Raw genomic sequence first — 55,991 nt, 5'->3', positions numbered from 1 at the left:
TCACTGGCCCCAGGGCCGTCGTCCGGACGATCACCCGGGGCTGAGTGAGCTGGGGCTGTAAGGCGCTATTCTGCGGAACGAGCCTCACCGTTAAAGAGATCCCCGGAGGCGGCGCTGCGCACCTGTCCGGGCTACTCGATTGCAGCCGGCGGTGAATCCGTAGCCCGGGCAGGCGCATCGCGCTGCCCCCGGGAGAAAGGGGAAGATGATTTTATTTCCGGTTGCGGTTTTTGCGTTTAAAACCTCCCCACAAAGTCGTTATAGTTTCAGACGAAAAAATAATAACGATCTTCTATGGACTGACGGGGTGATAACAATGAAATTGCGTTTACGGACAGCCGCCGCCGTGGTGCTGGCGGGCCTGCTGCTGGCGGGCTGCGACCAGAAGGGCAGCGATGCGAAACACATTAAAGTCGGCGTGATTAACGGCGCGGAACAGGATGTGGCGGAAGTAGCGAAGAAAGTGGCCAAAGAGAAATATGGCCTCGACGTTGAGCTGGTGGGTTTTAGCGGCTCGCTGCTGCCCAATGAGTCCACCAACGCCGGCGATCTGGACGCCAACGTCTTCCAGCATCGCCCGTTCCTCGAACAGGATAATAAAGCCCACAACTATCACCTGGTAGCGGTAGGCAACACCTTCGTCTTCCCGATGGCAGGCTACTCGCGCAAAATTAAATCCGTCACCGAGCTGAAAGACGGCGCGACGATTGCCATACCGAACGACCCGACCAACCTGGGCCGCGCGCTGCTTCTGCTCCAGCAGGAAAAGCTGATTACCCTCAAAGCGGGCACCGGCCTGCTGCCGACGGCGGTCGATATCACCGACAACCCGCATAACCTGAAAATAATGGAACTGGAAGGGGCGCAACTGCCGCGCGTTATCGACGACCCGAAGGTCGACGTAGCGATCATCAGCACCACCTACCTGCAGCAAACGGGCCTTTCCCCGGTGCGCGACGGTATCTTTATTGAAGATAAAAACTCGCCCTATGTGAACATCATCGTGACCCGCGAAGACAACAAAGACGCGGAAAACGTCAAAGCGTTTATCCACTCCTACCAGTCGCCGGAAGTGGCGAAAGCGGCAGAGACGATCTTTAACGGCGGCGCGGTGCCCGGCTGGTAATCACTCACACAAGGAGACGTGGCGATGACCCGGCAACGCCAGGCTGATTTGCTGCTCATAGCCGCGACGGTTATCGCCGCCTGCGGATGGATTTTTTCCCGGGAAGCGATTGCCGGTATGCCGGTTTTCGCTTTCCTCGGTCTGCGCTTTTTCTTCGCCGCGCTGCTGCTGCTGCCTTTCTGCCGCGGCTTTCGCGTCGGCAGGGAGCACTGGCCGCGCATTATAATCAGCGGTCTGTGGTTTGCCTTAAACCTGTGCCTGTGGATCTACTCGGTATCGACGACCCCGTCGCTGGGCGAAGGGGCGTTTATCATGAGCCTGTCGATGCTGTTCGTGCCGCTTACCGCCTGGGTGATGATGAAGGCGAGGCCGGCGCGGGCCTACTGGGAGTGCCTGCCGATAGCGGTTGTCGGTCTCGGCTTGCTCAGCCTGCATATGCCGATTGCGTTTCACCCCAGCCAGGGTTGGTTTCTGCTGACCGCGCTGGTGCAGTCGATCTGGTTTTGCTACACCAGCAAAAGCGCCCGCGAGGTGCCGCTAATCCCGCTGACCACCGTGCAGCTCGGCATTACCGGGATTGTTGGACTGGGGGTCTCCGCCGCCGTCGAAAGCTGGGATCAGCCGTTTACGCTGCCGACCTTCGGCTGGCTGCTCGCCAGTATCGTTATCGCCACCAGCCTGCGCTTCGGCCTGCAAATGAAGGGGCAGAAGTACGCGGCGGTCGCCAGCGCGGCGATAATTATGGTGCTGGAGCCGCTGCTGACGGTGATTGCCGCGGCGCTGTGGTACGGCGAACAGCTACCGCTGCAGAAAATTATCGGCGGCCTGCTGATCCTCGTCGCTCAGCTATGGTTCCGCTGGCGAATGCTGAAGCCGCTACGCTAAACCGGTACGCCGCTGCGCCATCAGATGCAGCAGCGGCACCAGCGATAGCCCGTCCGGCATATCGCCGCGGGCGATCATCTGGCCTATCTCTTCGAGGGTAAACCAGCCCGTTTCCATCACTTCGTCCTGATCTTCATCCATTCCCACCCAGGCCAAATCGCGGGCCAGCCAGGTAATAAACAGCTGATCGCTGCTGCCGTAGGAGGGGTTATAGCGGATAATTTCTTCAGCGTGCTGCGCCTGCCAGCCGGTCTCTTCTCGCAGTTCCCGCAGGGCCGCCTCGCGCGGGTCTTCGCCTTCATCGACGCCGCCGGAAGGAATTGCCCATACCACCCGATCGATCAGGTAACGGTAGTGGCGAATCAGCAGCACTTTGTCATCCTGCATCGCCACAATCCCTACCGCCGGGTGCGGGTAGTGAATAGAGTAAAAATCCCGCCGATCGCCGGGCGCCATATCAATCCCAACCTTGCGCATACTGAACCACGGACAATGCGCCAGAACTTCGGCATCATGCAGGTCGTCTGAGGTGAGTTTCTTCTTCATCGTCGCCACTGTTTCTGAAAAATAAGCCTTCAGCACACCATAGCCGGGCGGCGATGGCAACCGTCGCAGATTGGCCCGATTTCATCGTTCATTGCCCAAACGCCCATATTGCGCCAGGCTTGTGGGACGTACGATGTTCAGCAGATGACCGCGAAGAGGAATGAACATCATGAAAATCACCCATGTGCGTAATGCCACCCAGCTTATTGATTATGCGGGTAAAAAGTTTCTCATTGACCCGATGCTTTCTGCCAAAGACGCCTGGGCGGGCTTTGCCGGTACCGCGCGCAGCGAGTTGCGTAACCCGCTGGTGGACCTGCCTTTTTCCATCGAAGCGATCGTTGACGTGGATGCCGTGATTGTTACCCACACCCATCAGGATCACTGGGACGAAGCGGCGATCGCCGCGATCCCCAAAACCCTGCCGGTTTACGTCCAGCATGAGGCCGACGCTCAGCTACTGCGTGGGCAGGGCTTTCGCGATATTCGTCTGCTCTCTGAGGACAGCGCGTTTGCTGACGTTGCGCTGGTAAAAACCACCTCGGGCCAGCACGGCAGCGACCGCACCTATGCGGTGCCGGCAATGGCCGAGCGCCTGGGCGAAGCCTGCGGCGTGGTGCTGCGCCATCCGCAGGAGAAAACCCTGTGGCTGGTGGGGGACTCTATCTGGCGCGATGAAGTGGAAGCCGACATGCTCAGGCTGCGCCCTGAGGTGGTGGTGCTGAATGCCGGGTATGCGCACGTCATCGGTTTTGGGCCGATCATCATGGGCAAAGAGGATGTGCTGAAGGCGCACTTCACCCTACCGGATGCCAAAATCGTCGCCAGCCATATGGAAGCGGTGAACCACTGTCTGCTGAGCCGCGATGAGCTGCGCCAGTACGTGGCTGACAATCAGATTGCCGGGGCGGTCAGCATCCCGCAGGATGGGGAAAGTATGGTCTTTTAGAAGCGGAGCGGGCGATGAAACTGACGGAAGTGGCGATTGTGGCGGTGGACGGGTTTAGTCCGTTTCACTACTCGGTGCCCTGTATGCTGTTTGGCGATACGGTCTCGGAAACCAAACGCTTTAACCTGCATATTTGCGCCGAACACCCCGGGCTGCTGAACGCTCGCGATGGCTTTGCGCTGAACGCCAGCGGCGATTTTTCCACTCTGGAGCAGGCGGATATTGTGGTGGTGCCTTACTGGGGGGCGGTGAATCAGCGTCCACCGCAGCCGCTGCTTGACGGCCTGGTTCGCGCGCGTAACAACGGTGCGCAGATCGTCGGCCTGTGTCTCGGGGCGTTTGTGCTCGGCTACGCCGGGCTGCTGGATGGCAGGCGTGCGGCGACCCACTGGGAGTTCGAGCAGGATTTTCAGCACCTGTTTCCGCAGGTGCGGCTGGATATCAATGCGCTGTACGTTGACGATGAGGGGATCATCACCTCGGCGGGCACCGCGGCGGCGCTCGACTGCTGCCTGTATCTCATTCGCCAGCGCTTCGGCAGCCTTGCCGCCAATCAGATCGCCCGGCGGATGATCGTCCCGCCGCACCGGGAGGGAGGACAGGCGCAGTTTATCGCTCAGCCGGTACCGAAAAACACCCGCGACGCGCGGATAAACGGCCTGCTTGAGTATCTTCAGCAGCATATCCGCGAATCGCATAATCTCGATTCGCTGGCGCAGGTGGCGGCGATGAGCCGCCGTACCCTGACCCGCCATTTCGCCAAAGCGACCGGTATGGGCATTGCCGACTGGCTGGCCGCCGAGCGCCTGCGGCGCAGCCAGATCCTGCTGGAGGCCGGGGATTTACCCGTTGGGCAGGTGGCGGAGGAAGTGGGCTATCGCTCCGCCGTAACCTGGCGTCAACAGTTTAAAGCGCGTTTTGGCGTCAGCCCGGTGGAGTGGCGGCGCACCTTTCGTCGCCGGGCTTAACCGCCGAGGGTGGCGCTGTCGATGACGAAACGGTATTTCACGTCGCCTTTAATCATCCGCTCCCAGGCCTCGTTAATCTGGTCGCCGCGAATCAGCTCAATATCGGCGACGATGCCGTGCTCGGCGCAGAAATCGAGCATCTCCTGAGTTTCCGGGATGCCGCCGATCATCGATCCGGCAATTGACCGGCGGCGGAAGATCAGATTAAACACTTCCGGCGAGGGATGCGGCGTGGCGGGCGCGCCCACCAGCGTCATGGTGCCGTCGCGTTTGAGCAGCGTGGTGAAGGCATCGAGGTTATGCGGCGCCGCCACGGTGTTAAGTATAAAGTCGAAGCTTTTCAGATGGGCGGCCATTTCGTTTTCGTTGCGCGAGACCACCACTTCGTCCGCGCCCAGCTCTCGCGCCGCGTCACGCTTGGATTCCGAGGTAGTAAAGGCCACCACGTGGGCCCCCATGGCGTGGGCCAGCTTGATGCCCATATGCCCCAGCCCGCCGATGCCCACGATGCCGACTTTTTTGCCCGGCCCAACGTTCCAGTGGCGAAGCGGCGAGTAGGTCGTGATACCCGCGCACAGCAGCGGCGCGACGGCGGCCAGCTGTTCTTTGGGATGGGATATGCGCAGCACGTAGCGCTGATGAACAACGATCTGCTGGGAGTAACCGCCGAGCGTGTGGCCGGGCGCATCCTGCGTCGGGCCGTTATAGGTGAGCACCATATGATCACAGTAGTTTTCCAGCCCGTCCCGGCACTCCTCGCACTCTTTACAGCTATCGACCATACAGCCGACGCCCACCAAATCGCCAACGGCGTGACCGGAGACGCGGCTGCCCACGGCGGTCACCCGGCCGACGATTTCATGACCCGGCACGCAGGGATAGAGCGTCCCTGCCCACTCGGAGCGCGCCTGGTGCACATCCGAGTGGCAGACGCCGCAATAATCAATGGCGATCTGCACATCGTCCGGCCCCGGCTCGCGGCGGGTGATGGCCATAGATCCCAACGGCTGGCTGGCCGAATTCGTTCCAATAGCGTTGATTTGCATAGCAAAACCTCTTCTACATAATGGCGTTGAATAAAACGGAGGGGGAGAACGTTTTTTGAGCGGCAGGATCAAGCGTAGCCTGGTTGAGGCGCGATGGGAGGGGGAGAGCTCAAAGGATTAAAGATGGGCTCACCCCCGCAAACGGAGTGCAGAAAATATCAGGGCGCGACGGGCGTCAGATAATCCAGCCGCAGCGGCCCGGCAAGCAGGCTATCCATCTGCGCAATAAAAGCCTGGAAGTGCGGCAGGGCGATATGCGCGTCCAGAGCCTCCTGATTGCGCCAGGATTCGCGCATATAGAACGTATCCGGCGCATCGCGCAGCTGAAACAGGGCGTAATCAAGATTGCCCGGCTCCTGACGCGTGGGCAACAGGAGCGCCCGCAGGGCCTGGCGCAGCGCGTCGTTGTGGCACGGTTTTGCCGTCAGCACCGCGATAAATGAAATCGCCTCGCCGCTCATCTTAAAAACCCTCCAGCACGATTTTGCCCACCGAGCGCCCGGTTTCCAGCTGCGCGTGCGCTTTTTGCAGATTGGCGGCGGTGATGGCGCCGTAGTGCTCGCCGAGGGTGGTCTTAATGGTGTTGTCGTCAATCAGCGCCGCCACGCGGGTCAGCAGCTGATGCTGGGCGATCATGTCCGGCGTTTCGAACATTGAGCGGGTAAACATAAATTCCCAGTGCAGGGAGATGCTTTTCGCCTTTAGCGGCACCACGTCGAGGGTTTGCGGATCGTCGATTAGCGCCAGCTTGCCCTGCGGTGCGAGAGCGGCGATCAGCTGCGGATAGTGCTGGTCGGTATTGGTCAGGCTGGCGACGTGGGTTACCGCTTTGACGCCAATCCGCGCCAGCTCTTCAGCAAGCGGTTTGCTGTGATCGATAACATGATGCGCGCCCGCTTCCCGTACCCATTTCTGGCTTTCCGGACGCGAGGCGGTGCCGATAACCGTCATACCGGTGAGCTTGCTGGCGAGCTGGGTCAGTATCGAACCGACGCCGCCCGCCGCGCCGACGATCAGCAGCGTGTCGCCCGCGTTGCCGCCTTCCTCTACGCCAAGGCGGTGGAACAGCAGCTCCCATGCGGTGATGGCGGTGAGCGGCAGCGCGGCGGCGGCGGCGTTATCCAACGAACGCGGTTTGCGGGCGACGATGCGTTCGTCCACTAACTGAAACTCGCTGTTGCTGCCCGGACGGCCCAGCGCGCCGGCGTACCACACTTCATCGCCCGCGGCGAACAGGGTTACCGCGTTGCCGACGGCTTTAACTACGCCAACCGCGTCCCAGCCCAGCACGCGCGGGGTATCGGCGTTAAAGCCGGCGCGGACTTTGGTATCCACCGGATTGACGGAAATGGCCTTCACTTCAACCAGCAGATCATGCCCCTCGGCAACCGGCTGCGGCAGCTCGATGTCGGTTAAAAAAGGAATGTTGCTGCCTTCGGTCGCTGCGCGAGTAATGGCGATCGCTTTCATACACTCTCCGGTTTTGAATGAGGTTCATCGTTTGAATGTATTGAGGATAGACCGCGGCACGTGGGGGAAAAATGGCCCGGCGGCGATAACAGTTATATTGAAAAAGTGAAAATCAGCGGACGCGATAAAAATCGAGCGTTACGCCGTCCTGGGAGCGGCCGCCGGAACAGATAAACAGCGAGGTGGTGAGCCAGCGCAGCGCCGGCGCGTCCACTTCGAAAGTCGGTACGGTGCGAAAATAGATCGCTTCCGGCGGAATATCGCTAAAAAAGCGCATATCGTCGCCAAAAAGACGTTCTTTATACTCTTCGGGTAGGCGGCGAATGCCGTTGTTTTCAATATATACCGTGCCTTCTTCCACGTGTAAGGCATAGCGCGCGGAGAGGCGGCAGGTGCCGTCAGGCTCGATGATCTGGCTGTCGACGCCGCCGGGTAAGACGTGGCCGTTGAGCTCACCGCGTACGATTCCGCTGAGGATAGGGATCAGCTGACGTTTCCCGCTCTGCGGGCTGCGGGAAACGATGACCGGTTTGTCGACCTGAATGGTGATAGAGAAGCTGTGTTTGAGTTCGGGTGTCATCATTGGTCTCCTTTTTAAGCCACGTTATCCCGTTAGTGTAAGGATTTAAAGGTGAAGGGAATAACGCAAACATTGGATGGAAATGATTGGCTGGGGAGATGGGATTTGAAATCGGCAGGCTTATTTTCGTTTATTTCGAATATTGAGGGTTTCGAATATTTCGAATATACTCGCCTGTATGACTCACAGGAGACAATCATATGACTACACTGACTCATCTCAACCTTCCCGATCGCCAGGAGAGCGAACTTGCGCAGCGCGGACAGCGTGAGCTTGCGGCGTATCTTTCCACCAGGCTGGAAACACAGCGTATTGCCATTGTAGGAGAGGATGATAAAGCTCATACCATAGAGCTACCTACAAGTGCGCTGACATTGCTGATGGAGATATTGGGGGAGTTGGCTAGCGGAAATGCGGTACAAATCGTTCCCGTACATGCGGAACTCACAACCCAGGAGGCGGCAAATATACTCAATGTCTCTCGTCCGCATATGGTTAAGCTCCTGGAAGCGAGGAAGCTCCCATTTCATAAAACGGGGCGTCATCGCAGAGTGTTGTTTGCCGATCTTATGGAGTATAAGAAACGCAGGGAACAGGAGAGCCTGGACGCGATGCAATCATTGGCCGATCAGGCGCAGGACTTAGGGATGTATTAATGCGACATTCACCTTATCCGGTGATTTTAGATGCCTGTGTGTTATATCCGGCACGACTCAGAGATTTGCTGATGCACCTGGGGATTGCCGGGCTGTATCAACCAAAATGGAGCCGCTGCATTCAGGATGAATGGTGCAGAAACTTGATTGCTAATCGGCCTGACATTCTGCCAGAGACGCTTCAGCGTACTGTCAAAATGATGAATTCCGCCTTACCAGATGCCAATGTTACGGGATATAAGGGATTAATAAGTAATCTGCATCTGCCGGATCCCAACGACAGACATGTTCTTGCCGCAGCGATAAGAGCGAAAGCTGAAATTATTGTAACGCTTAACCATAAGGACTTTCCGCCAGAACTTCTGGGTCCATATGAAATAGAAACGCTTCACCCTGATGCGTTTATTTCCGATCTCTTCGATCTTAATCATGCTCTGACGCTTGAAGCCGTCAGGCGGCAGCGACTGTCTCTAAAACATCCATCTATGGCGGTCGATGAATTTCTTGAAATGCTGCTAAAGCAGGGTTTACCGATGACGGTAAAGGAATTAGCGCATTATCAGTATGCTATTTAAACGACTACAAGCTTGAGTTGTTCGAGATAACCAAACAACTCAGCCGTCTGGTGAGTCTTAAACCTGTTTTGCAGGGGGCATGTTTACATTTAAGTTATCTATGAGGGACGACGTTAAGTGTTCATTTGCCATATAACCTCCGGATTAACCTACTTTGGTTCGCATAGCATGTCAGAAGAGCATAAATTTCATTAGACGGGCGATTAACCCGGCGTCATTTGGGAGCGGCTATCCAGAAGGTGAACATGTCCGGCCGTCAGACGAGATGAAGCGTGTTGTTGACGCTTTTAAAGGAACAACTGGATGCCGTGGCGGCGGAAGAGGGGGTGAGTCTCGCGAGCTGGTTTAAAGAACTGGCGAGAAGCGCGCTAAAAGCGAAAGGCATTGAACCGAAAGGCTGATTTTCTGGATAAGTTCACATGGATAAAAATGATTGAACTGGCGGAAGATCACAGGAGTTGAACCTGCCCGGGACCGCTGGCGGCCCCAACTGGATTTGAAGTCCAGCCACCTCACCGGAGATGACGATCTTCCGCGCCTCGATTGCTACATGGAGGCGGGCGCATTATAGCTACTTTCCTGCATTAACCACATCCCCCAACGCACTTTTTTACTGCGAAAACTGGACTTTACAGAACCTTCTGAAACATTCCTTTGCAAAATCCGTGGCTTACACTTTTACACACTCTTTCAGGCTACCGGGATCACATAAAACAAGAAACGTAATTTGATTATGAGATATCGCAATTCATCTTACTGCGCGGATGGGTTACAAAGCATGTAACCGGTACCAACCCGCGGTAGCGCTGAGAGAAGAGTGTGCGATGAAAGATCATATTTTGTCCGTCAAAGAGAAGATTGGCTACGGCATGGGCGACGCCGCAAGCCACATCATTTTTGATAACGTCATGTTGTATATGATGTTTTTCTATACCGATATCTTTGGTATCCCTGCCGGCTATGTCGGTACCATGTTCCTGCTGGCCCGCGCGCTGGACGCGATATCCGACCCTTGCATGGGGCTGCTGGCCGACCGTACCCGCAGCCGCTGGGGAAAATTCCGCCCGTGGATACTGTTTGGAGCGATTCCGTTCGGTCTCGTGTGCGTACTGGCCTACAGCTCGCCGGACCTGAGTCATAACGGCAAGCTGATATACGCCGCGGTCACCTACACGCTGCTGACCCTGCTCTACACCGTGGTCAACATCCCTTACTGCGCGCTGGGCGGAGTCATTACCGACAATCCGACGCAGCGCATCTCCCTGCAGTCCTGGCGCTTTGTGCTGGCGACGGCGGGCGGCATGCTCTCCACCGTCCTGATGATGCCGTTGGTGAACTTTATCGGCGGCGAAGATAAAGCGTTTGGTTTCCAGGGCGGCATCGCGGTGCTCTCGGTGATCGCGTTCCTGATGCTGGCGTTTTGCTTCTTCACTACCAAAGAGCGCGTCGAAGCGCCGCCGAGCTCTACCTCGATGCGGGAAGACCTGCGTGATATCTGGCGCAACGATCAGTGGCGAGTGGTTGGCCTGCTGACCATTCTCAATATTCTCGCGGTCTGCGTTCGCGGCGGCGCGATGATGTACTACACCACCTGGATTATGGGATCCGCGGGTCTGTTCACCGCCTTCCTCACCACCTACTGCGTCGGCAACCTGATTGGCTCGGCGCTGGCGAAGCCGCTTACCGACTGGAAATGCAAAGTCAGCGTTTTCTGGTGGACCAATGCTCTGCTGGCGGCGCTGAGCGTGGCGATGTTCTTCGTGCCGATGGACGCAGAAATCACCATGTTCGCCTTTATCTTCGTAATTGGCGTGCTTCATCAGCTGGTGACGCCGATTCAGTGGGTGATGATGTCCGACACCGTCGACTACGGCGAATGGTGTAACGGCAAACGCCTGACCGGCATCAGCTTTGCGGGCACCCTGTTCGTGCTCAAGCTGGGCCTGGCGCTGGGCGGCGCGCTGATTGGCTGGATGCTGGCGGGCGGCGGTTACGATGCCGCGGCCAAAACCCAGAACAGCGCCACTATCACCATCATCATCTCATTGTTCACCCTTGCTCCGGCGGTCTGCTACCTGCTGAGCGCGGTTATCGCGAAACGCTACTACACCCTGAAAACGCCGTTCCTGAAAAAGATGATGGCGGAACTGGCTCAGGGCGCGCGCCGCAACGAACACGACTTCACTTCAGCGCCGACAGGCAAAGAATTGCAAAACTAAGAGGAAGCTATTCATGAAAATCAGTGATGGAAACTGGCTTATTCAACCAGGGCTCAATCTGATCCAACCCGTGCAGGTCTATGAGGTTGAGCAGCAAGGTAACGAGATGGTCGTCTATGTGGCGTCTCGCGAAGTTCGCGAACGCGCCGCCCAGCTGGACGTTCCGCTCTTTACCGTGCGCTTCTTCTCCCCACAGGAAGGGGTGATCGGCGTACGCATGGAGCACTTCCAGGGCGCACTGAACAACGGCCCGCATTACCCGCTGAACGTGCTGAAAGACGTGAACGTGGAGATTAATAATGGCGCTGAATATGCCGAGCTGAAAAGCGGCAATTTGACCGCACGCGTCACGAAAGGCGATTTCTGGTCGCTGGATTTTCTGCGCGACGGCGTGCGTATTACCGGTAGCCAGCTGAAAAATGACGGCTACGTGCAGGATACCAAAACGAATCGCAACTATATGTTCGAGCGTCTGGATCTCGGCGTCGGCGACACCGTTTATGGCCTCGGCGAGCGCTTTACCGCGCTGGTGCGTAACGGCCAGACGGTCGAAACCTGGAACGAAGACGGCGGCACCAGTACCGAACAGTCGTATAAAAATATCCCGTTCTACCTGACTAACCGCGGCTACGGTGTGCTGGTGAATCATCCTGAGCGCGTCTCTTTCGAAATCGGCTCCGAAAAAGTCTCGAAGGTGCAGTTCAGCGTCGAAGGGGAATACCTGGAGTACTTCGTCATCGACGGCCCGACTCCGAAAGAGGTGCTGAACCGCTATACCCGGTTTACCGGGCGTCCGGCGCTGCCGCCAGCCTGGTCCTTCGGCCTGTGGCTGACCACCTCGTTTACCACCAACTACGATGAAGCGACGGTTAACAGCTTTATTGACGGTATGGCAGAGCGCAACCTGCCGTTGCACGTGTTCCATTTCGACTGTTTCTGGATGAAAGCCTTCCAGTGGTGCGATTTTGAGTGGGATCCGGTGACCTTCCCTGACCCGGAAGGGATGATTAAACGCCTGAAAGAGAAAGGACTGAAGGTCTGCGTGTGGATCAACCCGTATATCGGCCAGCGTTCACCGGTGTTTAAAGAGCTCCAGGAGAAAGGCTATCTGTTGAAACGTCCGGATGGTTCATTGTGGCAGTGGGATAAATGGCAGCCGGGCCTGGCGATTTATGACTTCACCAATCCGCAAGCCTGCCAGTGGTATGCCGACAAGCTGAAAGGCCTGGTGGCGATGGGCGTAGACTGCTTCAAAACCGACTTCGGCGAGCGTATTCCGACCGACGTGCAGTGGTTTGATGGTTCCGATCCGCAGAAAATGCACAACCACTACGCCTTCATCTATAACGAGCTGGTGTGGAACGTGCTGAAAGAGACCGTTGGCGAGAAAGAAGCGGTGCTGTTCGCTCGTTCCGCCTCGGTGGGCGCGCAACAGTTCCCGGTGCACTGGGGCGGCGACTGCTACGCCAACTATGAATCGATGGCGGAAAGCCTGCGCGGCGGCCTGTCGATCGGCATGTCCGGTTTTGGGTTCTGGAGCCACGATATCGGCGGCTTCGAAAACACCGCGCCCGCCCACGTCTACAAGCGCTGGTGCGCCTTCGGCCTGCTGTCGAGCCACAGCCGTCTGCACGGCAGCAAATCCTATCGTGTGCCATGGGCCTACGATGACGAGTCCTGCGACGTGGTGCGCCACTTCACGCAGCTGAAATGCCGCATGATGCCGTATCTGTACCGTCAGGCGGCGCTGGCCAACGAGTTCGGTACGCCGATGCTGCGTTCGATGATGCTGGAGTTCCCGCACGACCCGGCCTGCGACTATCTGGACCGGCAGTACATGCTGGGGGATTCGGTGCTGGTGGCGCCGGTGTTTAGCGAAACGGGCGACGTCCAGTTCTGGCTGCCGGAAGGCCGCTGGACCCATCTGTGGCACAACGATGAAGCGCAGGGCAGCCGCTGGCATAAGCAGAATCATGATGTGCTGAGCCTACCGGTGTACGTGCGTGACAACACCCTGCTGGCGTTGGGCAACAATGACCAGAAACCGGACTACGCGTGGAATGAAGGCACCGCCTTCCAGCTGTTTAATCTCGAAGATGGGCGCGAAGCGGTCAGCCAGGTGCCGGCAGCGGACGGGTCGGTGGTCTTTACCCTGAAGGCGAAACGCCAGGGCAATGTCATTACCGTCAGCGGTGACGGTGAGGCCAGCGGCTGGACGCTGTGCCTGCGCAATATCCAGCAGGTAGCGAGCGTGCAGGGCGGTGCTCAGGCAGGCAGTGAGCTGGGCGTGGTGGTGACCGCGCAGGGCAATGCGTTGACCATCACGCTGTAAGTTTTTGCTTCCTGAAGCATGGGTTCACAGCCATCTGCGGACCCGTAGCCCGGACAAGGCGCGACAGGCGCCGCCTCCGGGGAATGTGCCGAACCTGATGCATCTGCGCTGCTGCTCCCCGGCTCGCGCTGCGCTTAGCCGGGCTACGGATCCACAGCCGTCTGCGGACAGGTAACCCGGTGGCGCGACGCTTACCGGGGCTACAGGCTATGCCCTCTTCGTTTGCGAAGAGGGTTTTTTATTCCATTTCTTCTGAAAAAGTAACGTTCATTTCATTCTGGTGATTCACCCCACAGACACTCGCGCCGTCAGGTGATAGCGTAGTTTGCCGCTGAGAGGAGCCCGGAATGGATTTAGAAAACATCTTTCGTGACGTTAAGCTAAGCAAAACCGAAATGACCGTGCTGCGTTTTATTCAGAATGACCCTGAGCAATGCGTACGCGAGGGCATCCGCGCCGTCGCGGAACACTGTTATAGCAACCCTTCCTCGCTAGTGCGGCTGGCGAAGAAACTGAAATTCAGCGGCTGGCTGGAGCTGGTCTATTTTATTAAATTCAATATCACCATGCCGAAACTCGATGTCACCAACGATATCGACTACATGAGCATTCAGCCGATAGAGCGGATAACTTCTCTACTGGAAAGCCTGCAACATCATCGCATTTTGATTCACGGCAGCGGCTTTTCGCAGCTGATCGCCCAGTATATTTACAATAAATTTTTGGTGACCGGGGTAAACGCCAGCCTGGCGCTATGGCCGGATTACGAAATTCTTGAGCAGAAGAACGCCGCTAAATTTGATTCGATCTGGATTATTTCCAAATCCGGGCGTAGCAGTTCGGCGCTGAACTGGGTGAAGGCGCTGGAAGGGAAGAAGATTAATCTGGTCTGCTTCACCGGCGATTATCAAAGCCCGCTGGCGCAGGCGGCGGATACGGCGTTTATTATTCACGATCCGCAGAAATTCGATGATGATATTTACTGGAGCAACCCGTTTTTTGGCTACTGCATACTCGGGTTTGAGCGGCTGCTGAAGATGTGGTTTACACACACGGGGATCCCCGGAGGCGGCGCCTGAGGCGCCTGTCCGGGCTACCGCCCCGCAGGCGGTGGTGAACCCGTAGCCCGGTCAGCGCAGCGCCACCGGGAGGAGTGCGGTGGCACGAGGGTGGGATTATTGCCAGTCGGCGAACTGCTTATCATCGAGATAAGCTTCAACAAGCGCTTTTGCCAGCGAATAAGAGCCGACCAGCGGATGCGCCATCAGCGCCCGTACCGCCAGTGACTTATCCCGCTGCAGAATCGCCGCCACCGCCAGCCGCTCATACTCCTTTACGCTGGCGATCATGTTTTTCTGCGCTGTCGGCACATGCTTCGGCGTCACCGGCTTCAGGCCCTCTTTACTGAGATCGCAGCTGATCTCAATCACGTCGTCCTGGCGCAGGAAGTCCAGCGTGCCGTTGTTGGGCATCGACACCACAATACGCTTGGTGGTGGTGCTGTTGACCGCCTCCAGAATATCCAGCGCCACCCCTGCGTAGCCGCCGGTATCCGGCTCCTCGATAAACTGCTTTAAGGTTAACGGCTCGCGGGTATGGAATTTTTCCTGCTGCGACTCGTTCTGCATATAGCTATTTTCCCGGCGCAGATAGTGCTTCATCCAGATGGTAAACGCCGCTTCCGGGTTGGCTTTCACATCCACGGTCCGCAGCTCTTCGCGCATATCGTGATTGATACGGGCAATCTGCTCGCCGCGGGTTTCCGCTGCGTTCTGAATCGCTTTTAAAGCCACTTCTCGATAGTAGTAGTAGTAAAGATATTCATTAAGCAGTTGCTTATCGCATAGCTGAACCAGCTCCGGCGAAAAATACTGCATCGCCGTCTTACGATACAGCTCAGGACTGGTAATCAGGCGCTCGGTGACATCCTCGCCGCTTACGGTGAAGTGGGTAAACCAGGAGAAGTGGTTCAACCCGTAGCACTCAACGCCGAGATCGCGCTCGTCGCAGCCGAGGATTGCCGGCAGCTCGCGAATCAACTCCGACGGCGCGTCGCAGATGCCGTACACCCGGCGCTTAAAGCCGGATTTGATAATCGCCTCGGTGACCAGCCCTGACGGGTTAGTGAAGTTAAAAAGAATAGCGTCTTCGGCGGCGTGCTCTTCAATCAGGCGGCAGTAGTGAAGAATCGCCGGAATGGAACGCATCGCCATGGCGAAACCGCCTGCGCCGGTGGTCTCCTGGCCCAGGGTGTTGTGCTGCAGGGCGATACGCTCGTCGCGAATGCGGCTCTCATCGCCGCCTACCCGCAAGGTGGTGATGACATAGTGGCTATTTTTGAGTGCCGGCACCGGGTCGCTGGTTACGCTGAAGTGAATATCCGGGCGAATCGTATTAAACACATAGCGGGCGATTTCGCCAAAAATTGCCAGATTCTCAGCGGAGCTGTCGAGAAATACAACTTCCGTTAAACCAATGCGGTGCGCGTTATATGCCAGAGATTTTGCCAGGAATGCAGAGCGAACGCCGCCCCCGCCTAATACGGTTAATTTCATAAACAACTCCTAATTAATTTTCTGCTAGCCAGCTATCAACCCGGGAACGGACCTGTCCCACTTTGACGCCGTAAATAACCTGAACTTCATTTCGATTTCGTACTACGCCGTTTGCACCGGTGCTTTTTAATATTGCATCATCAACTAAATCCATATTGTGAATAGCGACGCGCAGGCGGGTAAAACAGTTGTCGACGGAAATAATATTCGCTTTGCCGCCTAAGCCATTAATAATCTCGTTGGTCACCGACTGCGGTTCGCCCATTTTTTTACGATAATCAGCTTTGCTATATAACTTCACGTTTTCATCATCTTCACGGCCCGGCGTTTTGAGATTCAACTTAACGACCAGCGTGCGGAAGATAACGTAGTAGACGGCGAACTGGCCGATCCCGATGAGCACGTAGCCGGGCCAGCGGGTCAGGGCGACTGGCAGCGGCAGGTTGTAAATCAGAAACTCAATCAGCCCCGAGGCGCCCCACGGACGGACGGTAAAGATGTCGCAAATCGCCTGCGAAGCTGCGGTTAAGGTAGCATGGATCACCCACAGCAGCGGGGAAACGAACAGAAAGGTAAACTCAATCGGCTCGGTGATACCGGTGAGCATGGAGGTGATAATGGCCGGTAGCAGAATCGCTTTAGCCATCATTTTTTTCTCCGGTTTCGCCGTATGGTAGAACGCCAGCGAGGCGCCGGCCAGGCCGAAGATGGTGGTCATCCCCTGCTGTGAGAAACGCAGCGCCTCGTTCATCACCGGCGTCAGATCCGGGTGACGCATATAGGCGAGGAAAATCGCCTGGGTTCCGGAGACTATCTGCCCGTCGACGTTCAGCGTGCCGCCGATTTGCGTGAGCTGGAACGGCGACCAGACGAAGTGGTGCAGGCCGGTGGGGATGAGGAATTTTTCAAAGAAGCCGTAAACGAAGACCCCCGCCACGCCGGCGTTTTTCATAAAGCCGGTCAGCGCCGCGATGCCGTGGGTCATAAACGGCCAGATCCAGGTAAAAGCGATGGCGTAGAAAATGATGACCGGCGTCATCGCCACCAGCGTCAGCTTGGCCCCGCCGTACATGGAGAGCGCGCCGGGTAGCTCAATAGTCGATACTTTGTTATGCACCCAGGCGATGGTGCAGCCGAGAATAATGCCGAGGAAAACCCCCATATCGACCACCACAAAGCCCAGCAGTTGGGTTTGCCCGGTGCCGTAATATTCGCCGTTAATTTTTTCCGCCAGGCCGTGAGTATGCTCCAGCCAGGAGTGGTTGGCGCCAAGAAACATAATAAAACACATCACTGAAACCAGCGCGACTTCGGTTTTTTTATCTTTTGCCAGGCCATAGCTGATGCCGACGCAAAAGAGTAATCCCAGATTGCCGAATAAAGGCCAGAAGGTATCGCCGAGTAGCTGTCCAAGCTGGTGTAAAAAGCTGGTCTCTGAAATTAATGTTGGGTTGGTTAAGACTGAGCTGAGTGCCAAAATTAAGCCGATGACCGGCAAGAACAATACTGCACCGATCATTGCTCTGGAGAATTTTTGCATATTCTCCAGAATACGTTGACGTATTACAGACATGGTCGTTCCTTTATTTTTGTAGGTTCAGGGACTTTAATTATTTTTTTCGCTTCCAGTATTTTTGTTATAGCAAGTCCGCTATTTGAAAGGAACAGGTTGCGGAAAATAGGTACAAATAGCCGCTAAATGGCAACAGGTTTCACCATTAAGGATATTATATGACCCTCACCCCAAACCTCTCCCTGAAAGGGAGAGGGGGTCGATCGGTGTGGGCATAAAAAATAAAGAGTGCAGAGGGCGGTTCCCTCTCCCCGGCGGGGAGAGGGTTAGGGTGAGGGGAAACTAGGGGGTAGACATTATCGGAGCAGAAGGAGCCTGAGCGCTGGTAACTTCACCGTTGCGCATGACCTGCGCTACCTGCTGTTTCTCCATATTGACTGCGCTGAGCTGACCATTAACGGTTGGCTTCAGCGGCGCATCTGGCAGCACGCTGCCGGTCGCCGTTAGCTGGAGATTACCATCGCCGGATATCGGCAGCGCTGGCCAGCCCCAGGCCTGCAAAATATTTAGCGGCACGCCGCGACCGCTCAGGCTCAGGTTGACCTGACGCTGCGGAAGCTGCGACACCGCCGCGGTGGCTTGCAGGATCCCACGCTCGGTAAAGGCGCTGAGCTCGTTAACGTTCACCGTTGAGGCATTGGCGCTCAGCTTCAGCGACGGGCGGCGGACATCAATACGATTAAAGGTCGCGGCGGCGGCGTTCAGCGTCGCGCTACCGTTCCACACGCCCCAGCTGCGGTTTTTCACCAGCTGCAGCTCGCCGCCGTAGCCGTCGAGCGCGGTGATTTGCCACGGGAACGCCGGTTCAACATCGATAATGAGGTTGCGGCTGGCGCTGAACTTTCTCAGCGTCAGGCTTTGCAGCCACTCGGGTAGCGGCGCCATCCATAGCTGCTTCCAGTTGGTCGGCAGCGTATATTCCAGTCCGGCGAACGCGGTGTCGTCCAGCACGAGGGCATGGTCGGCGCGCAGCCAGTTGCCGGACGTGCGCACCATCCCGCCCTCCCAGCGTGAGGTGAACTGGCGCAGCGCGATACCCTGCGGGGAGAATCCGGCGTTAAGGATTGGGTCGAGGAAGTGCAGCGAACCGTAAATAAACTCGTTGGCGTTCATCGACAGCGTGCCATCCTGGCTTTGCCAGTCGCCGCGGCTCAGGGTCAGGTTGCGCAGATTAAGGTCGAGGCCAGCGATCGCCCAGTCAGGCCCCTGCAGGCTGGCGTCGGTCACGTCAAGGCGGCCAATCTGCAGCGAGGGCAGGGTGGTCAGCGGCGTGAAAAAGTCGGCGAGTGATTTATCGCTTTGCAGACGGATCTCGTTGAGGCGCAAATTATCGACCTGCCAGCCGCCGTCGGCGCTGCGTTTTGCCGTGCCGGTGAGCGTGCCGCGAGCGACGTCCGCCCCGAGGGTCGAGAGCGTCACTTCGCCGTTATCGATATTCCCCTGAATCAGCACGTTGCTGGCTTCAATACCGTTGAGCGTCATCGACCCGGCGCTCATCTGAATTTGCGTTTTCTTGCCCAGCACATTACCCGCTTCCGGCGCCCACGGGCTGACGCCGCCGGTGACGCGCTGCGCGCTCAGATCCCAGTCGCTCTCCGGGCTGTTGAACGCCATATTGCGCAACCGGAGACGATCGGCGGCGAACGGCAGCGCTGCGGAAGAAGGGGAGAAGTTTAGCGTACCGTCGCTGAGAATGATTTCGTCAGCATGCAGCGGGTCGCTAAACTGGCGGCTGCTAAATCCGATATCCACGGTTTGCGCCACCAGCGTGGCGGGTTTGCCGTCGCGACCGAGGGTGACGTTTTGCAGCTGCAGGTGCAGTGGCGAAGAGAAATTATGGTCCATTTTGTTGAAAGAGACCTTCCAGCCGGTACCGTCGCTTAGCCAGGCGCTGGCCTGACGCCCTCCCCACTGGGTTTGCAGCAGGAAATAAGCGGCAATAATCACCACCAGCAGAGCAATCAGCAGCCAGAGAATCAGCTTTCTGAGAAATTTCATGATCTTCGATCCTGAGCGAGACACATAAGGCTGTTATGCCCGAATTATGCGCAATCCTCAAGACAGGAATTGTGTAATGAGATGATGTGAGGTTGATGATGTTTGCGCTCCGGCCGACGTTGCGCGGCCGGAGCATCAGAGAGGATCAGTTTTTCTCTGGCGGGAAAATCAGATTCAGAACAATCGCCGTGATACCGCCGGCGGCGATACCGGAGGAGAGCAGATTCTTCAGCCAGTCAGGGGCGAACTGCAGGATCAGCGGCTGCTGGGAAACGCCAAGGCCGACGGCCAGCGACAGGGCGATAATCAGGATCGCGCGGCGGTTCAGCGGCTCGCGGGAGACGATACGCACGCCGGAGGCGGCAATGGTGCCGAACATCACCAGCGTTGCGCCGCCGAGCACCGGCTCAGGAATATGCTGCACGAAGCCGCTCACCGCCGGGAACAGGCCGAGCACGATCAGCATCAGCGCGACCACAAAACCAACATAGCGGCTGGCGACGCCGGTCAACTGAATCACGCCGTTGTTCTGGCCAAAGCAGGAGTTCGGGAAGGTGTTGAATACTGCCGAAACAAACGAGTTCAGACCGTTGGCCAGCACGCCGCCCTTCAGACGCTTCATATATAGCGGGCCGGAAACCGGCTGCTCGGAAACGTCAGAGGTGGCGGTGATATCGCCGATGGTTTCCAGCGAGGTAATCATAAACACCAGCATCAGCGGCAGCAGCAGATTCCAGTCGATGCCCAGTCCGTAGTACAGCGGCGTGGGAACCATAATCAGGCTGCTTTCCGTCGGTGCGGTATTGGTCGGCAGCATATCGAGTAGCCATGCCGCCAGGTATCCGGCCGCCATCGCGATAACCAGCGAAGCGATGCGCAGATACGGGTTGCGCTGGCGGTTAAGGATAATAATCAGCGCCAGCACGATCCCCGCCAGCAGCAGGTTTTTTGGCGCGCCGAAGGTGTGGTCGGCCATGGCGGCATAGCCCCCGCCGATGGAGGTCAGGCCAACCTGAATCAGCGACAGGCCGATAATCATTACCACCACGCCGGAGACCAGCGGAGTGATTATGCGGCGGGCGAGATGCAGAACGCGCGAGAGAACCATCTCTGTGCAGCTGGCCAGCATCAGGGTGCCGAACAGCGCGGCCATCATGGTCGGAACATCGGCGCCGCCGGTTTTCAGCGCGGTTCCGCCCATAATCAGCGGAGCGACGAAGTTAAAGCTGGTGCCCTGAATCGAAAGCAGACCAGAACCCACCGGGCCCCAGGCTTTAATTTGAATGATGGATGCCACGCCGGAGGCGAACAGGGACATGCTGATGATGTGTTGTGTATCCTGAGCCGGGAGGCCCAGAGCCTGACAAATTAACAGCGCCGGAGTGATAACCGCGACAAACATCGCCAGCAGGTGCTGGAACGCGGCGAACAGCGTTTGCGGTAGCGGCGGGCGGTCTTCAAGGCGGTAGATTAATTCGCTGGTTTGCTTATGCGCAACCGGTTGCGCATTTTCTGATTCTGCGGTGTTAACGGACATCACAACAATCCCAAAGGTGGCAAAGCGGGGATTTTATCGGACTGTAGACCAAAAGCAAACGTTTGCCACTCTTTAGCGGCAAATATTTATGCAGGGAATAGGTGTCAAATATTTATTAACATTTTGTATGCTTGATCGCATCATTATCCCTACAAAATATCTTTTCCTGTCCTTTTTTCCGTACTTCTGCTTAAAATCCCTTCCCGATTACTCATGATGAGAAGCAATCGACACCGGGAATTTCGTCGCGTGTGAATGGATCATGCGCCTATAAGGAGCTCTTTTTATGTTTCATCTCGATACCTTATCGACGCTCGTTGCCGCAACATTAGTGTTGCTACTAGGTAGAAAACTCGTTCAAACCGTCCCTTTCCTGAAGAAATACACTATTCCTGAGCCCGTGGCGGGCGGTCTGCTGGTCGCTCTGGCGCTGCTGGTATTAAAGAAAAGCATGGATATCGAAATTGATTTCGATATGAGCCTGAAAGACCCGCTGATGCTGGCTTTCTTCGCCACTATCGGCCTGAATGCCAACCTCGCCAGCCTGCGCTCTGGCGGCAAAGTGGTGGGGACATTCCTGATCGTGGTGGTGGGGCTGCTGCTGCTGCAAAACGCCCTCGGTATCGGCATGGCGAAGCTGCTGGGCCTCGACCCGCTGATGGGGCTGCTGGCCGGTTCGATTACCCTTTCCGGCGGCCACGGTACCGGCGCGGCGTGGAGTAAACTGTTTATTGAGCGCTATGGCTTTGTCAACGCCACCGAAGTGGCTATGGCTTGCGCAACCTTCGGTCTCGTTCTTGGCGGCCTGATCGGCGGGCCGGTGGCGCGCTATCTGGTCAAACACTCTTCATCACCGGACGGCACGCCGGACGATCAGCTCGCGCCGACCGCGTTTGAAAAGCCGGATATGGGGCGCATGATCACGTCGCTGGTGCTGATTGAGAGCATCGCGCTGATCGCCATCTGTTTGACGGTAGGCAAGATCGTTGCGCAACTGTTGGCGGGGACCGTATTCGAACTGCCTACCTTCGTTTGCGTGCTGTTTATCGGCGTTATCCTCAGCAATAGCCTGTCAGCACTTGGCCTGTACCGCGTATTCGACCGCGCGGTGTCGGTGCTGGGTAACGTCAGCCTGTCGCTATTCCTGGCGATGGCCCTGATGAGCCTGAAGCTATGGGAGCTGGCGTCGCTGGCGCTGCCGATGATTGCCATTCTGGCGGTGCAGACGATAGCAATGGCGCTGTATGCGGTGTTTGTGACCTATCGAATGATGGGTAAAAACTACGATGCCGCGGTGCTGGCCGCCGGCCACTGTGGTTTCGGCCTCGGCGCGACGCCGACGGCGATTGCCAATATGCAGGCGATTACCGATCGTTTCGGTCCGTCGCATATGGCGTTTCTGGTGGTGCCGATGGTGGGGGCGTTCTTTATCGATATCGTTAACGCGCTGGTGATTAAGCTCTATCTGCTGCTGCCGGTATTTGGCTGATAAAAACCCGGAGGCGGTGCGCTACGGGATTATGCGGTCTGCGGGCTGTGTAGCCCGCCTAAGGCGTTTACGCCGCAACCCGGGGATACCCCGGGATTTATGCGTTGGCGCGGTTTCTCCCCGGCTCGCGCTGCGCTTAGCCGGGCTACGGGGTGTGCGGTCTGCGGATTGTATCCCGGCTAAGGCGTTTACGCCGCCAGCCGGGAATACCTCAACAATCTTACGCTTCGTCGTGCTCTTCCCACGCCAGCGCGCGTTTTACCGCCTTCTTCCAGCCGCTGTAGCGATAGTTACGCTCGGTGGTTTCAATTCCCGGACGGAACTCGCGCTCGATAACGGCTTTCTCCTGCAGCTCATCCAGATTCTGCCAGAAGCCCACCGCCAGACCGGCCAGATAAGCTGCGCCCAGCGCCGTGACTTCGCGGACTTCCGGGCGTTCTACGCGGGTACCGAGAATATCGGACTGGAACTGCATCAGGAAGTTGTTGGCGACCGCGCCGCCGTCAACGCGCAGGGCGTGCAGACGGATCCCGGAGTCAGCCTGCATCGCTTCCAGCACGTCGCGGGTCTGATAGGCGATCGATTCCAGCGTGGCGCGAATAATATGGTTGGAATTGACGCCGCGGGTCAGGCCGAAGATCGCCCCGCGGGCATATGGGTCCCAGTAAGGCGCGCCAAGCCCGGTAAACGCCGGAACCACGTACACGCCGTTGGTATCCTTCACTTTGGTGGCGAAATATTCGGAATCGAACGCGTCGCTAATCAGCTTCATCTCATCGCGCAGCCACTGAATGGAGGCGCCCGCCATAAATACCGCGCCTTCCAGCGCATAGTTCACTTCACCGCGCGGGCCGCAGGCGATAGTCGTCAGCAGGCCGTGCGTTGATGCCACCGCTTTCTCGCCGGTATTCATCAGCATAAAGCAGCCGGTGCCGTAGGTGTTTTTCGCCATCCCCTCTTTAACGCACAGCTGGCCGAATAGCGCCGCCTGCTGGTCGCCCGCGATGCCGGCGATCGGAATACGCGTGCCGCCCTTACCGCCGATGTTGGTCTGGCCGTACACTTCGGAAGATTTGCGCACTTCCGGCAGCATGGCGCGCGGAATATCCAGCGCGTCGAGCATTTTGTCGTCCCAGTCCAGTTCGTGGATATTGAACAGCATGGTACGCGAGGCGTTGGTGTAGTCGGTAACGTGAACGCGTCCCTGGGTCATTTTCCAGATAAGCCAGGTGTCTACGGTGCCGAACAGCAGCTCGCCGCGTTTTGCGCGCTCGCGCGCACCTTCGACGTGGTCAAGGATCCACTTCACTTTGGTTCCGGAGAAGTAGGGGTCAACCACCAGGCCAGTTGCCTTACGGATGTACTCTTCCATGCCGTCGCGCTTGAGCTGTTCGCAGATCTCGGCGGTACGGCGGCACTGCCAGACGATGGCGTTATAAATCGGCTTACCGGTTTCGCGCTCCCACACGATGGCGGTTTCACGCTGGTTGGTAATGCCGATCGCGGCGATTTCATCGGAACTGATATCGGCCTTTGCCAGCACTTCAACCAGCGTAGAGCTTTGCGATGCCCAGATTTCCATCGGGTCGTGCTCAACCCAGCCTGGACGCGGATAAATTTGTTCGAATTCTCGCTGAGAGACGCTGACGATATTGGCATCGTGATCCATTACCACGGCGCGGGAGCTGGTGGTGCCCTGGTCGAGCGCTACGATATATTTTTTGTCGGTCATAGTATGAGTCCCGTAGTCAGATTACAGCGAAGCTTTGTGTTGTGTCGTAGAGGGAGATGCGGCTTCTTTCTCTTCAACGACGCAGGTGTCGCAAGGCAGGTGGCGGCCAATCAGCTTGCGGTAGCAGAATGCGCCCAGCGCAGCACCGACGATTGGCGCACACAGCGGCACCAGGAAATAAGGAATATCTTTGCCGCCGGTGAAAGCGACGTTGCCCCAGCCTGCCAGCCAGGCGAAGGCTTTCGGTCCGATATCACGCGCCGGGTTCATGGCGAAGCCGGTCAGCGGGCCCATGGATGCGCCAATGACGGCGATCAGCAGACCAATCAGCAGCGGCGCCAGCGGGCCGCGCGGCACGCCGTTGCCATCATCGGTCAGCGCCAGAATGACGCCCATCAGGATAGCGGTAATCACCATTTCTACCGCGAAGGCCTGCACAAAATTGATATGCGGGTTTGGATAGGTAGAGAAAATACCCGCCAGCTCAAGACTTTCGACGCTACCGCGCACCATATTGTGGGTATGTTCGAAATCGAAGAAAAGATTGTAATAAAGCCCGTAAACTAAAGCCGCAGCGCAAAAGGCGCCAGCGAATTGCGCAATGATAAAAGGAACAACTTTACGACCGTCAAAGCAGGCGAACAGCCACAGCGCGATGGTCACCGCCGGGTTAAGGTGCGCACCGGAAACCCCTGCGGTCAGGTAAATCGCCATGGCGACGCCCAGACCCCAGATGATGCTGATTTCCCACTGACCGAAGCTGGCTCCCGCGACCTTAAGCGCAGCGACGCACCCAACGCCGAAAAAGATCAACAACCCGGTACCGAGGAACTCTGCGATGCACTGGCCTTTTAGTGTTGATGTTTGGCTCATAATCGAATCCTGAAGCGAAGTGATGATTATTGTATGTGTGAAGGTCGCAGGCGACCACGCTGCCATGTAGGCATAGTGTTAATTTATCGTTAACGAACAAAAACGAGAAATATCGAAATTCAAATGTGTGTGCCTCGTCAAGAAAATGAGCGTTTTCGCGCCATAAACGCGTGTTCGGTCATTTGCGGGAGCGTTTCACCGCTCATTTTTTTAACGAGGTGATTAACAATTACGAAAAAGTACCGGGTAAAAGCGGCGAACGGACCAGGTAAAGACTGAAAAGTGTTGCAAACCGCAATCTACGCGGGTTGTCGCTGGACAGGGGCGGCGGGGCTTCATACAATCGACTACATCACCACTGTAGTGCGCTAATTTTCGTTAAGGCGTCAACGCGTATACGAAACGGACGGTTTCTATCAACGCCTTGCAAGTTCAGGAGAGGTATGACGATGTCATTAGAAGTGTTTGAGAAATTAGAATCTAAAGTTCAGCAGGCGATTGATACCATCACTCTGTTACAGATGGAAATCGAAGAGCTGAAAGAAAAGAACAATACGCTGGCGCAGGAAGTACAGAGCGCCCAGCATAGCCGTGAAGAGCTTGAGCGTGAAAACGGTCAGCTTAAAGAACAGCAGCAGGGCTGGCAGGATCGTCTGCAGGCGCTGCTGGGCCGTATGGAAGAAGTCTGATGCTTCCCGCCTCCTCCCGTTCGGGAGGAGGCAAACTCACCTCGCTCTATATACTCACAAGTTATAGCCAATCTTTTTTTATTCTTTAATCATCAGTCTGCTTTCTGGCACGCTTAATCCATCACAACACTACATAAAGAGAGCGGTGCGATGAATAAGTGGGGCGTGGGGTTAACTCTGTTGCTGGCATCCGCCAGCGTTCTGGCAAAAGACATTCAGCTATTAAACGTTTCTTACGATCCGACGCGCGAGCTGTACGAACAGTACAACAAAGCCTTTAGCGCGCACTGGAAGCAAGAAACCGGCGACAACGTGGTGATTCGTCAGTCACACGGCGGCTCCGGCAAACAGGCGACCTCGGTGATCAACGGCATTGAAGCCGATGTGGTGACCCTTGCGCTGGCCTATGACGTCGATGCGATCGCCGAGCGTGGACGAATCGACAAAAACTGGCTAAAGCGTCTGCCGGATAACTCCGCGCCGTATACCTCAACCATCGTGTTCCTCGTACGTAAAGGTAACCCGAAGCAGATTCATGACTGGAACGACCTGATCAAACCGGGCGTGTCGGTGATTACCCCGAACCCGAAAAGCTCCGGCGGCGCGCGCTGGAACTATCTGGCGGCCTGGGGCTATGCCCTGCACCAGAATAACGGTGACCAGGCTAAGGCGCAGGAGTTCGTAAAAGCGCTGTTTAAGAACGTCGAAGTACTGGATTCCGGCGCCCGCGGTTCGACCAACACCTTTGTGGAACGCGGGATCGGCGATGTGCTGATTGCCTGGGAAAACGAAGCCCTGCTGGCGACCAACGAACTGGGTAAAGACAAATTCGAGATCGTCACCCCGAGCGAATCGATTCTGGCCGAGCCGACCGTTTCCGTGGTGGATAAAGTGGTCGACAAAAAGGGCACTCGCCAGGTGGCGGAAGCGTATCTGAAGTATCTCTACTCGCCGGAAGGCCAGGAGATTGCGGCGAAGAACTTCTATCGTCCGCGTGACCCAGAAATCGCGAAAAAATACGCGGATGAGTTCCCGAAACTGAAGCTGTTCACCATCGATGACGTGTTTGGCGGCTGGACTAAAGCGCAGAAAGAGCACTTCTCCAACGGCGGCACCTTTGACCAGATCAACCAGCGTTAAATAGCCTCTCCTTATCCCCGCTCGCGCTGCGCGTAGCGGGGCGACAACTCTTGTCGCCCGGGTAAGGCGTAAGCCGCGACCCGGGGCAGAGTAGTCTGGTAGCCCGCTCAGGCGCGTTAAGCACCGCTTCCGGCAAAACTCACCGTACCTCCTCCCGTTTTCATTTAGTCATCAAACTGCGTTACTCTTCCGTTTCTGGCTGAGACAGGAAAAAATAATGCGAAGAGTACGACACCTTTTTTTAGCGCTGGTGGTAGTGGTTGTGGCGGCGATGGCTGGCGGCTACTACTGGCTTCATTCCGGCAACCGTGACGCGTTGCGTCACATTGTTCTGCAACAGTGCGTCCCTCATCAACAGCAGAATCACAATCCCGCGCCCTGCGCGGAAGTGAACCTGAAGGGCGGCTATGTCCTGTTTAAGGACCGCAATGGCCCGCTGCAGTATTTGCTGATGCCAACCTACCGTATCAACGGCACTGAAAGCCCGCTGCTGCTTGAACCGCTGACGCCGAACTTCTTCTGGCAGGCCTGGCAGGGACGCGAAATCATGAGCCAGCACCGTGGTTCTGCCGTACCGGATGAGGCGGTCTCGCTGGCCATCAACTCGCGCAGCGGACGCACGCAAAATCATTTCCATATTCATATCTCCTGCCTGCGACCTGATGTGCGCCATCAGCTGGATAGCCAGGCTGCCGCTATCAGCAGCCGTTGGTTACCGCTGCCCGGTGGGCTCATGGGCCATGAATATCTGGCGCGCCGCGTAACCGAAACCGAACTGGCGCAGCGCAGTCCGTTCCTGATGCTGGCTGAAGAGGTGCCGGAAGCGCGAGAACATATGGGCCGTTTCGCGCTGGCGATGGCGAAGCAGAGCGACGGCTCGCTGCTGCTGCTGGCAACCGAGCGTAACCTGCTGACGCTGAATCGCGCATCGGCAGAAGAGGTTCAGGACCATAGCTGCGCCATTCTGACATCCCGTTAATTTTCTTTACGTTCCCGCCATTCATTATCTCCTTGATTCTTATCCCGGTTTAACGCCGGGGTAGGATCGGGTGCATAAAAATATGTGAAACCGATCAAAAGATATAAAGGTATACCTTTATATCTTTTTGAGGATGGTTACACTCTCTTCATAGCCTCCATTGCGTGTCGGACAGGCGGCTTATTTATAAAAACGTTTTTATTTCATGTAGTGACATCATTAATTGTTTCCTCTATTTGCGCGGCTAAGCGTAAAGGAATATCAACATGAAACTTTCTATCGTGGAAAAAATCGGCTTCGGCGCAGGAGATATGGCGATAAACGTTGTGATCATCGCCATGCAGCTGCTTCTCGCCTATTTTTATACCGATATCTACGGCCTGAGCGCCGCTGATGTTGGCGTACTTTTCGTGGTTGTGCGGATGATCGATGCCATTATCGATCCGGCCATGGGCGTTCTTACCGATAAGCTGAATACGCGCTGGGGACGCTATCGCCCGTGGCTGCTGTGGTTTGCCATCCCTTTTGGCTTCGCCGTTTATTTAATGTTTATCACGCCTGATATGGTTTATATGGCTAAGCTGGCGTGGGCCTATGGCACCTATATTCTGATGACCCTGGTCTATACCGCTATCACTATTCCCTATATCTCGATGATTGGCGTGATTACCAGCGATCCCGTGGAACGGCTAAGCGCAAACGGCTATCGCTTTGTGATGACCAAAATTGCCGCTTTTCTGGTGACTATTGTCGTCCCGATGCTTGCCGTCTGGCTTGGGCAGGGCAACAAGGCCCTGGGTTACCAGTTTTCTATGGGGCTAATGGGCGCGATGGGGGCCCTGCTGTTTATCTTCTGTTTTCTCACCACTCGTGAACGTAGCGAGCCGGAAATTACTTCGCTATCGGTAGGGAAGCAGTTTAAGTATCTGTTACGTAACGATCAGTGGATTATTCTTGGGGTTGTTATTTTATTGCTGATGTGTGGTTACGTTATTCGCGGTTCCGTCGCGGCCTATTATGCCAAGTATTATCTTAATGGCGGCGATAGCCTGATTTCACCTTTTCTGACTACCGGTGTTGTCGCCTCTATTCTGGCGATGATCGCCACCACCTGGATAACTAAATTCTGGGATAAAATTAAGATGTTCCGCTACACCCAGATTATTACCTTTGTACTAAGCGCGCTGATGTATTTCTTCGTTGGGCGTGAAAATCTTATCCTGGCATTTACGTTCTATTTTCTTATTAATTTCTTCTGCGATATGCAAATGCCGGTGTTCTGGTCCTCTATCGCCGAAGCGGTGGATTATGGCGAAAAGAAAACCGGGCTGCGGGTATCCGGCCTCGCGTTTGGCGGCATTCTCTTCTTCCAGAAGTTTGGTATGGGGATCGCGGGGGGCGTACTGGGATTTCTGCTGAGCCACTTTGGCTATCAGGCCGACGTTGAACAGAGCGCGCGTTCGCTCACCGGTATTGCGCTGATGATGACGCTCATTCCGGCCCTTTTCCATCTTGCGGTTGGGCTACTTATGAAAAAGTATCTGATTAATAACGAATATTATCGTGATATTCAGCTAGCCCTTGCGCAAAAACAGGCATAAGGAGGCGTAAATGAATGCCATGAATAAGGTTTGGGCGATCGGCGACGCCTCCGTAGACCTGGTACCGGAAAAACAGAACAGCTACCTGAAATGTCCCGGAGGCGCTTCGGCGAACGTGGGGGTCTGCGTTGCCAGGCTGGGCGGAACGTGCGGTTTTATCGGCTGCCTTGGCGACGATGACGCCGGGCATTTCCTGCGCCAGGTTTTTCAGGATAACGGCGTCGATGTCTCTTCGCTGCGGCTGGATGCGAGCCTGACCAGCGCGGTACTGATTGTCAATCTGACGGCTGACGGCGAGCGCAGCTTTACCTATCTGGTACATCCGGGGGCTGATACCTTCGTTTCACCTCAGGATCTGCCGACGTTCAGAAAATACGAATGGTTTTACTTTAGCTCCATTGGTCTCACCGACAGCCCCGCTCGCGAGGCATGCCTTGAGGGCGCGCGAAGAATGCGGGAGGCCGGCGGCTACGTTCTGTTTGATGTCAACTTGCGCAGCAAGATGTGGCGCAATGCCGCTGAGATCCCTGACCTGATCGCCCGCTCCGCTGCGCTGGCGTCTATCTGCAAAGTCTCGGCAGATGAGCTGTGTCAGCTGAGCGGCGCCAGCCATTGGCAGGATGCGCGGTATTACATGCGCGATCTGGGCTGCGAGACCACCATCATTTCGTTGGGGGCCGAAGGGGCGTTGCTCATCACCGCCGAGGGAGAGTTCCTTTTTCCTGCCCCGCGCGTGGAGGTCGTCGATACCACCGGAGCCGGTGATGCCTTTGTTGGCGGCCTGCTGTTCACGCTTTCCCGCGAAAACCACTGGAATCATGCCCTGCTGGCGGAGGCGATCAGCAATGCCAACGCCTGCGGAGCGATGGCGGTGACGGCAAAAGGGGCAATGACTGCTCTGCCGTTTCCCGACCAGCTCAATACTTTTCTGTCCAGCCGTTCGCTGGCACAAGCCATGACCGTGAAATAAGGAGTCATCATGCACGTTGATCAAAACAAAATACTGGGATGCCTGGTGGGTGCCGCCGCCGCGGACGCGATGGGCGCGGCGACGGAAGTACGGACTCAGCAGCAAATTAAGGACTATTTCGGCGGCTGGGTGACGACCTTTCAAAAACCGCCAGCGGATACGTTTGGTCGCTGTAACGAAGCGGGTATGTGCACGGATGATTTTATTCAGGCGAAATACATTATGGACGCGCTGCTGCGCCACCAGCGCCAGGTCAGCGATGAGGCGATGCGCGAAGCCTTTCAGCAGTGGCTGGATTACCCTTACTACGCCAACTTTACCGGCCCGACAACGCGTGCGGCAATGAAAGCGATATTCAATGACCATCGCGCCTCTTTGCAGGGTGATCTTGAAGGCGAAAAGCAGTCGGTACAGATTATTAATAAGGGAAACGCGGAAGCCACCAACGGCGCCGCCATGAAGATTTGGCCTGCGGCGGTACTGCATCCGGGAGATATTGATGCGGCGATTCACTGCGCGCTGCAGATTTGCCGCTTTACGCATAATAACGTGCTGGCGATGTCCGGCGCAGCGGCGATGGCGGCGGCAACCAGCGAAGCGTTACGATCGCAGACCAATGCGGACACCATTATTGCCGCCGGTATTTATGGCGCGCAAAGAGGCTATCTGCTGGCGCAGGATCAAGGGGCGATGATGGTGGCAGGCCCATCCGTTGCCCGACGCATCGAACTGGCCGTGGCTATCGGTCAACGGCATCGTCATTGGGAAACGGCGGTGGTGGAACTTGCCGATATTATTGGTTCCGGGCTGCACGTCAGCGAAGCCGTACCGGCGGCCTTTGGCCTGTTCGCGTGTTGTCCGAATTCTGCCGTAGATGCTATTATCTCCGGCGTTAATATCGGCAATGATACTGATACTGTCGCTACCATGGTCGGAGCGATTTCCGGCGCATTCCATGGCGTGGAGGCTTTTCCCGCCGATTATTTAACGACCGTGGATCGTATGAATCATTTCGATTTGGCACAACTGGCCAGGCAAATCGCAGGGTAGCGAATTCACCCTGCCGGGGACGGTAAAACGTCCCCTGCTGGCGAAGACGTGAGGTGCGCAGTTTGCAGGTTGATAAAACGAGCTTTACTCCGCTTTATAAGCAACTATTTTTTATCATCTGTCAGCAGATTCAGAATGGGTCCTTGCCGTTAGGCAGCCAGCTGCCGACGCAAAAAGAGGTTGCCAGAGCCTATAACGTCTCGCTCATCGTGGTTAAACAGGCCTGGAGCGAATTAATCAATGCGGGCATTATTTCGTCCCAGCGCGGAAGCGGATCGGTAGTGTGCTCTGTGCCGGAGGGAGTAAGCTACGGCCACACGTTTCGCGGCATTACCAGCGATCTTCAGGATGCCAGCGTCGAGATAGAGAACCGTATTCTTGAGATCGCGCCGCGTCGCGCACGTGACGCTCAGGCAGATGGTTTGAGCCTGCCCGCCCATCATCATTATCTCTATATCTCGCGTATTCGTTGCCTGAACAATCGCCCGTTTAACCATGAAAAGATCTATCTCGATCTTAGCTTCTTTCCCAATCTGCAGCTCACGCCAGAGGCGCTGGAGCATACGTCGCTTTATTCGCTATTAAACGTCACCAGTGACTCGGCGACTGAAAAGGTGGAGGCGATCTTACCTTCCGCCGACCTGTGCGAAAAGCTGCAGATTGCGGCGAATAAACCACTATTATCCGTCGCCAGACAGACGTTTCAGGCCGGGCATAACAGCCCTTTCGAATATTGCCGCTATTACGTGCTGTCGGAATACTTTGGCGAAATTCATTATCACTAATCTGCCCGCACCAGAGTTGTCATAACCCCCACTATATCTGGCGTTTACCTGCCCTGTTGTCCGTCGTATTCTTGCTGAAAAAACCGACAGGAGACAGGTATGTCGCTCTGGTTGTCCCATCCTCTGTTCCTTCCTTCAATTATCGTTGGCCTCACTATCCTGCTTTGGGCGACATCGCTCCTGCCGGAGTTTATGACCGCGCTGCTGTTTTTTGCCGCAGCGATGATCGCTAAAATCGCGCCGCCGGAGGTGATTTTCGGCGGCTTCGCGTCGTCGGCATTCTGGCTGGTGTTCAGCGGCTTTGTGCTGGGGATCGCTATCCGCAAAACCGGGCTGGCGGACAGGGCGGCACGGGCGCTTTCGTCGCGTCTGACGGATTCCTGGCCGCTGATGGTCGGCAGCGTGGTGCTGCTCAGCTATGCGCTGGCGTTTGTGATGCCGTCCAATATGGGGCGCATCGCGCTGCTGATGCCGATTGTGGCGGCAATGGCCAGGCGTGCCGGTATTGAAGAGGGAACGCGCCCCTGGTTTGGCCTGGCGCTGGCGGTGGGGTTCGGTACCTTCCAGCTGTCTGCCACTATTTTACCGGCGAACGTCCCGAATCTGGTGATGAGCGGCGCGGCGGAGGGATCGTACGGTATCCATCTGAATTATCTGCCCTATTTACTGCTGCATACGCCGGTGCTCGGCTGGCTCAAGGGGGCGGCGCTGATCGTGCTGATATGCTGGCTGTTCCCGGGGAAACCGCATCCGCCGCGCGATCTGTCGCCGCTGCCGCCGATGAGCCGCGATGAGAAGCGCCTTGCCTGGCTGCTGGTCGTGGTGCTGACGCTCTGGGTGACGGAGAGCTGGCACGGCATAGGGCCAGCCTGGACGGGGCTGGCGGCGGCGGTGATAACGCTGCTGCCGCGAGTCGGTTTTATCAGCGGCGAGGAGTTTTCCAGCGGCGTGAACATCCGCACCTGTATTTACGTCGCCGGAATTTTGGGGCTGGCAATCACCGTGACCCAGACCGGGATCGGCGGTGTGGTGGGGAATGCCCTGCTGCAGATTATGCCGCTGGATAAAGAGAGCCCGTTTACCAGCTTTCTCGCGCTGACCGGTATTACCAGCGCGCTAAACTTTATTATGACCGCGAACGGCGTACCGGCGCTGTATACCACTTTCGCACAGAGCTTCTCCGATGCGACCGGCTTCCCGCTGCTGAGCGTGATTATGATTCAGGTGCTGGGATACTCCACGCCGCTGTTGCCGTATCAGGCGTCACCGATTGTAGTGGCGATGGGGCTAGGGAAAGTACCTGCACGGGCGGGAATGCTGCTGTGTATTGCGCTGGCGGCGGTGAGCTATTTAATTCTGCTGCCGCTGGACTATCTGTGGTATCAGGCGTTGGGCAAACTGTAGCCTGTTTCGTTCGGGGATTTTCCCGGAGGCGGCGCTGCGCACCTGTCCGGGCTACCAGGCACTCCCCGGTTGCGAAGCGCGACCGGGGAGTGCCTGTAAAGCGAATTACGCTTTTTTCGCGGCTTCTGCTGCTTTAACGATTACCGCGAAAGCGTCCGCTTTCAGGGATGCGCCGCCAACCAGCGCGCCGTCGATGTCCGGCTGGGTGAACAGTTCTGCTGCGTTGCCCGCGTTAACGGAACCGCCGTACTGGATAATGACTTGTTCAGCCACTTTCGCATCGGCTTTCGCAATGTGATCGCGGATGAATTTGTGTACTGCCTGAGCCTGAGCCGGGGTAGCGGATTTGCCGGTACCGATCGCCCATACCGGTTCGTAAGCGATAACCGCGCCTTCGAACGCCGCCGCGCCCTGGGTTTTCAGAACGGCGTCGATCTGACGTGCGCACACTTCTTCGGTTTTGCCCGCTTCGTTTTCCGCTTCGGTTTCACCGATGCACAGTACCGGGATCAGGCCCTGCTCTTTCAGTACCGCGAATTTCTTAGCGATAAACTCGTCGGACTCTTTGTGGTAGGTACGACGCTCGGAGTGGCCGATGATGATGTATTCAGCGCCGATGTCTTTCAGCATTTCGGCAGAGGTTTCGCCGGTGAATGCGCCGGACAGGTTCAGATCAACGTTCTGCGCGCCCAGGTGAATGTGGCTGCCGGCAGCGGCTTGTTTAGCCAGGTCGATGTACATCTCAGGCGGAGCAATGGCAACTGCACAGCCGGTAACGCCTGCCAGTTCGGTACGCAGGTTCGCGACCAGTTCGTTTACCATGTGGCGGCTGCCGTTCAGTTTCCAGTTACCCATCACTAAAGGATGTCGCATTTTTATTCTCCACGCTTTAAAGCGAATTAAGGAATATAGCCGCCCCCGCGGGCAGCATGGTCTGTGAAATAGTATAGAGATTCATCACTGGAAAGGCTTTGCTTTTTGTCATTTATTGTTGTTTTCCAGCGTTTCAGATAGCGCCAGCTTAATCGGTTCAACAGCGAAGGTCAGCCCCTTTTCGCTGTTGTCCGCCACCACATAGCGTACCGCGCCTTCGGTTTCCGAAAAGTACCGTTTGCCTTTTCCGGCGGCCAGCAGCTTTTGTAGCTTCTGTTGGCTCTGTGCCTGGCTGAGCGTCGGCACGAACGCGCGCATGACGGCGCTCATATACTCGAGGGCCCGGGCTTTCGCCGCTTTCTGCTGCGGCCCCTGAATCGGCAGCCAGGTTATCTGCATCGATTTAATTTTAAGCGTACCGCGCTCAAGCGCGGTCGAGGCATAAAGATTGTCGTTGATCCTGGTGGCGGCGCGGGTCAAATTCGCCTGGTCTTTACTGGAGGTGACGGCGCGAAACTCATTGAGCAAAAGCTTCGGGTTATCGGTATTGAATTTTTCCCGAAACGCGCTGATGGAGATATCAAACACCGGCGCGCCGGAGAGAAGATAGGGCGCCGTAGCGGCGGAGTCAGGCTCGGCGGACAACGCATTTTGGCCGACGGATAGCGCCGTCAGCCCAATTAAATATAAAGTTGCCCACTTCTTCATGCCCATCTTTCCTTTTTTTGTCTGCCGACGATTAAAACGAGAACCGTCACGCTTGTCAAAAAGTCACGCCTTCAGGGTAAACTACGTCGGTGATGATGATAAGGAATAAAACATGACCCTACAGCAGTGGCTATTCTCAATTAAAGGGCGGATTGGACGTCGCGACTTCTGGATCTGGATTGCTATCTGGATTGCGACCATGAGCGCGCTGTTCACGCTGGCTGGCAGCAACCTACTCAACTTACAGACCGCGGCGTTTATTCTGGTATGCCTGCTGTGGCCGACGGCGGCGGTGACCATTAAACGTCTGCACGACCGGGGGAAATCCGGCCTCTGGGCGCTGCTGATGATTCTGGCGTGGATGCTGCTGGCGGGTAACTGGTCGATGCTGCCGGGCGTCTGGCAGTGGGGCGTCGGGCGGTTTATACCGACGCTGATTATCGTGATGATGCTTATCGACCTGGGGGCGTTTGTCGGTACCCAGGGAGCAAATAAGTTTGGCAAAGAGACGCTGGACGTGCGCTGGAAAGCGGAGCCCTGATTACCAGTAGTGTTCGGCGGTCATATGACCCGGTCGGCGGCGCAGATGCTTGCTCATCTGCCGGGTCTCTTTCAGCAGCTGCTGAGTGTCGCGCACCATCTGCGGGTTTCCGCACAGCATGACGTGGCTACTCTCGGCGTTCATTGGCAGGCCAACGGCCTCTTCCAGCGCGCCGGTTTCAATCAGGAACGGGATACGTCCCGTGAGCATGCCCGGCGCGGTTTCCCGACTGACGACCGACTGGATGCGCAGCTTGCCCGCATAGCGAGCTTCCAGCGCCTGCATCTGCGGCAGATAGCTGAGATCCGCGGCATAGCGCGCGGCGTGCACCAGTACGAGATTTTTAAAACGATCCAGGTCCTTCCCTTCTTCGAGAATTGACAGATACGGGCCAATCGCCGTGCCGGTGGCGAGCATCCACAGGGTGTCGCAATCCGGCACCTCTTCGAGCACGAAGAAGCCGGCCGCTTCGCTGACCACCTGCACTTCATCGCCCGGCTTCAGCGCCGCCAGCCGTGGGCTAAGTTTGCCTTCCGGAACCGTCACCAGGTAGAACTCAAGATCGGGATTACTGGGAGCATTGACGTAGGAATAGGCGCGCTGCACGCGTTCACCGTCGACATCCAGCCCCAGTTTGGCAAACTGCCCTGCGGTAAACGGTTCAACCGGTGCGTGAACGATGAGGCTAAACAGTGCATCCGTCCAGTTTTGAACTTTTACGACTTTGCCTGTAACCCAGTTTGCCATAGCGTCTCTCCTCTCAATCCTGTTAGCGTATCTTCACCGCGACGAGAGCAGAATTCCAGCCCGAAAAGGCTGGAAAGCTCTATTGATCAAATGTTTTACAGGATGTGTAGCTGGATATCCGGGTCTTTGCGATCGAGATAATGAATCGACTGAATTCGGCGGATAGTGCGGGATTTACCGCGGATCAGTAGGGTTTCGGTGGTGGCCATATTACCTTTACGGGTAATACCGTCCAGCAGATCGCCTTTGGTGATGCCCGTCGCCGAGAAAACGACGTTGTCGCTGCGCGCCATATCGTCCAGACGCAGCACTTTGCCTGCTTCGATGCCCATGGCCTGACAGCGTGCCAGCTCGTTCTCGCCGATGCGGCGGTTCTCTTCACTGTCGCCCTTAACGTGGTGGCGCGCCAGCAGACGACCGTGCATATCGCCGTCCAGCGCGCGGATCACCGCCGCTGAAACGACCCCTTCCGGGGCACCGCCGATACCGTACATAACGTCAACTTCGCTATCCGGCATGCAGGTCAGAATAGAGGCGGCAACGTCGCCATCGGGAATAGCGAATACGCGCACGCCCAGTTTTTGCAGCTCAACGATGACCTCGTCATGGCGCGGCTTGGCTAAGATGGTAACGGTTAATTCACTTAGCGGCTTATTCAGCGCGCGGGCGATGTTTTGCAAGTTTTCCGCCAGCGGCAGGTTCAGATCGATGGTGCCTTTCGCGCCCGGACCGACAATCAGCTTTTCCATGTACATATCCGGCGCGTTCAGGAAACAGCCTTTATCGCCTACCGCCATCACCGCCAGCGCGTTGGCCTGGCCCATCGCCGTCATGCGGGTGCCTTCAATGGGATCGACGGCGATGTCTACCGCATCACCGTTGCCGGTACCGACGCGTTCGCCTATATACAGCATCGGCGCTTCGTCGATTTCGCCTTCGCCAATCACGATAGTACCGTCGATATTGATCAGGTTGAGCATAATGCGCATGGCGTTGACGGCGGCGCCGTCGGCGGTGTTTTTATCACCACGGCCTAACCATTTATAGCCTGCCAGCGCGGCGGCTTCGGTGACGCGCGAAAATTCGATGGCCAGTTCTCGTTTCATAATCCACTCATCTGAATAAAAAATTATGCGCAGCGTGGCGGGATAACGTGCGCGCTACGCGTTGGAATAGCGTTCGGTTTCCGGCATCCAGCGCTCGATAAGCGCCTGGGCCTGCTGAGGATATCTTTCGTGTATATGACGGGCGATGCGCTGAACTTCGGGGATCATGGCCTGATCGCGCATTAAATCTGCGACTTTGAATTCAGCGTTGCCGGTCTGGCGCGTGCCGAGGAGCTCGCCGGGACCGCGAATTTCCAGGTCTTTCTGGGCAATGACGAAGCCGTCGTTGCTATCGCGCAGAACCTGCAGGCGCTTCTGCGCGGTTTTAGAAAGCGGCGATTTATAGAGCAGCACGCAGTGTGAGGCCACCGCACCGCGCCCGACGCGCCCTCTGAGCTGGTGCAGCTGAGCCAGCCCCAGACGCTCAGGGTTTTCGATGATCATCAGGCTGGAATTAGGCACGTCCACGCCGACCTCAATTACCGTGGTGGCGACCAGTAGATGCAGCTCGCCCTGCTTGAACGCGCTCATGACCGCCTGTTTCTCGGCAGATTTCATGCGCCCGTGCACCAGGCCGATATTCAGCTCCGGCAGCGCCAGCTTCAGCTCTTCCCAGGTGGCTTCCGCCGCCTGGGCCTCCAGCAGATCCGACTCTTCAATCAGCGTACAAACCCAGTAGGCCTGGCGACCCTCGTGAGTACAGGCGTTCCGTACCCGGTCGATAATATCGCTGCGGCGGGTATCCGGGATGGCTACCGTCGTAACCGGCGTACGGCCCGGCGGCAGTTCATCGATGACCGAGGTGTCGAGATCGGCATAAGCGGTCATCGCCAGGGTCCGCGGAATCGGCGTCGCGGTCATAATCAGCTGGTGCGGGTGAAAGCCCTGCTGTTGGCCTTTCTCCCATAGCGCCAGCCGCTGATGGACGCCGAAACGATGCTGTTCGTCGATAATCACCAACGCGAGGCCGTTAAACTGGACCTGTTCCTGAAAGATGGCGTGGGTACCGACCACCATCTGCACCTGTCCGCTGGCGATAGCCTCCTGCTGCGCCAGGCGCGCTTTGCCTTTTTGTTTACCCGCCAGCCAGCCTACTTCAACGCCCAGCGGTTCAAACCAGCTGCGGAAGTTATTGGCATGCTGCTCAGCCAGCAGTTCTGTCGGCGCCATCAGCGCCACCTGCTTGCCGTGCGCGATGGCGCGCAGGGCGGCCAGCGCGGCAACCAGGGTTTTACCGGAGCCAACATCCCCCTGCACCAGACGCATCATCGGCACGTCCAGCGCCATATCGCGCTCAATTTCAGCCGTGACGCGCGCCTGCGCGCCGGTCGGGGTAAAGGGGAGAGAGGCCAGCAGCTTGTCTTTTAGCGTGTCGTTAGCGCTGAGCGAGAGAGCGTGGTAGCGCTGAGCGCCTGCCCGCAGCGCCAGCATGCTGAGGTTATGCGCCAGCAGCTCTTCCAGGATTAAGCGTCGCTGAGCCGGATGTTTGCCGCTTTCCAGCTCGCTAAGCTGTAAAGAGGGCGGCGGGCGATGCAGCGTGCGCAAGGCGTCAGGCAGGCTCATCATCCCCTGTGCCAGCTCCGGGGGCAGCAGCTCGGCGATAGCGCAGGTTTCCAGCAGCTCCAGCGCCTGGTCGGTGAGCTTACGCAGCGTAGCCTGCTTGATGCCTTCGGTGGTGGGATAAACCGGGGTCAGCGTTTCCTGTAAATCAGGGGTACTCATATCACCCTGAACCCGATATTCCGGGTGGATCATCTCCGCCCCGTGCTTACCGCGCTTCGCCTCTCCATAGGCCAGCACGCGACGCCCGGTTGCCAGGCTATTTTTCATCGCTGCGCTGAAGTTAAAAAAGCGCATGGTGAGGATGCCGGAGCCGTCGCTTATCTGACAGGTCATCATCCGGCGGCCGCCGAAAGTGATATTGCAGTTAAGAACTTCGCCTTCAACGGTGGCGTAAACGCCGGGCAGCAGTTCACCGATTTGATACAGATGGGTGCGGTCTTCGTAGCGTAGCGGCAGGTGCAGAAGCAGATCCTGCACCGTGTGCAGGCCGATTTTCGCCAGTCGGCTGCTCTGTGCCGCGCCAACGCCGGTTAGGGTATTAAGGGGGACGGCATCTAACAGGCGACCTTGCATCGTTTTTATCCTGCAGCCTGCATAGTGGCCCACCACGTGGCATCGGCTTCGACTTCGCCCAGCTCGTTGACGTGGGGGTAGGGTAGACCTTTACGTTTTGCGACCTTCGCCAGCACCGGATAGCCGCCTTCAAACAGCAGACGCTGCTGGTCTTCTTTCGGCAGCATGCTGTTGTCGCGCAGATACATGCCGGCGTTCTGCCGTTGGCGCTGGGCTTCATACAGAATAAGCGCCGAGGCGACGGAAACGTTCAGCGACTGCACCATGCCAATCATCGGAATAATGATGTCCTGATCCGCCAGGTCCAGCGCTTCCTGAGTAATGCCGGTTTTCTCCTGACCCATCAGGATACAGGTGGGGCGGGTATAGTCGATTTCACGAAAATCAACGGCGTTATCAGAGAGATGGGTTGCCAGAATCTGCATGCCCTGGCCTTTTAAATGCGTGACGGCATCGCCAATAGTACGATGGGTTTTCACCTGCACCCAGCTATTGCTGCCCGCGGCTGCGGAGGCCATGGTACGCATACGGCTACCGGGCCAGATGGCGTGCACTTCATGCACGCCAACGGCGTCTGCGGTACGAATAATCGCAGAGACGTTATGAGGCTTATGGACCTGCTCCATGCAGACCGTCAGGTCAGGCTGACGCCTGGCGAGCATCTCACAGATACGCGCATAACGCTGTAAATTCATTACACTTCATCCTTCGAATGACTCTTTAATCGCTGCGGATTACTCGGCCCATCCCTGGGCCTCGCCCCTTACGGGGCCGCTGTAAGCAGCGTTCAAATCTGCTCCTGGCAGATTTGTCATTCGCTTGCCGCCTTGATGCAATTCGAATGATTTTGTGTCAGAGCTAATTTCGGTTACGGGTGACTTTTATCACATCCGGCATGACGCGAATTTTGCGCATAATATTCGCCAGATGCACGCGGTCGCGCGCGGTGAGGCGAATAAAGGCGCTGTAAACGCGGCCATCTTTCTCTTCCGTATTCAGGCTTTGAATATTGGAAGAGGCGGTGTTGATTGCGGCGGTAAGATTCGCCAGGGCACCCTGATGGTTGAACATATCCACCTTAATTTCGGTGATAAATTCCTGCGCCGTCTCTTTGTCCCACTCAACCGCCATAAATTTCTCCGGCTCTTTTTGGTAGCCGCGAATGTTACGACAGGACTCGTGGTGAATAACCAGGCCTTTGCCCGGGCTGACGTGCGCAATAATCGGGTCGCCGGGAATCGGACGGCAGCACTTGGCAAAGGTGATCAGCACGCCATCCGCGCCTTTAATCGGCAGATGGTTATGGCCGACAGGCGCCGGCTGTACAGGCACGGCGGTGGTTTCACCCTGCTGCAGGTTTTTTGCTACGACGACGCTCATGGCGTTACCGAGGCCAATTTCGGCCAGCAGATCGTCAAGCGTTGCCAGCTTCATACGGTCAAGTTCGCGCTGAATGTTCTCTGGCGGAATTTCGGCCAGCTTGCGGCTGCCGCCGAGCGCGTGATTAAGCAGGCGTCGCCCGAGGCTAACGGAATCGTCGCGCTTGAGGTTTTTCAGCAGTTGGCGAATTTTGGCCCGCGCTTTGGAGCTGACGACAAAGTTCAGCCATGCGGCGTTCGGACGAGCGCCCGGCGCGGTGATGATCTCCACCGTCTGGCCGCTGGAGAGCGACTGCGACAGGGGATATGGCTGGCGGTCGACGCGCGCGCCGACGCAGGCATGGCCGATATCGGTATGCACCGCGTAGGCGAAGTCCACCGGCGTCGCGCCAGCGGGCAGTTCGACGATGCGCCCTTCCGGGGTGAAAACGTAAATCTCATCCGGGAACAGATCGGATTTCACGCTCTCAATAAATTCAAATGAGCTACCGGCGCTCTGCTGGAGCTCCAGCAGGCTCTGCATCCAGCGCTGAGCGCGGATTTGCGCCGTGGTACTGCTTTCGCCGCCGTGCTCTTTATAAGCCCAGTGCGCCGCAACCCCCATTTCCGCCATCTGGTCCATGTCTTCGGTACGAATTTGTACCTCAACCGGGACGCCGTGCGGGCCGATCATCGAGGTGTGCAAAGATTGATAGCCGTTCGCCTTTGGAATGGCAATGTAGTCTTTGACGCGGCCTGGACGCGGCTTGTAAAGGCTGTGCATCTGGCCTAGCACGCGATAGCAGGTGTCAGAATCATGGACAATCACGCGGAAGGCGTAGATATCCATAATCGAGTGAAAACGCTGCTCTTTGAGCACCATCTTGCAGTAGATGGAGTACAAATGCTTTTCGCGACCGCTAACGCGACAGGGTATTCCCGCTTCCTGCAAACGCCCTTCGATTTCGGAGAGGATTTTTTGAATCATCTCTTTACGGTTGCCGCGCGCTGCTTTAACTACCTCTTTAATAACGCGGTAGCGGTTAGGATACAGCGCCTCAAAGCCCAGCTCTTCGAGCTCGGTTTTGATGTGATGAATACCTAAACGGTGCGCCAGAGGGCTGTAGATTTCCAGCGTTTCGCGGGCGATGCGGCGGCGCTTATCCGGGCGCAATGAGCCCAGCGTGCGCATGTTGTGGGTGCGGTCAGCAAGCTTGATAAGGATGACGCGAATATCCTGCACCATCGCCATAATCATTTTGCGAAAGTTTTCGGCCTGAGCCTCTTTCTTGTCGCGAAACTTTAGCTTATCAAGTTTTGACACCCCCTCTACCAGTTCTGCAACGCTTTTGCCAAAAAGCTGCTCCATATCCTGATAGGTGGCGGGGGTATCTTCTATCACGTCGTGCAGCAGGGCAGCCATCAGCGTTTCATGGTCGAGCTTCATCTCGGCCAGGATACAGGCTACCGCTACCGGGTGCGTGATATAGGGTTCACCGCTTGAACGTGTCTGGCCCTCGTGAGCGTCACGTGCAACGAGATAAGCCTGCCGAAGGCGTTTGATTTGCTCTTCGGGCAGGTAGTTTTGAATCAGCTGATTCAGGCTTTCAAACAGATACAAGGGCGACCCGCTGTGTGATTAACGACGACCTTCAGCAATAGCGGTAACGGCTTGTAATTCAGCGGCTTCCTGCTCTTGCTGTTCCTGGCGCTCGCGAACGTCGAGGATCTTGTTGTTGATCAGACCTTCTTCGATTTCGCGCAGTGCGATAACGGTAGTTTTATCGTTTTCTTCCGGTACCAGCGGATCCTTTCCGCCTACCTGCATCTGACGAGCGCGACGCGCGGCGACCAGTACCAGGTCAAAACGGTTACCAATTTTCTCTACAGCGTCCTGAACAGTTACGCGTGCCATACTTAAAATGCTCCACAGGTGAAGAAATGACTGGGCATGATACTGAATGTGGGTTCAGTCTGCCAACAGTTTGGTGATTAAAGCGCCATGTCGCTGCTTTTGGCGGCTCATGCGCAGACGTTCGGCGCGAATAATAATTTTCAGATCGCTCAGCGCGGTATCAAAATCATCATTCACAATCAGGTAATCATATTCCGCGTAATGGCTCATTTCTGCAACTGCCTGTGCCATACGTTTCGCGATAACCTCTTCGCTATCCTGACCGCGGCCGCGCAGGCGACGATCAAGCTCATCTTTTGACGGCGGCAGAATAAAAATGCTGCGTGCGCCGGGCATTCTGTTGCGGATTTGCTGTGCGCCCTGCCAGTCGATATCAAGGAAGACGTCGACGCCGGTCGCCAGTACCTGCTCGATAGCTTCGCGCGAGGTGCCGTAATAGTTGCCAAAGACTTCTGCATGTTCAAGAAAAGCGTCTTCGCCAATCATCGTCCTGAATTCGTCGTGATTGACAAAGAAATAGTGTTCACCGTGCACTTCACCCGGGCGCGGAGCGCGTGTGGTATGCGAAACAGAAACCTGAGAGTCGTACAACGGTTGGGTTTTTAATAAAGCCTGAATCAGGCTGGATTTACCCGCGCCGCTAGGGGCGGAAACAATATAAAGCGTGCCTTGAGCCATGAGTGTCTTTTGTATGTGATGGTCGAAATAGAGCTTACATACGAGCCTATTATACACGCCGCCGCTGCGTGACGCAGTCCCTGTCACACTTTTTGCATTTTTTCTTTCATTTTGCTTGCCGTTTCCCTGATTTCTCCGGGCATTGCAGAAACAACATAGAAAACCTGGATGTCTGCTCGCAGCCTTAAAAATCCCCTATCGCCGATGAAAATACGCCTGCGGCACAATTCCCGGCGAATAAACAGGAGGGCATCGCGATGCAAAAAGGAATCCAGGCGCTGGTGCTGTGGATGCTGGTGGGATACGCGCAGGCAGCCTGCCCCACGTGGCCGCAGACGAGGGCCGAACAGGAAATGGAACGCCTCAGCCAGCAGATAACGGAATGGAAAAACGCCTACTGGCAGCAGGGGAACAGTGCGGTTAGCGATGAAGTCTATGACCAGCTGGCGGAGCGGCTGGCGTTCTGGCGGCGCTGCTTCACCGGCGAGGCTCCCGCTCACGATGTTCTTCCGCCGCTGAGGGGGGATGTCAGGCATCCGGTGGCGCACACCGGCGTGCGTAAACTGCCGGACCGCGCTGCGGTGGCGCGCTGGATGCGCGGTCAATCCGGCCTGTGGGTTCAGCCTAAAGTCGATGGCGTCGCAGTGACTCTGGTCTATAGACAGGGGCGCCTGGTGCAGGCAATAAGCCGGGGGAATGGTCTGGCCGGAGAAGACTGGACGGCCAGGGTTTTACAGATCCCCTCAGTGCCTAAAGTCTCTGACGGTGCACTGGCCAATAGCGTTCTGCAGGGAGAACTGTTCCTGCTTCGCGCGGGGCATGTGCAAAAGCAGATGGGGGGCATGAACGCGCGCGCAAAGGTGGCCGGCATGATGATGCGCCAGCAGGCTGCGGCGGAACTTAATCAACTGGGCATCTTTATCTGGGCATGGCCCGATGGTCCGCAGGATATGCAACAGCGGCTGACGCTGCTGCGGCAGGGCGGCTTTGTTTACAGCGCGCGCTTTTCGCATCCTGTCGCGAATGCGCAGCAGGTGGAACAGTGGCGCCAGCGTTGGTTTACTTCGCCGCTGCCTTTTGCCAGCGATGGCGTAGTGGTGCGGCGGGGAAAAGAGTCAGCCGGGCGCTTCTGGGTACCGGGACAGGGTGATTGGGTTATCGCCTGGAAATATCCTCCTGCCTCACGGGTTATGGAGGTTCGCGGTATCAGCTTCAGCATCGGGCGTAGCGGTAAAATAGCGGTGGTGGCGCATCTGGAGCCGCAGCTGCTGGACGATAAGCGCGTGCAGCGGGTGAACGTCGGCTCGGTATCCCGCTGGTCCACTCTGGATATCGGTATTGGCGATCAGCTGCAAATCAGCCTTGCCGGGCAGGGAATTCCGCGCATCGATTCGGTCGTCTGGCGCACGGCGCAGCGTAATAAACCCCAGCCGCCGGCGGCACGGTACAATGCCTTAACCTGCTATTTCGCCACGCCAGAGTGCGCGGAGCAGTTTCTCTCGCGGCTGGTCTGGCTCTCATCCCGATCGATTCTCAACATTGACGGCGCGGGAGAGACGCTGTGGCGGACACTGCACGATGCCCGCGGCATGGAGCATCTCTTTTCATGGCTGGCTTTTACGCCGGCACAGCTGCAAGCCATACCAGGTATCTCCGTGCAGCGCGGGCAGCGGCTGTGGCATCAGTTCAATCTTGCGCGCGAACGGCCTTTTCTACGCTGGATCCAGGCGATGGGAGTGCCCATACCGAAGACGGCTTTTGTCAGACTGGGGGAGGACAGCTGGCGGCAGATGCAGGATCGAAACGAAGAGCAGTGGCAACGGCTGCCGGGCGTCGGGGCTGAAAGAGCGCGGCAGCTGGTGACGTTCTTACATCATCCGGAAGTTGCCGCGCTGGCGAAGTGGCTGAGCGGGCAACGCATTCCGGGGTTCTGAAAGTATTAATGCGCGCTGTGGTTGTAGTTAAATACCGGCAGGCCCAGCTTCCAGCGCAGCGCCAGCATACGAGCAGTAAAGCCGAACAGCAGGGTGGAAATGACGACTACATCGTGACTGCTGACGTAATGCTGAAGCGCGATATATAAAATCGCGGCAGCGAACGATACTCCGGCGTACAGCTCTTTCTGGAACACCAGCGGGATACGCTTGCAGAACATATCACGCAGCACGCCGCCAAAGACGCCGGTGATGACCGCGGCAATGGAGGCGATTACCGGGCCCTGGCCCATATCCAGCGCGATCTGGGCGCCAATAATTGAGAACACCACCAGGCCGAGCGCATCAAGTACCAGAAACAGACGGCGCAGGTGCGGCATGACCGGCGCGGCAATCGTGGTGAGGACCGCAGCAACGGCAACAATAATGACGTACTCGGGGTGTTGTACCCAGCCAAGCGGATAGTGACCAAGCAGAATATCGCGCACCGAACCGCCTCCGAGAGCGGTCGCTGTCGCAATGATAATCACGCCAAACGTATCCATACGGCGGCGCCCGGCAGCCAGCGCGCCGGTCATGGCTTCCGCCGTGATCCCAATCAGATAAAGAATATGAAGCAGCATAAATCCCCCACGATGATGGCGGAAGGTTAACGATTTGTGCTCAGGATCACGACTGAGATTTTCTAAAGCATTCGCATTTAACCAGATTAAACTAATGCGAGATGTGCTTATATTGGCTTTATTTAATGGTTATTTAATTGCTGTTTCTTCATCCATTGATTAGAAAAAATAATGACTAAACCTTTTATGCACATCTATATTGAAAGCAGTATGAATACTTAATGTTTAACTCTGGGCCTTTATCCTTTTAGTTTCCTCCTTCAAGGTCTGAGAAAATGACTGCCGCCGCTGACAATAAAAACTATCTCATCCGCCTGCTTGCCGTTGTGCTGACGGGGATACTGGCCGGCCTGTCAGGCATGGTTCTGGCGCTGATTTTACACGCGATTCAGCACCAGGCTTTTGGCTACAGCCACGGCCAGCTCGTTGGCTCAGAGTCATTTTTACAGGGCGTCACGGATTCGTCCTGGCCGCGTCGGATCATGGCAATCGTCGCCGGCGGTGCAGTCGCCGGGTTCGGCTGGTGGCTGCTTGGGCGATATGGGCAGAAGCGGGTTTCAGTTGCGTCAGCGGTGGCCAATCCTTCCGTGCCAATGCCTGCGGGTACCACCACGATTCATGCCCTGTTGCAGATCGTCACCGTGGCGCTGGGCTCACCTCTTGGTCGCGAAGTCGCGCCGCGGGAAATGGGCGCGCTGGGGGCAGGGATGGTGGCGCGTAAGCTGGGTCTGCCGGAAGATGAAAGCCGAACGCTGATTGCCTGCGGCGCAGGTGCGGGTCTGGCGGCGGTGTATAACGTCCCGCTGGCCGGCGCGTTATTCAGCCTTGAGGTGATGCTGCTGTCGTTTAGCTGGGAAAAAACGCTGGCGGCTATCATCACATCGGCGATTGCCGCGTGGACGGCTACCCTCGGCTTAGGCGATAAGTCGCAATACCATTTTACTTCCGACATCCTGCCGCATTCATTTCTCTGGTGGGCGATTATCTCTGGCCCCATTCTCGGCGCCGGGGCCTGGCTCTTTCGCAAAGCGACCAGTACCGCTCGTTCGCACGTCCAAAGCAACTGGCAGATGCCGGTTTTCTGTCTGCTGGCGTTTTCTCTGCTTGCCGCCCTCAGCCTCTATTTCCCCCAGCTTCCGGGAAACGGTAAAGGACCTATGCAGCTGGCTCTCAGCGATGAACTGGGTTTCCCCGGGGCGGCGATGCTGCTGGTGCTGAAGATGGTGGTGATTCTGGCGGTGCTGCGCGGCGGTGCGGAAGGCGGCCTGCTGACGCCGGGGCTGGCGGTAGGCGGCTTGGCCAGCCTGCTGCTGTGTATGCTCTGGCAACAGCTGCTTCCCGGCGGAGATTACGGCAGTTTTGCGCTGGTTGGCGCGGCGGCGTTTCTCGCAGCATCCATGCAGATGCCGATAACGGCGGTGGCGCTGGTGATGGAATTCACCCATATGGATCACAGCTATCTGGCCCCCACGCTGCTGTGCGCGGCAGGGGCATTTTTAACCTGCCGGATATTGGATAAGAACGATTCCTTCTGAAACGCAGCGAAAATAAAAGGCCATGATTTACCATGACCTTTTATTCAAAAACGATTTGCGGGGGCGAGTCATCGTTACTCGATATTTTGGATCTGCTCGCGCATTTGTTCGATTAGCACTTTCAGTTCAATGGCGGAGTTCGTCACTTCGGCATTAATCGATTTAGACGCCAGCGTGTTCGACTCGCGGTTGAACTCCTGCATCATAAAGTCGAGGCGGCGACCGACCGCTTCTTTCTTCTTCAGGATATTCCACGTCTCTTTCACATGCGCTTCCAGGCGATCCAGCTCCTCGGCAACGTCAATACGCTGCGCCATCAGCACCAGCTCCTGCTCAAGGCGGTTATTTTCCAGCTGCACTTCGGCGTCTTCCAGTTTGGAAACCAGACGCTCGCGCTGCCACTGTAAAATTTCCGGCATGTGGGCGCGTACTTTAGCCACTTCGGCGGTGACCCCGTCCAGGCGCTGCTCAATAAGCGTTTTCAACGCCTGGCCTTCGGTTTCACGGGCGACGATAAAGTCGTCCAGCGCGCCGTTCAACGCGCCCAGGATTTCGGCGGCAATGGCGTCCAGATCTTGCTCATGAGCCGACATTACGCCGGGCCAGCGCAGAATATCCACCGGATTAATTTCGCCCTCGTCGCTCTGCATTTTTACCCAGTTGGCGGCATTAACCAGCTGCTTTGCCAGCTTTTCGTTGAGAATCAGCTCGCCCTGTGCGCTTGGGTCCTGCTCAAAACGCAGGGTGCATTCGACTTTACCGCGGGTCAGACGGGAGCGAATACGTTCACGTACCACGGGCTCCAGGCTACGGAACTGCTCCGGCAGGCGGAAGTAAGTTTCCAGATATCGTTGGTTTACCGAGCGCAGTTCCCACGCGGCGCTACCCCATTCACCCTTGATTTCACGCCGGGCGTAGGCGGTCATACTGCGGATCATAGACGTTCCTGTTTTTAAAGGAGAGTGGGGTGGATTATAGCTTTCGCGACCTTATCAGGATAGGAATAAGCGCGCATTATCCGTATAATGCGCAGCCACATTCGTTTCAAGCCGGAGAACATCATGCGTCCAGCAGGCCGTAGCGCTAATCAAGTGCGTCCAGTAACCCTGACCCGTAACTACACAAAACACGCAGAAGGCTCCGTGCTGGTCGAATTTGGTGACACGAAAGTATTGTGCACCGCTTCTATTGATGAAGGCGTGCCGCGCTTTCTGAAAGGCCAGGGGCAGGGGTGGATCACCGCCGAATACGGCATGCTGCCGCGTTCTACCCACACGCGTAACGCGCGTGAGGCCGCCAAAGGTAAACAGGGCGGCCGCACCATGGAAATCCAGCGCCTGATCGCGCGTGCGCTGCGCGCGGCAGTTGACCTGAAGGCGCTGGGCGAATTCACCATTACTCTGGACTGCGACGTGCTGCAGGCCGACGGCGGCACCCGTACTGCATCGATTACCGGAGCCTGCGTGGCGCTGGCGGATGCGCTGAATAAGCTGGTTGCGGCCGGTAAGCTGAAAACTAACCCGATGAAAGGAATGGTGGCGGCAGTTTCCGTAGGGATCGTGAATGGCGAAGCGATTTGCGATCTGGAATACGTTGAGGATTCCGCGGCGGAAACCGATATGAACGTGGTGATGACCGAAGATGGTCGCATCATTGAGGTGCAGGGTACGGCAGAAGGCGAACCGTTCACCCATGAAGAGCTCCTTACCCTGCTGGCATTGGCCCGAGGGGGCATCGAATCCATTGTCACGACGCAGAAGGCGGCGTTGCAAAACTAGTTTTTAAGGCGACTGAGAAGTCGCCTTTTTTTTGTCCGTAGAAAAGTAAGATGAGGAGCGAATCCATGAAACCGTATCAGCGCCAGTTTATTGAGTTTGCGCTTAACAAGCAGGTACTTAAGTTTGGCGAGTTTACGCTGAAATCCGGGCGCAAGAGTCCCTATTTCTTCAACGCCGGCCTGTTTAATACCGGGCGCGATCTGGCACTGTTAGGCCGTTTTTATGCCGAAGCGCTGGTGGATTCCGGGATTGATTTTGACCTGCTGTTTGGCCCGGCCTACAAAGGCATCCCTATCGCCACTACCACGGCGGTAGCGCTGGCGGAACATCATGACCGCGATCTGCCTTACTGCTTTAACCGCAAAGAGGCAAAGACCCACGGCGAAGGTGGAAATCTGGTGGGGAGCGCGCTGCAGGGCCGCGTGATGCTGGTGGATGATGTTATCACCGCAGGCACCGCGATTCGGGAATCGATGGAAATTATTCAGGCCAACGGCGCCGAGTTAGCCGGCGTACTGATCTCTCTGGATCGTCAGGAACGCGGACGCGGTGAAATCTCAGCGATTCAGGAAGTTGAGCGCGACTACAGCTGTAAAGTGATTTCCATCGTGACGCTGAAAGACCTGATCAGCTATCTGGAAGAGAAGCCGGAAATGGCTGAACATCTGGCAGCCGTTCGCGCCTATCGCGAAGCGTACGGGGTGTAAATATCAGCCCGGCCGGCAACGTCCGCCGGGCATATTTTCAGACCAGCTTTGCGCCTTGCGCATTGACGTAGAGCGAATAGATGGACGTGCTGGATGCCATAAACAGGCGGTTGCGCTGTTCACCGCCGAAGCACAGGTTGGCGCAGCGTTCCGGTAACTGAATAATACCGATGTTTTTCCCCTGCGGATTGAAGACGCGGACGCCGTCCAGCTCTTCGCTGCCCGTACCCCACCCGCACCACAGGTTCCCGTCCATGTCGCAGGCGATGCCGTCAGCGGTTCCGTTACCGCAGTCAATATGCACTCTTTTGTTTTTCAATGTGTTATCGACAACATCCCACGCCAGGATAAGCCGGTTTGGGGTAGCGCGGCTTTCCACCACGTAGAGCGTTTTTTCATCGGCGGAAAAACAGAGGCCGTTTGGCCCCTTGACGTCGCCCAGCACGACGCTCAGTTTACGGCTTTCCGGGTCCAGTCGATAAACGTTTTGCGGCAGCTGCGGCGTGGCCTTATGCCCTTCATAGAATCCGCTGATACCGAAAGGCGGATCGGTGAACCAGATGCTGCCGTCTGACCTCACGACGATGTCGTTTGGCGAGTTCAGCGGTTTGCCTTCGAAGTTATCCGCCAGTACGGTGATGCTACCGTCATATTCAGTGCGGGTAATTCGTCGGGTATCGTGTTCGCAGCTGATGAGCCGTCCCTGCCGATCGCGGGCGTGGCCGTTCGCGTAGTTTGCCGGTTGGCGAAATACGCTGGTAGCGCCGGTGGCCTCATCCCAGCGCATAATGACGTTGTCAGGAATATCACTCCAGAGCAGCATGCGCGTATCGCCAAACCATACCGGCCCTTCCGCCCAACGAAAGCCGGTGGCGATCTGCTCCACTTTTGCGCTGGCAAGCATATAGCGGCGAAAGCTATCATCCACCGCCATAATACGCGGATCGGGATAACGTGCAGATGGCGCCCAGGCCGCGAAGCTTTTTTGACTAAGCACGAGTGATGCGGTTGCCAGACCGCCCAGTTTGAGCAATTCCCGTCGTGATTTCGCCATCAGCCCTCTCCTTATCCATTGCAAAGATACAATCAAAGGATGGTATGAGAGAGCGAGAGCCGAAAACATCTGGCAGTTCTACGAATTGTTCTGGGCGTTATGCCAGAATAATCAAAAAAGAGAGATGCAGCCTTTCGGGCTGCATAGAGACAGGAGAGGGTTACTTCAGCTGGGCGGCGACCAGCGGCCAGCGGGCGTCAAAATCGTCCGTCGGGCGATATTTAAACTCGCTGCGCACAAAGCGCGACAGCATCCCTTCGCAGAATGCCAACAGCTGGCTGGCCAGCAGGGCTTCATCGACGGAGTAGCCTTCACCTTCACGCATTTTCTTTTCACGCATCACCTGACGCAGCTGGACTTCAATACGCTCGAAAAGCTGGTTTATGCGATCCTGAAGCCGGTCCTGTTCAAACATCAGCGCGTGGCCGGTCAGAATTCTTGTCAGCCCAGGATTACGCTCGCCAAACCCCAGAATCAACAACACAATCAGACGCAGGCGCGCGGTGGTGTCTTTTTCATCTTTTAAAATCAAATTGATGCGCGTAATCAGGCTGTCTTCGATAAACTCAATCAGGCTATCAAACATGCGGGTCTTGCTCGGGAAATGCCGATACAGAGCCGCTTCGGATACGCCAACGGAGGCCGCCAGCTTCGCCGTGGTGATACGCTGACTCCCGTCGCTGGATTCGAGCATTAGCGCCAGAGATTGAAGTATTTCTTCGCGACGATTCCTTTTCGCAGTTTGTTTTTCTGCCATGTTTTAAAATACCCCTGAAAAAAAGCACTTGTCAGGCAGGCATCCACAAAGCGACCGCAAGCTATTGCCTGCGGTGATGTTATTGCATTAGTGCGCTTTGCGATGCAGGTTCCACTTCATCTTTGGGGCTGCCCGTTTATCGGCGACGCCCCGAAGATTTTTGTCTATTGCCGGGCTTTTATTTACGCCCTGAGTGACCGAAGCCGCCTTCGCCGCGATCGGTGGCGTCAAACTCTTCCACCAGGTTAAATTCCGCCTGTACAACGGGCACGAACACCATTTGCGCGAGACGCTCGCCGGGTTCGATGGTGAAGCTCTGCTGACCGCGGTTCCAGACGGAAACCATCAGCTGACCCTGATAGTCGGAATCAATCAGGCCGACCAGGTTACCCAGGACGACGCCGTGTTTATGACCCAGCCCGGAGCGCGGGAGAATCACTGCTGCCAGAGACGGATCGGCAATATGAATCGCCAGGCCAGTTGGCACGAGGAGCGTAGCGCCAGGCGCCAGCTCTACGGCGTCATCGAGACAGGCTCGCAGGTCAAGTCCGGCGGAACCGGAGGTGGCATAGGTCGGCAGCGGAAATTGCTGACCAACGCGCGGGTCCAGAATCTTAACGTCGATTTTTTTCATCATAACGGGTCACGATCTCGTCGAGTAATAATTGGCCCAGGAGTTCCTTGCGCTCAAGTGGTAAGCGCTTATCTCCCTCCTGCCAGAAAAGGTGTAATGCATTGCTGTCGCTGTTAAATCCCTGATTTGGCTGTGAAACATCATTAGCGCAGATCAGATCAAGATTTTTGCGGGCTCGCTTTTGCCGTGCGTATTCTTCCACATTATTCGTTTCGGCGGCAAACCCAACGACGTAAGGGCGGTTGGCCTTAAGCGCGGCGACCCCTGCGACGATATCCGGATTTTTAACCATTTTCAGGGTGAGTTCATCACCTTGTTTTTTGATTTTTTCTTCGGCAATGGTGACCGCACGGTAGTCGGCGACCGCCGCGCAGCCAATAAAAATATGCTGCCGTGAGGCGCCGTTTTGCACCGCGGCTTCCATTTCCAGCGCCGTGGTGACATCAATTCTTTGTACAAACGGCGGCGTAGGTAGAGAAACCGGGCCGCTTACCAGCGTGACGTTTGCCCCGCGACGCGCGGCGGCGGCGGCAATCGCGAAGCCCATCTTACCAGAACTGTGGTTAGTGATATAACGCACCGGATCCAGCGGCTCGCGGGTTGGGCCCGCGGTAATCATGATGTTGAGATGTTGCAAATCTTTGACAGGAGAGAAGTACTGCGCGGCCATATCCACAATGGTCAGCGGGTCCAGCATCCGCCCCGGCCCAACATCGCCGCAGGCCTGGCTGCCGCTGTCCGGGCCCCAGACCAGCAAACCGCGCGAGGCAATCACCTCAAGATTATGCTGGGTGGCGGCGGCGCGATACATTTGCTGATTCATGGCGGGCACGACCGCGACGGGCGACGGCGTCGCCAGGCAAACCGTCGAGACGAGATCGTTAGCCATGCCTGCCGCGACGCGGGCGATTAAATCGGCGGTCGCCGGAGCGAGAATAACCAGATCGGCCCATTTCCCCAGCTCAATGTGGCCCATTGCGGCTTCGGCGGCCGGGTCGAGCAGGCTGTCGGAAACCGGATAACCCGATACCGCCTGTAAACTTAATGGCGTAATGAAGGCTTTAGCGGCTTCCGTCATGGCGACGCGGACATCCGCGCCGCGGTCGCGCAGGCGGCGCACCAGTTCCGGCGTTTTATAGGCAGCAATGCCGCCGCTCACGCCGAGAACGATCTTTTTACCAGCCAGACTCATCATGATTTTTTCCTGTTGCGGTACACCAGAATTCGCGCATCTTATCACAATCCTCACGGCATCGTGTGCCTGGTGGCGATCCACTTTGCGAGGCGCTACGCAGGGATAAAACTTGCCTGTCGGCGGCGCAAAAAGGCTGTGTCAGGATAGCGCGGAGTGGGAAGGAGAGGCCGCGATGGAGATACAGGAAACCCTCATGCCGAGGGAAAAGATGCAGCGTTACGGTATCGAAGTTTTATCGGATATCGAGCTGTTAGCGCTGTTTTTACGTACCGGTACGCGCACGCAGGACGTGATGACATTTTCGCGAGAGCTGCTGCAGCGATTTGGCTCGCTGTACGGCCTGCTTTCGGCGGAAGAGTCACAGTTCGCTGAGATTGAAGGCATTGGTCTGGCGAAATATGCGCAGCTAAAAGGGATTGCTGAACTGGCGCGACGCTATTTCAGCCTGCGGATGACAGAAGAGCCCTCGTTGGTCACCCCGTCGATGACGCGGGAGTTTCTGCAAAGCCAGCTGGCCGACGAAGAGCGCGAGATCTTCATGGTGATCTTTTTAGACAATCAGAATCGGGTATTGAAACATAGCCGACTTTTTTCTGGTACTCTTAGCCACGTTGAGGTGCATCCGCGAGAAATCGTACGCGAAGCCATCAAAGTGAACGCCGCCGCGGTGATCCTGGCACATAATCATCCATCCGGAAGTCCTGAGCCGAGTAAGGCCGACAGATTGATTACCGAAAGAGTGATAAAATGTTGTCGATTCATGGATATACGTGTGCTCGATCACCTTGTTATCGGCCGCGGAGCGTACGTATCTTTTGCTGAACGCGGCTGGATTTAGCCCCGATCATGCGATCCATCGGGATCTTTGTCTGTTCGGGACTTGAGCACATCGCAGAGTCAGCGTATACTACGCCACCTTTGAGAATCTCGGGTTTGGCATTTGGGCCTGGCAATCGAGAGTTCAATAGAACTATGCGATGACCGGGCTGTAAAGCCTGACGAGGCGCCAATACCCCATACGAAGCTCGAGCTAATTTGATTTTTGGAGAATAGACATGTCCCGAGTCTGCCAAGTTACTGGCAAGCGTCCGGTGACCGGTAACAACCGTTCCCACGCACTGAACGCGACTAAACGCCGTTTCCTGCCGAACCTGCACTCTCACCGTTTCTGGGTTGAGAGTGAGAAGCGTTTTGTCACCCTGCGCGTATCTGCTAAAGGTATGCGTGTTATTGATAAGAAAGGCATTGATACAGTTCTGTCCGAACTGCGTGCCCGTGGCGAAAAGTACTAAGTACTTAGAGGAAATAAATCATGGCTAAAGGTATTCGTGAGAAAATCAAGCTGGTTTCTTCTGCTGGTACTGGTCACTTCTATACCACCACGAAGAACAAGCGTACTAAGCCGGAAAAACTGGAACTGAAAAAGTTCGATCCAGTTGTCCGTCAGCACGTTTTATACAAAGAAGCTAAAATCAAATAATTTTAGGTTCCTTGTAAAGAAAAACCCCGCCTCGGCGGGGTTTTTTGTTATTAAAACGACGCCACCGTCGGCGCTGGTTGGAGTTTAGCCCTCCTGTGGCAGGCGGAAGAGCAAGCTGAACAATAATTGCCCTGAACCTCGTCGCTGAACGCGGTAAGATAGAGCATCCAGCCGTTTTTGTTCGAGAAAAGAATGCCTGAATTACCTGAAGTAGAAACCAGCCGCCGCGGCATTGAGCCTCACCTGGTTGGTGCGACCATCCTGCACGCCGTTGTGCGCAACGGGCGCCTGCGCTGGCCGGTTTCCGAAGAGATCTATCGCCTGAGCGACGTTCCTGTGCTCAGCGTGCGCCGCCGCGCTAAATATCTGCTGCTCGAACTGCCCGACGGCTGGATTATCGTCCATCTCGGCATGTCGGGAAGCCTGCGTATCCTCAGCGGAGATCTGCCGGCGTAAAAACACGACCATGTGGACCTGGTGATGAGTAACGGCAAGGTCCTGCGCT

General features: G+C 56.5%; 55 protein-coding genes, 1 tRNA gene and 1 pseudogene (1 of these 57 running past the window's edge). 29 read left to right on the top strand and 28 right to left on the bottom strand.

The features are described from left to right. The 3 genes from IAE27_RS12420 to IAE27_RS12410 form a co-directional block, all read left to right on the top strand. Nucleotides 1–61, top strand: the final stretch of a protein-coding gene (locus tag IAE27_RS12420) for a DUF1348 family protein (protein ID WP_004107014.1). Its footprint begins 410 nt before the window's first position; the window shows 61 of its 471 coding nt (coding positions 411–471); its start codon lies off the left edge, out of view; the stop codon is at nt 59–61. A gap of 255 nt (nt 62–316) precedes the next feature. Then, nucleotides 317–1,126, top strand: coding sequence for a lipoprotein NlpA (gene nlpA / locus IAE27_RS12415; RefSeq protein ID WP_017145214.1), 810 nt, complete (start codon nt 317–319; stop codon nt 1,124–1,126). Between the two features lie 24 nt (nt 1,127–1,150). Further along, nucleotides 1,151–2,011, top strand: coding sequence for a DMT family transporter (locus IAE27_RS12410; protein ID WP_004116528.1), 861 nt, complete (start codon nt 1,151–1,153; stop codon nt 2,009–2,011). Here IAE27_RS12410 and IAE27_RS12405 read toward each other — a convergent pair. Continuing rightward, nucleotides 2,003–2,557, bottom strand: a complete 555-nt coding sequence (locus IAE27_RS12405; RefSeq protein WP_004116525.1) for an NUDIX hydrolase — start codon at nt 2,555–2,557, stop codon at nt 2,003–2,005. The genes IAE27_RS12410 and IAE27_RS12405 overlap by 9 nt on opposite strands. Nucleotides 2,558–2,726: 169 nt before the next feature. On the opposite strand from IAE27_RS12405, the gene IAE27_RS12400 reads away from it, so the two are divergent. Next, nucleotides 2,727–3,506 carry an MBL fold metallo-hydrolase gene (locus IAE27_RS12400; protein ID WP_070556463.1) on the top strand — a complete coding sequence of 260 codons (780 nt, stop codon included), beginning with the start codon at nt 2,727–2,729 and terminating at the stop codon, nt 3,504–3,506. 14 nt (nt 3,507–3,520) lie between these two features. Continuing rightward, nucleotides 3,521–4,474, top strand: a complete 954-nt coding sequence (locus IAE27_RS12395) for a GlxA family transcriptional regulator (RefSeq protein ID WP_032729147.1) — start codon at nt 3,521–3,523, stop codon at nt 4,472–4,474. Here IAE27_RS12395 and IAE27_RS12390 read toward each other — a convergent pair. The 4 genes from IAE27_RS12390 to IAE27_RS12375 all read right to left on the bottom strand — a co-directional run bounded on the left by IAE27_RS12390 (nt 4,471) and on the right by IAE27_RS12375 (nt 7,570). Beyond that, entirely contained in the window at nt 4,471–5,520 is a 1,050-nt protein-coding gene (locus tag IAE27_RS12390; protein WP_004107002.1) for an NAD(P)-dependent alcohol dehydrogenase, read from the bottom strand. The genes IAE27_RS12395 and IAE27_RS12390 overlap by 4 nt on opposite strands. A 158-nt stretch (nt 5,521–5,678) precedes the next feature. Continuing rightward, nucleotides 5,679–5,981 carry a putative quinol monooxygenase gene (locus IAE27_RS12385; protein WP_049127699.1) on the bottom strand — a complete coding sequence of 101 codons (303 nt, stop codon included), beginning with the start codon at nt 5,979–5,981 and terminating at the stop codon, nt 5,679–5,681. Between the two features lies 1 nt (nt 5,982). Then, nucleotides 5,983–6,990: a zinc-binding alcohol dehydrogenase family protein gene (locus IAE27_RS12380; RefSeq protein WP_017145218.1), complete on the bottom strand. Its 1,008-nt coding sequence runs from the start codon at nt 6,988–6,990 to the stop codon at nt 5,983–5,985. Nucleotides 6,991–7,102: 112 nt separating this feature from the next. After that, entirely contained in the window at nt 7,103–7,570 is a 468-nt protein-coding gene (locus IAE27_RS12375) for a DUF3237 domain-containing protein (protein WP_064344103.1), read from the bottom strand. Between the two features lie 200 nt (nt 7,571–7,770). On the opposite strand from IAE27_RS12375, the gene IAE27_RS12370 reads away from it, so the two are divergent. The 3 genes from IAE27_RS12370 to IAE27_RS29880 all read left to right on the top strand — a co-directional run bounded on the left by IAE27_RS12370 (nt 7,771) and on the right by IAE27_RS29880 (nt 9,202). Beyond that, the gene (locus IAE27_RS12370; RefSeq protein ID WP_004106993.1) at nt 7,771–8,226 is read left to right on the top strand and encodes a helix-turn-helix domain-containing protein; all 456 of its coding nucleotides are present in this window, start codon (nt 7,771–7,773) and stop codon (nt 8,224–8,226) included. Continuing rightward, a complete protein-coding gene (locus IAE27_RS12365; protein WP_017145221.1) occupies nt 8,226–8,801 on the top strand; it encodes a PIN domain-containing protein in 576 nt (191 codons plus the stop codon). Before IAE27_RS12370 ends, IAE27_RS12365 begins: the two co-directional genes overlap by 1 nt. 278 nt (nt 8,802–9,079) lie before the next feature. After that, nucleotides 9,080–9,202, top strand: a complete 123-nt coding sequence (locus IAE27_RS29880) for a hypothetical protein (protein ID WP_094298907.1) — start codon at nt 9,080–9,082, stop codon at nt 9,200–9,202. 38 nt (nt 9,203–9,240) lie between these two features. Here the strand turns inward: IAE27_RS29880 and IAE27_RS12360 are convergent. Continuing rightward, nucleotides 9,241–9,335: transfer RNA gene (locus IAE27_RS12360), tRNA-Sec, on the bottom strand. 290 nt (nt 9,336–9,625) lie between these two features. Between IAE27_RS12360 and IAE27_RS12355 the strand changes: the two genes are divergently transcribed. From IAE27_RS12355 to IAE27_RS12345, 3 genes are all read left to right on the top strand, one after another. Then, a complete protein-coding gene (locus IAE27_RS12355; protein WP_004106990.1) occupies nt 9,626–11,020 on the top strand; it encodes a glycoside-pentoside-hexuronide family transporter in 1,395 nt (464 codons plus the stop codon). Between the two features lie 13 nt (nt 11,021–11,033). Then, a complete protein-coding gene (yicI, locus tag IAE27_RS12350) occupies nt 11,034–13,352 on the top strand; it encodes an alpha-xylosidase (protein ID WP_064372363.1) in 2,319 nt (772 codons plus the stop codon). A gap of 347 nt (nt 13,353–13,699) precedes the next feature. After that, nucleotides 13,700–14,431: a MurR/RpiR family transcriptional regulator gene (locus IAE27_RS12345; protein ID WP_004106985.1), complete on the top strand. Its 732-nt coding sequence runs from the start codon at nt 13,700–13,702 to the stop codon at nt 14,429–14,431. A gap of 96 nt (nt 14,432–14,527) precedes the next feature. On the opposite strand, the gene IAE27_RS12340 is transcribed toward IAE27_RS12345, so the two are convergent. The 4 genes from IAE27_RS12340 to IAE27_RS12325 form a co-directional block, all read right to left on the bottom strand. Continuing rightward, nucleotides 14,528–15,907 (bottom strand): glycoside hydrolase, encoded by a 1,380-nt coding sequence (locus IAE27_RS12340; RefSeq protein ID WP_024274824.1) that lies wholly within the window; start codon nt 15,905–15,907, stop codon nt 14,528–14,530. A gap of 13 nt (nt 15,908–15,920) precedes the next feature. After that, nucleotides 15,921–17,480, bottom strand: coding sequence for a PTS transporter subunit EIIC (locus IAE27_RS12335; RefSeq protein WP_004106980.1), 1,560 nt, complete (start codon nt 17,478–17,480; stop codon nt 15,921–15,923). 282 nt (nt 17,481–17,762) lie between these two features. Continuing rightward, nucleotides 17,763–19,478 carry an AsmA family protein gene (locus IAE27_RS12330; RefSeq protein WP_047720523.1) on the bottom strand — a complete coding sequence of 572 codons (1,716 nt, stop codon included), beginning with the start codon at nt 19,476–19,478 and terminating at the stop codon, nt 17,763–17,765. A gap of 145 nt (nt 19,479–19,623) precedes the next feature. Then, entirely contained in the window at nt 19,624–21,015 is a 1,392-nt protein-coding gene (locus tag IAE27_RS12325) for a nucleobase:cation symporter-2 family protein (protein ID WP_004106976.1), read from the bottom strand. 286 nt (nt 21,016–21,301) lie between these two features. Between IAE27_RS12325 and gltS the strand changes: the two genes are divergently transcribed. Next, nucleotides 21,302–22,504 carry a sodium/glutamate symporter gene (gene gltS, locus IAE27_RS12320; RefSeq protein ID WP_004116504.1) on the top strand — a complete coding sequence of 401 codons (1,203 nt, stop codon included), beginning with the start codon at nt 21,302–21,304 and terminating at the stop codon, nt 22,502–22,504. A gap of 220 nt (nt 22,505–22,724) precedes the next feature. Here gltS and glpK read toward each other — a convergent pair whose 3' ends face one another. Both glpK and IAE27_RS12310 read right to left on the bottom strand, forming a co-directional pair. Continuing rightward, nucleotides 22,725–24,236: a glycerol kinase GlpK gene (glpK, locus tag IAE27_RS12315; RefSeq protein WP_004106971.1), complete on the bottom strand. Its 1,512-nt coding sequence runs from the start codon at nt 24,234–24,236 to the stop codon at nt 22,725–22,727. 21 nt (nt 24,237–24,257) lie between these two features. After that, the gene (locus IAE27_RS12310) at nt 24,258–25,109 is read right to left on the bottom strand and encodes an MIP/aquaporin family protein (protein WP_004106970.1); all 852 of its coding nucleotides are present in this window, start codon (nt 25,107–25,109) and stop codon (nt 24,258–24,260) included. Between the two features lie 443 nt (nt 25,110–25,552). On the opposite strand from IAE27_RS12310, the gene zapB reads away from it, so the two are divergent. The 8 genes from zapB to IAE27_RS12270 all read left to right on the top strand — a co-directional run bounded on the left by zapB (nt 25,553) and on the right by IAE27_RS12270 (nt 33,727). Further along, the gene (gene zapB, locus IAE27_RS12305) at nt 25,553–25,798 is read left to right on the top strand and encodes a septal ring assembly protein ZapB (RefSeq protein ID WP_009652751.1); all 246 of its coding nucleotides are present in this window, start codon (nt 25,553–25,555) and stop codon (nt 25,796–25,798) included. Nucleotides 25,799–25,948: 150 nt separating this feature from the next. Continuing rightward, nucleotides 25,949–26,938 (top strand): sulfate ABC transporter substrate-binding protein, encoded by a 990-nt coding sequence (locus IAE27_RS12300; RefSeq protein ID WP_004106966.1) that lies wholly within the window; start codon nt 25,949–25,951, stop codon nt 26,936–26,938. Nucleotides 26,939–27,155: 217 nt separating this feature from the next. Beyond that, nucleotides 27,156–27,917 (top strand): CDP-diacylglycerol diphosphatase, encoded by a 762-nt coding sequence (locus tag IAE27_RS12295; protein WP_070556447.1) that lies wholly within the window; start codon nt 27,156–27,158, stop codon nt 27,915–27,917. A gap of 266 nt (nt 27,918–28,183) precedes the next feature. Beyond that, nucleotides 28,184–29,518, top strand: a complete 1,335-nt coding sequence (locus IAE27_RS12290) for an MFS transporter (protein ID WP_017145229.1) — start codon at nt 28,184–28,186, stop codon at nt 29,516–29,518. A gap of 10 nt (nt 29,519–29,528) precedes the next feature. Then, on the top strand, nt 29,529–30,488 hold the full coding sequence (locus tag IAE27_RS12285; RefSeq protein WP_004106956.1) for an aminoimidazole riboside kinase: 960 nt from the start codon (nt 29,529–29,531) through the stop codon (nt 30,486–30,488). 9 nt (nt 30,489–30,497) lie between these two features. Continuing rightward, a complete protein-coding gene (locus IAE27_RS12280; protein ID WP_004106952.1) occupies nt 30,498–31,538 on the top strand; it encodes an ADP-ribosylglycohydrolase family protein in 1,041 nt (346 codons plus the stop codon). Nucleotides 31,539–31,600: 62 nt separating this feature from the next. Then, nucleotides 31,601–32,323, top strand: coding sequence for a GntR family transcriptional regulator (locus tag IAE27_RS12275; RefSeq protein WP_004106944.1), 723 nt, complete (start codon nt 31,601–31,603; stop codon nt 32,321–32,323). Between the two features lie 99 nt (nt 32,324–32,422). After that, on the top strand, nt 32,423–33,727 hold the full coding sequence (locus IAE27_RS12270) for an SLC13 family permease (protein WP_004116479.1): 1,305 nt from the start codon (nt 32,423–32,425) through the stop codon (nt 33,725–33,727). 105 nt (nt 33,728–33,832) lie between these two features. Here IAE27_RS12270 and tpiA read toward each other — a convergent pair whose 3' ends face one another. Both tpiA and IAE27_RS12260 read right to left on the bottom strand, forming a co-directional pair. Then, nucleotides 33,833–34,600 (bottom strand): triose-phosphate isomerase, encoded by a 768-nt coding sequence (gene tpiA / locus IAE27_RS12265; RefSeq protein WP_004106939.1) that lies wholly within the window; start codon nt 34,598–34,600, stop codon nt 33,833–33,835. A 108-nt stretch (nt 34,601–34,708) separates the two neighbouring features. Then, nucleotides 34,709–35,308, bottom strand: coding sequence for a DUF1454 family protein (locus IAE27_RS12260; RefSeq protein WP_135800219.1), 600 nt, complete (start codon nt 35,306–35,308; stop codon nt 34,709–34,711). Nucleotides 35,309–35,420: 112 nt separating this feature from the next. On the opposite strand from IAE27_RS12260, the gene IAE27_RS12255 reads away from it, so the two are divergent. Then, nucleotides 35,421–35,849 carry a DUF805 domain-containing protein gene (locus IAE27_RS12255; protein WP_004106933.1) on the top strand — a complete coding sequence of 143 codons (429 nt, stop codon included), beginning with the start codon at nt 35,421–35,423 and terminating at the stop codon, nt 35,847–35,849. Here IAE27_RS12255 and fpr read toward each other — a convergent pair whose 3' ends face one another. The 8 genes from fpr to IAE27_RS12215 form a co-directional block, all read right to left on the bottom strand. Further along, nucleotides 35,850–36,596 carry a ferredoxin--NADP(+) reductase gene (gene fpr / locus IAE27_RS12250; RefSeq protein ID WP_004106932.1) on the bottom strand — a complete coding sequence of 249 codons (747 nt, stop codon included), beginning with the start codon at nt 36,594–36,596 and terminating at the stop codon, nt 35,850–35,852. A 95-nt stretch (nt 36,597–36,691) separates the two neighbouring features. Further along, nucleotides 36,692–37,702 carry a class II fructose-bisphosphatase gene (gene glpX / locus IAE27_RS12245; protein ID WP_016809637.1) on the bottom strand — a complete coding sequence of 337 codons (1,011 nt, stop codon included), beginning with the start codon at nt 37,700–37,702 and terminating at the stop codon, nt 36,692–36,694. Between the two features lie 54 nt (nt 37,703–37,756). Then, nucleotides 37,757–39,838, bottom strand: a complete 2,082-nt coding sequence (gene recG, locus IAE27_RS12240) for an ATP-dependent DNA helicase RecG (RefSeq protein WP_004106930.1) — start codon at nt 39,836–39,838, stop codon at nt 37,757–37,759. A 5-nt stretch (nt 39,839–39,843) separates the two neighbouring features. Beyond that, complete coding sequence (trmH, locus tag IAE27_RS12235) at nt 39,844–40,533, bottom strand: tRNA (guanosine(18)-2'-O)-methyltransferase TrmH (protein WP_004106929.1); 690 nt, start codon at nt 40,531–40,533, stop codon at nt 39,844–39,846. A gap of 163 nt (nt 40,534–40,696) precedes the next feature. After that, entirely contained in the window at nt 40,697–42,817 is a 2,121-nt protein-coding gene (gene spoT / locus IAE27_RS12230; RefSeq protein ID WP_004106928.1) for a bifunctional GTP diphosphokinase/guanosine-3',5'-bis pyrophosphate 3'-pyrophosphohydrolase, read from the bottom strand. 18 nt (nt 42,818–42,835) lie between these two features. Continuing rightward, the gene (gene rpoZ / locus IAE27_RS12225) at nt 42,836–43,111 is read right to left on the bottom strand and encodes a DNA-directed RNA polymerase subunit omega (RefSeq protein WP_004106927.1); all 276 of its coding nucleotides are present in this window, start codon (nt 43,109–43,111) and stop codon (nt 42,836–42,838) included. A 54-nt stretch (nt 43,112–43,165) separates the two neighbouring features. Then, nucleotides 43,166–43,789 (bottom strand): guanylate kinase, encoded by a 624-nt coding sequence (gmk, locus tag IAE27_RS12220; RefSeq protein ID WP_004106926.1) that lies wholly within the window; start codon nt 43,787–43,789, stop codon nt 43,166–43,168. 83 nt (nt 43,790–43,872) lie between these two features. Beyond that, on the bottom strand, nt 43,873–44,052 hold the full coding sequence (locus tag IAE27_RS12215; RefSeq protein ID WP_070556435.1) for a hypothetical protein: 180 nt from the start codon (nt 44,050–44,052) through the stop codon (nt 43,873–43,875). On the opposite strand from IAE27_RS12215, the gene ligB reads away from it, so the two are divergent. Further along, nucleotides 44,047–45,723, top strand: a complete 1,677-nt coding sequence (ligB, locus tag IAE27_RS12210; protein ID WP_200092489.1) for an NAD-dependent DNA ligase LigB — start codon at nt 44,047–44,049, stop codon at nt 45,721–45,723. The two genes, IAE27_RS12215 and ligB, sit on opposite strands and share 6 nt — an antisense overlap. Nucleotides 45,724–45,728: 5 nt before the next feature. Here ligB and IAE27_RS12205 read toward each other — a convergent pair whose 3' ends face one another. After that, entirely contained in the window at nt 45,729–46,346 is a 618-nt protein-coding gene (locus IAE27_RS12205; protein WP_004106924.1) for a trimeric intracellular cation channel family protein, read from the bottom strand. A gap of 275 nt (nt 46,347–46,621) precedes the next feature. On the opposite strand from IAE27_RS12205, the gene IAE27_RS12200 reads away from it, so the two are divergent. Then, nucleotides 46,622–47,881: a chloride channel protein gene (locus tag IAE27_RS12200; protein ID WP_200092486.1), complete on the top strand. Its 1,260-nt coding sequence runs from the start codon at nt 46,622–46,624 to the stop codon at nt 47,879–47,881. Between the two features lie 74 nt (nt 47,882–47,955). Here the strand turns inward: IAE27_RS12200 and IAE27_RS12195 are convergent, their stop codons facing one another. Then, the gene (locus IAE27_RS12195) at nt 47,956–48,819 is read right to left on the bottom strand and encodes a YicC/YloC family endoribonuclease (protein WP_004116450.1); all 864 of its coding nucleotides are present in this window, start codon (nt 48,817–48,819) and stop codon (nt 47,956–47,958) included. Between the two features lie 123 nt (nt 48,820–48,942). Here IAE27_RS12195 and rph point away from each other — a divergent pair, with 123 nt between their 5' ends. Both rph and pyrE read left to right on the top strand, forming a co-directional pair. Then, the gene (rph, locus tag IAE27_RS12190; protein WP_004106921.1) at nt 48,943–49,659 is read left to right on the top strand and encodes a ribonuclease PH; all 717 of its coding nucleotides are present in this window, start codon (nt 48,943–48,945) and stop codon (nt 49,657–49,659) included. 65 nt (nt 49,660–49,724) lie between these two features. Continuing rightward, complete coding sequence (pyrE, locus tag IAE27_RS12185; RefSeq protein ID WP_004106918.1) at nt 49,725–50,366, top strand: orotate phosphoribosyltransferase; 642 nt, start codon at nt 49,725–49,727, stop codon at nt 50,364–50,366. A 37-nt stretch (nt 50,367–50,403) separates the two neighbouring features. On the opposite strand, the gene IAE27_RS12180 is transcribed toward pyrE, so the two are convergent. The 4 genes from IAE27_RS12180 to coaBC all read right to left on the bottom strand — a co-directional run bounded on the left by IAE27_RS12180 (nt 50,404) and on the right by coaBC (nt 54,003). After that, nucleotides 50,404–51,420 carry an SMP-30/gluconolactonase/LRE family protein gene (locus tag IAE27_RS12180; protein WP_070556431.1) on the bottom strand — a complete coding sequence of 339 codons (1,017 nt, stop codon included), beginning with the start codon at nt 51,418–51,420 and terminating at the stop codon, nt 50,404–50,406. Between the two features lie 160 nt (nt 51,421–51,580). After that, nucleotides 51,581–52,177, bottom strand: a complete 597-nt coding sequence (slmA, locus tag IAE27_RS12175) for a nucleoid occlusion factor SlmA (RefSeq protein ID WP_004106912.1) — start codon at nt 52,175–52,177, stop codon at nt 51,581–51,583. A gap of 178 nt (nt 52,178–52,355) precedes the next feature. Next, complete coding sequence (gene dut / locus IAE27_RS12170) at nt 52,356–52,814, bottom strand: dUTP diphosphatase (protein ID WP_004106909.1); 459 nt, start codon at nt 52,812–52,814, stop codon at nt 52,356–52,358. Next, nucleotides 52,792–54,003, bottom strand: a complete 1,212-nt coding sequence (gene coaBC, locus IAE27_RS12165) for a bifunctional phosphopantothenoylcysteine decarboxylase/phosphopantothenate--cysteine ligase CoaBC (RefSeq protein ID WP_154022878.1) — start codon at nt 54,001–54,003, stop codon at nt 52,792–52,794. The genes dut and coaBC overlap by 23 nt, the downstream gene beginning before the upstream one ends. Before the next feature lie 175 nt (nt 54,004–54,178). On the opposite strand from coaBC, the gene radC reads away from it, so the two are divergent. The 4 genes and pseudogenes from radC to IAE27_RS12145 all read left to right on the top strand — a co-directional run. Then, complete coding sequence (radC, locus tag IAE27_RS12160; RefSeq protein WP_004106905.1) at nt 54,179–54,844, top strand: RadC family protein; 666 nt, start codon at nt 54,179–54,181, stop codon at nt 54,842–54,844. Nucleotides 54,845–55,061: 217 nt separating this feature from the next. Next, entirely contained in the window at nt 55,062–55,298 is a 237-nt protein-coding gene (gene rpmB / locus IAE27_RS12155) for a 50S ribosomal protein L28 (protein WP_002436699.1), read from the top strand. A gap of 20 nt (nt 55,299–55,318) precedes the next feature. Beyond that, nucleotides 55,319–55,486 (top strand): 50S ribosomal protein L33, encoded by a 168-nt coding sequence (gene rpmG, locus IAE27_RS12150; RefSeq protein WP_003024094.1) that lies wholly within the window; start codon nt 55,319–55,321, stop codon nt 55,484–55,486. A 192-nt stretch (nt 55,487–55,678) separates the two neighbouring features. Beyond that, a pseudogene (locus tag IAE27_RS12145) lies at nt 55,679–55,939 on the top strand (DNA-formamidopyrimidine glycosylase family protein); the annotation flags it as partial. Nucleotides 55,940–55,991 lie beyond the last annotated feature (52 nt).

The sequence above is a fragment of the Klebsiella sp. S69 genome (assembly GCF_016516145.1).
In the GTDB taxonomy this organism is placed as follows: domain Bacteria; phylum Pseudomonadota; class Gammaproteobacteria; order Enterobacterales; family Enterobacteriaceae; genus Klebsiella; species Klebsiella oxytoca.
This window is presented reverse-complemented; position numbering and strand designations above follow the sequence as displayed.

What these genes read in the sequence shown, in the direction of transcription:
- IAE27_RS12330 (WP_047720523.1), bottom strand. Translation starts at nt 19,478, where the DNA reads ATGAAATTTCTCAGAAAGCTGATTCTCTGGCTGCTGATTGCTCTGCTG.
- slmA (WP_004106912.1), bottom strand. Translation starts at nt 52,177, where the DNA reads ATGGCAGAAAAACAAACTGCGAAAAGGAATCGTCGCGAAGAAATACTT.
- radC (WP_004106905.1), top strand. Translation starts at nt 54,179, where the DNA reads ATGGAGATACAGGAAACCCTCATGCCGAGGGAAAAGATGCAGCGTTAC.
- IAE27_RS12390 (WP_004107002.1), bottom strand. Translation starts at nt 5,520, where the DNA reads ATGCAAATCAACGCTATTGGAACGAATTCGGCCAGCCAGCCGTTGGGA.
- IAE27_RS12295 (WP_070556447.1), top strand. Translation starts at nt 27,156, where the DNA reads ATGCGAAGAGTACGACACCTTTTTTTAGCGCTGGTGGTAGTGGTTGTG.
- IAE27_RS12400 (WP_070556463.1), top strand. Translation starts at nt 2,727, where the DNA reads ATGAAAATCACCCATGTGCGTAATGCCACCCAGCTTATTGATTATGCG.
- IAE27_RS12290 (WP_017145229.1), top strand. Translation starts at nt 28,184, where the DNA reads ATGAAACTTTCTATCGTGGAAAAAATCGGCTTCGGCGCAGGAGATATG.
- IAE27_RS12385 (WP_049127699.1), bottom strand. Translation starts at nt 5,981, where the DNA reads ATGAGCGGCGAGGCGATTTCATTTATCGCGGTGCTGACGGCAAAACCG.
- IAE27_RS12255 (WP_004106933.1), top strand. Translation starts at nt 35,421, where the DNA reads ATGACCCTACAGCAGTGGCTATTCTCAATTAAAGGGCGGATTGGACGT.
- IAE27_RS12410 (WP_004116528.1), top strand. Translation starts at nt 1,151, where the DNA reads ATGACCCGGCAACGCCAGGCTGATTTGCTGCTCATAGCCGCGACGGTT.
- IAE27_RS12370 (WP_004106993.1), top strand. Translation starts at nt 7,771, where the DNA reads ATGACTACACTGACTCATCTCAACCTTCCCGATCGCCAGGAGAGCGAA.
- IAE27_RS12395 (WP_032729147.1), top strand. Translation starts at nt 3,521, where the DNA reads ATGAAACTGACGGAAGTGGCGATTGTGGCGGTGGACGGGTTTAGTCCG.
- glpK (WP_004106971.1), bottom strand. Translation starts at nt 24,236, where the DNA reads ATGACCGACAAAAAATATATCGTAGCGCTCGACCAGGGCACCACCAGC.
- IAE27_RS12200 (WP_200092486.1), top strand. Translation starts at nt 46,622, where the DNA reads ATGACTGCCGCCGCTGACAATAAAAACTATCTCATCCGCCTGCTTGCC.
- nlpA (WP_017145214.1), top strand. Translation starts at nt 317, where the DNA reads ATGAAATTGCGTTTACGGACAGCCGCCGCCGTGGTGCTGGCGGGCCTG.
- IAE27_RS12375 (WP_064344103.1), bottom strand. Translation starts at nt 7,570, where the DNA reads ATGACACCCGAACTCAAACACAGCTTCTCTATCACCATTCAGGTCGAC.
- glpX (WP_016809637.1), bottom strand. Translation starts at nt 37,702, where the DNA reads ATGAAACGAGAACTGGCCATCGAATTTTCGCGCGTCACCGAAGCCGCC.
- tpiA (WP_004106939.1), bottom strand. Translation starts at nt 34,600, where the DNA reads ATGCGACATCCTTTAGTGATGGGTAACTGGAAACTGAACGGCAGCCGC.
- IAE27_RS12270 (WP_004116479.1), top strand. Translation starts at nt 32,423, where the DNA reads ATGTCGCTCTGGTTGTCCCATCCTCTGTTCCTTCCTTCAATTATCGTT.
- IAE27_RS12300 (WP_004106966.1), top strand. Translation starts at nt 25,949, where the DNA reads ATGAATAAGTGGGGCGTGGGGTTAACTCTGTTGCTGGCATCCGCCAGC.
- gltS (WP_004116504.1), top strand. Translation starts at nt 21,302, where the DNA reads ATGTTTCATCTCGATACCTTATCGACGCTCGTTGCCGCAACATTAGTG.
- rph (WP_004106921.1), top strand. Translation starts at nt 48,943, where the DNA reads ATGCGTCCAGCAGGCCGTAGCGCTAATCAAGTGCGTCCAGTAACCCTG.
- recG (WP_004106930.1), bottom strand. Translation starts at nt 39,838, where the DNA reads ATGCAAGGTCGCCTGTTAGATGCCGTCCCCCTTAATACCCTAACCGGC.
- rpoZ (WP_004106927.1), bottom strand. Translation starts at nt 43,111, where the DNA reads ATGGCACGCGTAACTGTTCAGGACGCTGTAGAGAAAATTGGTAACCGT.
- IAE27_RS12345 (WP_004106985.1), top strand. Translation starts at nt 13,700, where the DNA reads ATGGATTTAGAAAACATCTTTCGTGACGTTAAGCTAAGCAAAACCGAA.
- IAE27_RS12180 (WP_070556431.1), bottom strand. Translation starts at nt 51,420, where the DNA reads ATGGCGAAATCACGACGGGAATTGCTCAAACTGGGCGGTCTGGCAACC.
- yicI (WP_064372363.1), top strand. Translation starts at nt 11,034, where the DNA reads ATGAAAATCAGTGATGGAAACTGGCTTATTCAACCAGGGCTCAATCTG.
- IAE27_RS12355 (WP_004106990.1), top strand. Translation starts at nt 9,626, where the DNA reads ATGAAAGATCATATTTTGTCCGTCAAAGAGAAGATTGGCTACGGCATG.
- rpmG (WP_003024094.1), top strand. Translation starts at nt 55,319, where the DNA reads ATGGCTAAAGGTATTCGTGAGAAAATCAAGCTGGTTTCTTCTGCTGGT.
- IAE27_RS12365 (WP_017145221.1), top strand. Translation starts at nt 8,226, where the DNA reads ATGCGACATTCACCTTATCCGGTGATTTTAGATGCCTGTGTGTTATAT.
- IAE27_RS12280 (WP_004106952.1), top strand. Translation starts at nt 30,498, where the DNA reads ATGCACGTTGATCAAAACAAAATACTGGGATGCCTGGTGGGTGCCGCC.
- IAE27_RS12380 (WP_017145218.1), bottom strand. Translation starts at nt 6,990, where the DNA reads ATGAAAGCGATCGCCATTACTCGCGCAGCGACCGAAGGCAGCAACATT.
- fpr (WP_004106932.1), bottom strand. Translation starts at nt 36,596, where the DNA reads ATGGCAAACTGGGTTACAGGCAAAGTCGTAAAAGTTCAAAACTGGACG.
- gmk (WP_004106926.1), bottom strand. Translation starts at nt 43,789, where the DNA reads ATGGCTCAAGGCACGCTTTATATTGTTTCCGCCCCTAGCGGCGCGGGT.
- pyrE (WP_004106918.1), top strand. Translation starts at nt 49,725, where the DNA reads ATGAAACCGTATCAGCGCCAGTTTATTGAGTTTGCGCTTAACAAGCAG.
- coaBC (WP_154022878.1), bottom strand. Translation starts at nt 54,003, where the DNA reads ATGAGTCTGGCTGGTAAAAAGATCGTTCTCGGCGTGAGCGGCGGCATT.
- IAE27_RS12335 (WP_004106980.1), bottom strand. Translation starts at nt 17,480, where the DNA reads ATGTCTGTAATACGTCAACGTATTCTGGAGAATATGCAAAAATTCTCC.
- dut (WP_004106909.1), bottom strand. Translation starts at nt 52,814, where the DNA reads ATGATGAAAAAAATCGACGTTAAGATTCTGGACCCGCGCGTTGGTCAG.
- ligB (WP_200092489.1), top strand. Translation starts at nt 44,047, where the DNA reads ATGCAAAAAGGAATCCAGGCGCTGGTGCTGTGGATGCTGGTGGGATAC.
- IAE27_RS12325 (WP_004106976.1), bottom strand. Translation starts at nt 21,015, where the DNA reads ATGTCCGTTAACACCGCAGAATCAGAAAATGCGCAACCGGTTGCGCAT.
- trmH (WP_004106929.1), bottom strand. Translation starts at nt 40,533, where the DNA reads ATGAATTTACAGCGTTATGCGCGTATCTGTGAGATGCTCGCCAGGCGT.
- IAE27_RS12405 (WP_004116525.1), bottom strand. Translation starts at nt 2,557, where the DNA reads ATGAAGAAGAAACTCACCTCAGACGACCTGCATGATGCCGAAGTTCTG.
- zapB (WP_009652751.1), top strand. Translation starts at nt 25,553, where the DNA reads ATGACGATGTCATTAGAAGTGTTTGAGAAATTAGAATCTAAAGTTCAG.
- rpmB (WP_002436699.1), top strand. Translation starts at nt 55,062, where the DNA reads ATGTCCCGAGTCTGCCAAGTTACTGGCAAGCGTCCGGTGACCGGTAAC.
- IAE27_RS12285 (WP_004106956.1), top strand. Translation starts at nt 29,529, where the DNA reads ATGAATGCCATGAATAAGGTTTGGGCGATCGGCGACGCCTCCGTAGAC.
- IAE27_RS12195 (WP_004116450.1), bottom strand. Translation starts at nt 48,819, where the DNA reads ATGATCCGCAGTATGACCGCCTACGCCCGGCGTGAAATCAAGGGTGAA.
- IAE27_RS12310 (WP_004106970.1), bottom strand. Translation starts at nt 25,109, where the DNA reads ATGAGCCAAACATCAACACTAAAAGGCCAGTGCATCGCAGAGTTCCTC.
- IAE27_RS12205 (WP_004106924.1), bottom strand. Translation starts at nt 46,346, where the DNA reads ATGCTGCTTCATATTCTTTATCTGATTGGGATCACGGCGGAAGCCATG.
- IAE27_RS12340 (WP_024274824.1), bottom strand. Translation starts at nt 15,907, where the DNA reads ATGAAATTAACCGTATTAGGCGGGGGCGGCGTTCGCTCTGCATTCCTG.
- IAE27_RS12260 (WP_135800219.1), bottom strand. Translation starts at nt 35,308, where the DNA reads ATGAAGAAGTGGGCAACTTTATATTTAATTGGGCTGACGGCGCTATCC.